Raw genomic sequence first — 57,671 nt, forward strand, 5'->3', positions numbered from 1 at the left:
ATTGGGCCGAGCCGCATGCGACCATTAGCCCGAGCGGAACGCGGATTATGTTCGCGAGTTCGTGGGGGGATAGTCGGCCGGATGGGCAGCATCCGGTGGTGAATGTGTATGTGGTGGAGTTGCCGGGGTATAAGCCGTAACGATCGTACCGCGCACTCCTTACTTTGATGTCAAAGGGGCCTGCCGCTTAACGCGGAGGCCCCTTTTGTTTGGCCGCGCCAAAATACTCGGTCATAGAGCACAACACCGACACCAGATATAATCGCGCCCGTCTCCATGACCTCCCCCAGGCACTACTCGAAAAAAAATGAGTCGCCGCCGCAATGACCTGACCCGCGCGGTCGTTTTGTCATGCAAAGGGGCAGCCGAAGGCGATCTCAACGTTGTCCGTTCGCTCGGCCGCGAAGGCGTGCCGATCACCGTCATCGCCGAGTACGACGGTGCACCGGCCGCGCGTTCGCGCTACTGCGACGAACACATCCTGTTGCCGCGCTTCACACGTAATCCGGAAATCCTACAAAATTTTCTGATCGATTACGCTCGGCAACAAACCGACCGGCCGGTGCTCATACCAACCGCCGATCCCGATTTACTTCTGGTGTCGGCACTACGCACCGAGATCGAACCGTTCTATCACTTGCCGCTGGCGAGCGCGGCGTTGGTCGATGTACTGACCGATAAACGCAAGTTCGCTAGCTTTGCAGTCGAGCACGGCATGCCAGTGCCGGCGACCCACACGCCGCTAGATAAAGACCAGCTGTACCGAGTCCTACCGACGCTGGAGTACCCCGTGGTCGTAAAACCATCGCATCCACAGGCATGGCCGGCAGACGTATTCGAGCATCTGGGCGACAACAAGAAAGCGCTGATCCTGCCGAACGATAGCGCGCTTCACCAAGCCTGCGCCGAATTATTTGAGCGCAACCTACCCTTCTTGATTCAGGAATACATTCCCGGCGGCGACGAGGAACACTACGAGCTACATGTTTATCTCGATGCCAGCTCGACACCACGCGCCTGGTTTTGCGGACAAAAAGTCCGTATCTGGCCACCGCATGCCGGTAGCGGCTGCTACGTCGAAAGTCGCTACATCGAATTGATGGTCGATGCCGGTCTGCAGCTGCTACGTGAGATCGGTTTTACCGGCCTCGCCAATCTCGACTTCAAGCGCCATCCGATTTCCGGAGAATTCAAGCTGCTCGAGATCAACCCGCGTGTCAGCCAGTGGAACATTCTCGGCAGCGCCTGTGGCGTCAACCTGCCCTATCTCGCTTATTGCCATGCTACCGGCCACAAACTGCCGTCGTTTGCTCGACAACGGGAAGGCACCCGCTATGTCAATTTAAAAAACGACTTGAAAGCATTCCGCTGTTATCGGCGTACCGGTGAATGGACACTCGCGCGCTATCTGCGGTCGCTGCTGCACATCAGCAACGTGCATCAATATTTCGCCGTCGATGACTTGCGGCCATTCGTGCATGAGCTGCGCGGTTCGATCACCGGCCTAGCTCGGCGCCTATGGTCACGGTTACGCTGACAGTCAGCATGCGCTACTTGCAAAAGGCAGCCGAGTTACACCGACGCTACGGTCTGACGGGTTTAGGGCGGCGCCTGCTCGAACGTGCGTTCGCCAGTGTGCGAACACGGCTTTATCAGCTGCGACCGGAAGTGATTTTAAAGACGCAAATCGCCAAGCTGCCGACGCTGAAGACGCCTGCTCGTTTGACGATCAGCGCGCTGCAGGCGCGCGACCTCGCCGCGTTACGGCTATTCATTCGCGATCATAATTCCGATGCGTCCAACGGATTGCGCCGGTTGCGATACAGCCTGGACCACCGCTACAGCGGACTGATCGGCCGGCTCGATGGCCGCATCGTCGGTTACGGCTGGTGGACCGACAACACCGCGCCGCATCCACAAGCGCAGCTACACGCGTTGGCGCTCGGTGAGCGCGATGTGTTCGCATTCGATCTGTTTATCGCACCGTCACTACGCGGCCGCCACACCGGGTTGGAATTTCTGGCGATGTCGCAAAAACATTTGCTGGATCTGGGCTACGCCTACGCTTACGTCAACATCGTCGCCGCCAATCGGCGTTCGATATGGGTGCACCATCAAGCCGGCTGGAAGGACTACGATCGCCGCAAAGTACGGATCTGGTGCTCGGCGATTATGCAATGCCAGGATCGCTTTCGACGTTACGATCCGCGCTGGTTCTGAAGCAATTATCTGTGGTGCTGAATGCGCTGCTTGACCGCGCGCACATGTTTGACCACCGAACCGATCCCGCGCCCGAGCGAAGTCGTCGCGAAAACTCCGGAAACCAAACAACGGCGTTCCACCCAAAGACCGTCGATAAACGAGCCCTCTTCGGCGCCGCTGTCTACGTAGTTCAATTCGCCGAACAACGTCGGCGCTTGTCGAATAAATTCGATCTCGTTCAGCAATCCGGGCGCGGCGCGCCCGTAGCTCGGATCCCAACCGAGCTTGAAAGCGAAGCCGGTGTCGCCGGAGATGAGATTGCTGCTCGATGCGATCACCTGGTCATTCGACATAAGCTCGGTGAAAAATGCGTGTCCAACGGCAGCGAAGCTCTGCATCATCTCGGTAAAAAACGCCTCGTGTCCGTGGCGCGCCTTCAACGACGACCCACGTTCACCCTTCCACCCTAAATGCTCCAGCTGCAACATCCGATCGATGGTGGCATCGTCGATGTCACGACCTATCCGGGCACGCCAGCCGACACTACCGCTTTCTTCCAGGCGGCGGCGCAGGCGGCGAAACTCGCTGCGGCGATGCGGCGGAAATTGCGTGTCGAGATAACCGTCGCCGGCTTTGGCCGGCGAGAGTATCGCCCGCTGTGTACGTTCGTACTCGCTCCAGACCGCGCTGCGTTCAGCGGCAACCCGCTGCATCAACCGATCGATCTCACCGTCGCCGGACCGATTCATGAACTCGACGCCGTGCCAACCGTGCTCGGATGCACAAAAAAAATTGAAGAAACTCCGTACCGCCTCGACTGCTAATTCCGCATCGACCAGCAAACCGGTAAGAAACGTATGCGGACAACGGTAAGCGACTAGACGACGCAGCGGGAATCGACGCAACGGCCCCTGCTCCTCGAACACACCGACGCCGATCAAACGATCGATGGCGGCGATTTGTGCAAACACTAGAACGATAAAAGGCGCGGACGAACTGCTGAGGTGACGCAACGCGGGTAAGACAAAACGATGCGACAGGTAGGCATTCTTCTCCAACGCATGTTGCTCGAGCTGATCCCACTGGGCGATGGTTTGCGCGTCGATATCGTCACAATGGACGCGACTGACACGGATCGATAGCGCCGGCGACGAGATCACAACTTGTTGCTTGCCCAGTACCATGCCCATCCTATGAATTCGTGCACCGCATCCGTACTTTTTGTTAACGCACTAATTTGCGGAATAAGCGCCTCGGGTGGCCGTGGTCGTATCCATTTGCGATCGACCGGGTACGGACAAACCTGCAGCCCTTGTGCCGCGAATACCGCGGTAGCCCGCTTCATGTGCAACGCCGACGTGACCAAATGGACTCGGTCGATCTGGCGCTCACGCAGCAGACGCGCCACTTCGACGGCGCTGTCGTACGTAGTCAGCGATTCCCGTTCGACCAACAGGCGTTGCGCCGGAAAGCCAAGAACCGTCGCCAATGCTCGCATCAGATCGGCCTCGCGAACATCGCCGGGCGATCCGCCGGAAACGATCAGGAGACTATTGGGAAGACGGCTGGCCAGCGCCACCGCTTCGCTGACCCGGCGAAAACTGGTTTCTTGCAGTCGCCAAAATTCTTGCGATGTCAGCGACGTTCCGCTTTTACCACCCGCCAAGACGACAATTACCGGCGGTTTAACGGTGCTCGCACAGCGCGCGTCGGCCGGTACGTCGTCTTCGAGCGCAGCCACCATGATGTTGGCGCCAAGCGGCGTCGCCAACCAAAAGTAGATGGCCACAACGACCATGGCAACCCCACGCAGCGCGACGTTCGCGCTCCGGCAGAACGTGAGCGTCAACCAGAGCAGCAATCCCAGCCCGATCCATACCAACGGTTCAGTCAGCAGACCCAGCCAGGACGTCACGGTCATCCCCCTGGCGCCGTCGTCGCCGCTTTCGGCCGCGGTTTCGGACCAAGCTCGATGAGAAAATCGGCAATCGGACCCTTCTCCCAGTTACTGGCAAAAATGATACACGTGCCGTCGCGGTTGGTGACCGCGTGTTGCTCGGCGAAGTAACCGCCGTTCTCGCGGCTGCTGTGGTGATGCGCCACCCGGCGCACTTCGTGCGCGCCTTCGAGCGAAACCCAGAAAATTTCAAAATCGTGATTCGGATATTTACGATCGGGCCCTTGCGTCGAAATCAACGCCCAGCCCGGCAGATCCAGATTGCGGCAGGAAACGTGCGGCGTCGTAACCCAACCGAGCCGGACCAGCGGAACCATGGCGCCGGTCGCGAGGTCGACCATGTTAACGTTGCGATAACCATCGAGCTCTAGATCGGCACCGTCGAACACCATCACCTCCGAGCCGTTAGCACGCATGCACAAGTCGGCATGGCCGAACGAACCTTCCGGCAAATCGCGCAGGTGATTCATCTGGTTGTCGTAAATGCGCGAGCGATGCCCGCCCATCATGACGACGTACTTACCGCTGGGCGACATACTGATCCAGTCACCGGCCATTTCTTCCGTCACCGGAATACGCTTGCTGACCTTGTCGTTGACGACATCGTAGACGAACGCGTCCTTGCGGCCGCCGCGCATGCCGAACATCGCATAGTAGCGCCCGTCGCGATCCATATTGCCTTCTAAGCGAGCACGCACCGACTCGTACTCGGTAAAGTCGCGCAGTATCTTAATATTGTCGTTGCGGATATCGTACAGCGCCATCGCCCGCACGTTCGGCGAGTTGCCGACAAAGCGTAGGTGATAAAACAAGTTCGGATCGCGCGGGTGCCACAGAATTTCCGGATCGGAGCTGTTGACCTGCAGCGCCTTAATCGGCTTCCACGTACTGGTGTCGTACAGCCACGATGAGCCGTCGCTGCCGAACAGGATCGCACGCGTGCCGTCGGCGTTGAACGGATCGGCCTTGGAATAGTAGTGCCGCACCCGATCGCCGCGCCCGACCTGCGACGGATCGGTGATGCGCGTGATTTTCGTGCCGAACACCGGATCGGTATACGACTGATACAACGCCGGTCGCGGAACTTGCACCGGCGGCCGCACGTCGTGACCGGTCAGTAAGCCGTCGAACGGCGACGCCGCGTCGACACTGACGCCCCATAACGATAGCGCGCCGACGGCCGCTACTTTTGTCCAACCGCGCAAACTCAAGACGCTCTCCTTACTTCTGCTGATAACTGCTGCAGACCGGCAAACCGCAAGTAAACCTGCTCGTCACCGTTGACCCACTGCCGACGCGAGAACAACCGCTCGACGCGTTCGCGCGCCGCCTTGCCCTGTTGTACGTGCGTCTGCTCCGCCAACATTCGCTTCATCCGGTCAGCCAACTGCTCGACGTTACGCGACTCGAACAAATAACCGGTAACGCCTTCATCGACCACTTCCGGACAGCCGCCGATACGCGGCGCGATCACCGGTCGCCCGGCCGCCATCGCTTCGCGCGCCGCCAACGGAAACGACTCGCGCGTCGATGCCAGCACAAATGCATCGAGCATCGCCAGATAGTCAGGGATATTGCGTTGCATACCGGTGAATATCACCTTGCCATCGAGCCCGGCGGCATGCGCTTGCGCTTTCACCGGCTCGAGCAACGGTCCATCGCCGATCACGAGTAGACGCGTCTCCGGTCGCTCTTGTTGCACGCGGGCGAACGCCTCGATCAAATAGTTGTGGCCCTTTTCCTCGGACAGGCGAGCGACGATGCCGAATACCTTGTGTTTATTCGGATCGAGTCCGTAGCGTTGCATCAACTCGAGATTGCGCTCGCGTGGCACGAACCGATCGGTATCGATACCGCTGTGAATGACGACCGACTTGTGCTCGCCGAGACCACTGGCCAAGCAACGGTCGCGCTCGTAGTGCGACTCGAAGATGACGAAATCGCTGCAGTGATTGAGCAAGCGCCCGGCATAACGGAAATGCATCGGGTTATGAATGTTGTGGATGGTGGTGACGATCGGCAGGCGCTTGCCAGTGCCGGCGACACGATAACCAAACGGCAACAACCGCAACGCCACGTAAGCGACCAATGTCGAGCGTACCGATTGCGGCGCCAATACTTCGATCCGCTCGCGCCGCACGACATCGCGCAACGCCCGCGCCGCCCGCCAAAAACCGGCGAGGCCGCGATAGTGGAAATCGATATTGACGTGATGCGCGCCTTTACCGATCACTTCTTGCAATAAAACGCCCTCGGTCGTCGCGACATACACTTTGTGTCCGCGGCGCGACAAGTCTTCGGTCAGCGTCAAAATATCGGACTGCACGCCGCCCACCCCGAACGGCTCGGTCATGAGATAAAGCAACTTCATCCTGCATCCCCTTGTTGGTGTGCTTGTTGGGCAAATGCGCGTTGCCGGCGCGCATGCAACATGGCGTGAATCAAATCGTAAGCGCCGTCGAGCTTGGCGCCCAACTCGGCAACGCCGTCGCGGTCGGTCATCTCGGTGCGGTTGAGCGCGAACAGCGGCGTACCGACACGGTTACCGCCCGGCGCCACCGATACGGCGGCGCGATAACCGGCTTCGTACACGAAGGCCAACTCGCGCCGGCCGAAGTCACCCGATGGATAACAGAAAAAATCGACCTGGGCGCCGATCGCCTGCTCAATGAGTTCTTTGCTCTCGGCGATTTCGCGCCGCGCCTGATCCGGCGGCAGCCGCGTCAGGAACGGATGTGAAATCGTATGCGAGCCGATGGTGATGCCGGCAGCTTGCAGTGCGCGCACGCCGTCCCAATCCAAATGCAGGCCGGGCGCCGTGCCGTAACGCGGATGCGAGCGGCGCTGCGCAGAAAAATCGGTAGTGACAAACACTGTCGCCGGAATATTGTGTCGCTTAAGAATCGGCAACGCTTGTGTCAGATTGTCTTGATAGCCGTCATCGAACGTCACGACGACACCGGGAAGGGTCGAACCATCAGTAAGCTCGTCGATCGCTCGCGCTAACGAAATCACACGATGGTTGGCGGCGATGTACGCCATCTGCTCGTCGAACCGTTCCGGCTGTACCGTCAACTGATCGAAACCGTCGACCCGATCGACCCGGTGATACATCAATACGCGGATCGACGGTCGCAGACGCGCATAACCCTTGGCGAACGGCCGCAGCACCGCCGGTACGATATTGCGCAAGGCGCTATGCAAACTCATCGCGCCTCCCGTGGCTTGGCCGCGCTCGTTGCCGATTGCCGCGGCGTTAGTCCCAATGCGTCGCGATAAAGCGATTCGTACGCCGCCGCCGTTACCGTGACGCTGTAACGCTGCCGAATCGTCTCACGGGCGGCGGCGCCAAGTCGGGCGCGCAGCGGCGCATCGTTGAGCGCGCGTTGTAGGGTCTCGGTTAAACCGGCAACATCCGCCGGCGCGATCAATAAGCCATCTTTGTTGTCGGTAATCACATCCGGGATGCCACCGACTTTAGTCGCGATCACGGTGCAACCCATGGCCATACCTTCGAGCAGAATCATCGGCAGTCCTTCCCAGCGCGACGGCAATAACAACACGTCGGTCGCTGCCAGCAACCGCGGAATATCGCGGCGTTGCCCGGTAAAGATAACTTGCTGATCCAGGCCCTGGCGTTTTACCTCGGCCGCCAGCTCCGCCTGCAACTCGCCTTCGCCGACAAACAGACAACGGTAAGCGATATTGCGCTGACGCAGCTGCGCCAGCGCGGCGATGAGATCGGGATGGCCCTTCGCCGGATGGAACCGCCCAACCAAGGCAATCAACGGGCATCCGCGGTCGACGCCGAATTCGGCACGCACGCCTTCGGCCGAGGCACCGGCGAAACGCTCGAGCGCGATGCCGTTACGCACGACTTGCACCCGCGCCGTCGGCAAACGATCCTGCCGTACTAACACCTCACCGACCTCTTCCGAGCAAGCGATAACGCGCGTCGTTATCCGCGCCAACACGCGGTCGACCCAGCGATACAGTTTCGATTTCCACTGATTAGTGCTGTGAACCGTGGTAAACACCGGCCGCACCCCGGCAACCCGCGCCGCCAACCGGCCCCAAGTGTCGGCGGTGAACAAATGCGTATGCACGACCGAAATCCGATTCGCCCGCAGCCAGCGCGCCAGCCGCCAGACCAAGGAGATATCGAATTTGCCGCGATAACCGAGGATCGTCAGCGGAATGCCCAGCGCCCGTATTTCCGGCTCGAGATCGCCGCCGCGCATTAGGCAGACGACGTGATAGTCGAACACCGGCGACCGATGGCGTAATACGTCCACCAACAAACGCTCGGCGCCGTGCGCCGGCAACTCGTCGATGATATGGGCGACGCGCGGTCGTTGTTCAGGAGGTCGAGACATTATTCGCTTCCATTGTTTGCTCGTGCTCGACCCATAGATGCGCCAGCACCGCCAGCATGATCCAAAAATAACCGTCGACTTCAATGCTGACCATGCGCGAACCGAACATATTAATCGCCAGCACCGCCACCACCATCGCCGCAGCGCCCATGCCGATAATACGCATGAACGGCTCGGTACCCTTTCGGTATAGCCGCCCGCCGAGGCGATACATCTTTATCAACAGCAACAAGAAAATCACCAGCGCCGGGATGCCCATCTGCGAGCAGATATATAAGTACATGTTGTGGTTGTCGGCTTCACGCACGTAATACTCGGTATATTGGTCCTTGAACGCCGGAAATGCCTTGAAGCCTTTCCCGAGGATCGGACTTTCGAGCGTCATTTCGATCGCCGCTTTCCACAACACCAAGCGATGCTCCGAGCTCGCGTCCATCTCGCCGTGGGCGCCGCTCGAGTCCTTGGTCTGCGCCATGCGATCGACAATCGACGCCGGGATGAGCTGCGGCATCGCCGCCAAAACCCCAACCGCGACCAACGCCCAGAACAGCAGGAACAGCTTACCGCGCAGATAGCCGGCGGCGAGCCCGGCAAGCGCCATACCAATATATGCGCCACGCGAGAACGTCATGATTAACAACTTCGCCATCGTCGCCAGATATAAAAACAACGGCCAAGCGCGGATACGCCGGAAGTAAACCACGAACAGCGCCAAAAACGGCCCGGCGTTATACACCAAAAAGGCGCCGAAATCGTTCGGTTGCATTTGTGGGCCCAACAAGCGCGACTTCTCGATACTGGCGAGCCCTTCCTTCTCAATCGCTTCTTGGATACCGAACAAGATGACGACCAGCGTACCCAACATCATGTACACAACGACACGACGCGCCATGCGGCCGTCGCGAATCAGATTGAGAAAAGCGTAAAAAACGATGAACTGGTCGATCCATGCCTTGAAATCGCCAAAGTGGTCACTCGCTCTACTGAAGCCCAGGGTCAGAAGGGAGGTGACGACCGAAATTGACGAGATTACCGCCCATAAACCAACCAACTTGGTATTCGGCATCGACGTGAACAACGAGCGATCTTCGCGGATTGCCCGTATCAACCAACAGAACAGCAGCAGTAACAACAGCAGATTCGTGCCGTTAATGCCGGGAACGATAGGCACGACGTAAATGCGATTGAGCGGAATATAGATGGCGAACACTGCCAATAGCCATTCGGGATCTTGCAGACAACGCTTGAACAACGCCAAGCCGAAGACGCCGGCAAACCCGTACAGCACGAACGACGGCAACTTGAGGTGAAACAACATGATCGCAACCGCGAAGCAAGCCGGCGCCGCCAAGAACCACAGCGTCGAGCGCAACGCCGGCCCGCCCCATTTAACGGGTTCCGTTACTTCGGACTTAGGAGTCTCCGGTTCACTTTCCTGAACACCGTAAGGCTCAAGACGAAAGTCGCTCATACAACCCCTGGTAGAACCGGTTGCCGATCAGACGGCGGACGATGCGCTTTACACCGGCAATAGCCGAGGCGCGCAACAGTGTACGAGTATCGGCGCCAGCAAAACGTTGGAACGCCGCCAAGTCGGTCGTTTGCCGAATCGCGATCCGCCGAATCGGCGCACCGGAGGCAAACATCGCCGCCGAGTTGGCGCCGACTTCCGACGTGAAGAACAGCCGGTAACCGGCAGCGCCGCCGAGCACAATATCGCGCGCCGTGAAACGGCCCCCGGGAAACGAGATCGCACTGACCGGTACGCGCGTACCGCGTTCGATCGCCGTCTTAGCGGCAACGAGCTCGCTGCTCGATTCAGTATTTGATAGATCGTCGAAAAATCGGTGCGTCTGGCCGTGCGCCTCGATCGCCATGCCCTGCTGTGCCATTTCGGCTAATTGCGCCCATGAACAAAAGTCGCGCCGTTGGCCCATGAAATCGCTGGTGACGAAAAAAATCGCGCTCATACCGCGCTCGCATAGCAGCGGCAACGCATGGCGGTAGTTGCTGACATGGCCGTCGTCGAACGTGAGTAACACCGCATGCTCCGGTAACACGCCCGTCAGCGCTTGCGCCAATGACACGACGGCGACACCGGTGCGACGCAAAAGATCCATCTGCGCGGCGAACTGCTCGACCGCAACCGCGTACGGACGATCAGCCGGATCGATACGCTGATATTCCTCGTCGCCGTCATAGAGCGCGTGGTACATGAGCACGATGATGCGCTTCATGTCTTCTCCCACACATTAGTGCGGCTCAGTAGAAAATTGCGTAGCGCTAACACAGCCGCCCAGTTCAGCTCGAGAAATACCAGAACGAAACTAATCAATCGATGACTGCGTAACCGCTGACTGACCAACCCCAATGCCGGCAACAAATAAAACGCGATCTGTCCGACCGCCAGCATGCGATAGAACAGTCCATCGGCGAGCAACGACGCGACTAACATCAATGCCAGTGCATACGGCACGAACAACCGAAACAATTTGTGCGACAGCAGTTGGATGAACACCGGATTGCGCCACGGCACGAACACCCACGGCAGGCGCGTAAACGCCTGGAAATTTCCGGTAAGCGTGCGGATTTTGCGACGGCGCTCACCAGCTGATTCTTTCTGTAATTCGTCGTAGATGACAGCGCGTTCTTCGAGCACGACCCGGCGTCCGCGGCGAACGACACCAAGTGGAATAACGACGTCATCGAGCAAAGTGTCGTCCGGCAGCACCGTGTAGTCCTCGCGCCAGATGGCATACAACGCACCGGTCGCACCGACGGTCGAGCCGATGCGGCTCTCGGACTTGCGAATCCATTTTTCGTAGCGCCAATAGAGACCGATATTGGCGGCGGTATGCGACTGCGGATCGATATGCACCAGTTCGCCGCTGACACCGCCGACGTCGCGCTCGTTGACCAGACGCGTCACCAAGATACGCACGGCGTCGACCGACAATTCCTGGCGGACATCGGTGAAGACGAGAATCTCGGCATCGCCGGCGGCTTCAACAGCGCGGTTGAGCGCATGCGGTTTACCACGGCGTGCGTTATAGGCGATTAAATCGACGCCGCCCTCGTGGGTGATGCGTACCGGCGTCTCATCGGTCGAGCCATCGGAAACAAAAATAATACGGCGCTGCTCGGGCGGATAGTCGAGCGCCTTCAGATTGCGAATCTTGCGGGCGACGCGGTCCTGCTCGTTGTAGCCGGCGACGATGACACAAACCTTGGGCCACGTGCGTACGGTCGATGGATCCGGTCGGCGCTCGGGCACGAATCGCGATATCAGCCAAACCAGCAGCGGATAACCGAGATAGGTGTATGCCACAAAGGCGAACGCCGACCAGAAGAGCAGTTGCATCATCAGCCCCTACCCGACACCAGCCAGGCGAAGTCGCCCAGATTGGCGGCACCGGTCGGCATGCGACGCAGCTCCATGGGATTGGCGCCGCGACCATTCACGCCTTCGACCGTCGTGAAGGCGAGATCGAAGCCGTACTTGCGTAACACGACTTTCGACTCGTCGTTGAAGTCGGCGGCGCGGCCATTGGGATAAGCAAAATAACGCGGCGCGACGCCGGTCTCGGCCAACATGCGATCGCGGCAAATACGAATTTCGCTGTCGAGCTCGGCGCTACCGAGTTGCGACATGATCGGGTGTGTATGGGTATGTCCGCCGTAATACGTCAATCCCATGGTCGCGCGTATTTCGTCCCAGCTCAGCATTTGTCGCTCGAGCTCGTGCTGGCGACCAGCGACACCGAGCTCGCTGAATATTTGATTGAGCCAACGTTGACGTTCAGCGTCGGCCACGTCTTTCAAATAACGCTTCGACTGACGTAGATAAGCATTGCGCTCACCGGTTTGGCGCAGATCGAAGCGCGCACTTCGATCCCACGGCAGCGCCGCCACCGACGCCATCTTGGTGGTGGCAACCGCCCACGGCAATTCATCGGTCCAGATCATGCCGCCGTTATCCATGAACGACGTCGCTATGAATACCAATGCCGGCATTTGTAATTCCTGCAACACCGGATAAGCACGATCGTGATAATCGCGATAACCGTCATCGAAAGTAATCAACACCGGCGGCCGCGTACGCGATCCGTTGCCGGCGTATTCGAGCACCTGATCTGGGTTGATGACCGTACAGTTGCGTTTGATCCACTGCATCTGCGCACGAAATCGCCCGAGCTCCGTACCGGGAAACAATTCGCCCGGCTGGGTGACGCGGTGGTACATCAACACGGAGACGCCACGCGCGCGCAAAGGCGCCGATAGTGCCCATCCGGCCGACGTCGACAACGTTCGCTTAACGAGCTGTTTGATCATGCGTTGTACTTTCTCCGGCGGTAGGCTTGTACTAGGCGTCGTGGTAGCAACAACTTGATAATCACTTTGAGCGTCGTTACGTCGACGACCGCATAGCCGAGGCTACGCAGCAAATTGCCAAACGCCGCCGCCTTTTTGGTATCTGTCTGCGCATCCGCCGCGCTTAGATAACAACTACCGATACGCCGACGAAACTCACCGCGCTTGCGTGCGTAAAGTTCCGGGTCGGCACTCCGGACATTGGCCAATACCTGGACCAAATCGAGCTTCACGACGACTTGATTGCGATCGCCCGACATCTGCGATTCCGACAGTCGATAACGGATCAATGGTCGATCGATGTAGCCGACCTGGCCGATGCGGCTGACACGTATCAGCCAATCATAATCGCACATGTTCTTTAAGTGCCCGTCGAACGCACCGACGGTATCGACCAACGAACGTCGAAACAGCACCGTCGGCGGATGAATGAAGTTGCCTTCGACGACCCGTTCGTAAACATTACCAGCGTAAGCCGGCACAGCCGTCGTCAGCGCTGACGCTTCCGGCTTGATATCGGCACGTCGCGCGAACAACGAGGCGACGCCACCATCGCGCCGGCCGACGCTGTTGTAGTACTCGCCGATGAACGACGTGGCGATATCGCCCGACTTGTCGAACGCCGAAAAGTCCGAGCTGCACAACACCAGCTCCGGATGCGCCTCGAGAAACGCCACTTGCAGCGCGATACGCCCGGGCAGGCAAATGTCATCGGCATCAAGCAGCGCAATATAGTCACCACAGGCGTGTTTCAGGCCAAGGTTACGCGCCGACGCTAAGCCGCCGTTCGGCTGGCGAATCGATCGCACTTTGTCGCCGTAGCGGCGCAACACTTCACTGGTGTTATCGAGCGAACCGTCATCGACCACTACCGTTTCGATATTCGGATAGGTTTGCGCCAAGACACTATCCAGCGACTCGGCCAACGTCGATGCGCCGTTGTACGCCGGGATAACAACGCTCACGAGCGGCAACGCACTGGACCGTTTTGTCGGCCCCGCGTTGTTTTTGCCTGCTTCGTTTTGCGCCATTACCAGCCCACCTGTTGTTTCCAACATACCCATAAAAATAGCTCCTCCCGTATTTTTTTTGCTAGATTTCCTTAAGCCGATCTATTACGAATCCTCGCCCATACGGCCTGCAACGCGTCCCGGGCGTTGCTGTCGGCGGCCAGCACCAATCCGACATACACGACGGCACCGACAGCGACGCGCGCGAACAAATTCTCCAACCCGCTGCCCAACTCGACGTGAATCACGGCGAAATACATGATCGCTGCCAATGGCGCGAACTTGAGTACCGCCGCCCACGGGAAAGGAAACCGCAACCACCGGCGACCGAACACCAATACCGAACTGATCAAAACGGCATAACTGACCAAGGTCGCTACCGCCGAGCCACGGATGCCCCAGACCGGCACCAATGCAAAATTGAGCACCAGGTTGAACACCGCACAGGCGGCGATGACCATGAGGATGGTTTTGGTGCGCTTGTGGATGTACAGGCCGGCACCGGCGATAACGATAGCGCCGTCGAACACCATACCGGCGACCACGTACGGAATGATAACGGCGCCATCGACATACTTTTCCGACGCCAGGAACGACAACAGATCCGCACCGATGGCGATTAGACCGGCAACGATCGGCAACGCCAACATCACGTAGTAATGAACAAATTTTTGTAGAAACTCGACCGTCGCCGTCTCGCCCTTCTCTTCCCACAGGCGCACATAAATTGGAACGATCGCTTGCGAGAACGACATGATGAAGCACAATTGAATGTACTCGCACATGTTGTACGCCGCCGAGTAAATACCGAGCTTCTCGGCGCCGAGCACGGCGATGATGACATAACGGTCACCCTGCTGCAGGATGATGCCGGCGAACTCGTAGCCGATCATCGGAATACCGAATACCAACATCGCTCGGAACAATTCGGGCGAAAAGTTTTTCGGCCGGAACTCTACACCCCGTACCAGCCATGCGCCCAAGCAAATGGCCGCGACCAGCTCGCCGACAATGGTCGCGCCGTAGAATCCCCAGAGATTTTTGGAGACAAAAAATAATGCGAGCAACACCAAGCCCAGACCGACATAACGCTTAACGACTTGGTAGAAGGCAAAGATCGCGCTGCGTTGTTGCGCACGAAGTTGATTGACCAGACCGCTGTCCACCACCCGTATAATGATCAAGCTGGACGTCAACAGCAGCAACGCCGGCAGTCGGCTGTCGTAAAACCAGTGCGGCAGCAACTGCGTGATGGTGGCCCACACGACCGTGACGGCCAGCCCCATCGCCGCCATACCGAAAATCACCGTCGAATAATATTCGCCCAAACCGACGTCACGCTTGCCGGCTCGAACCTCGGCATAAAACCGCACGGTCGCATGTTGCACGCCGAGCTTGCCGATGCAGACCAACGTCGCCAGCGTGGTGCCGATATACCCCATCAGACCGTACTCTTCGGTCGTGAGCGTGCGCGTCAAAATCGGGAACGAAACGAGCCCGGCGATGGTAGCGATCAAGCTACCGATCGTGTAGTTCGAGCTGTGCTTGAACAGTTTACGGAGCATTTACGCCTCCACCGACGACGCGGCACGGGGCGTCTCCGACGCTTTACCTTTGGGCCCAAAGATACGTTTGATCTCCGCCTTGAGTCCCGGCAGATAGGAATAGCGCAAACGATGTGCGATCGCGCGCGGATTGCGACGGAAAGCGACGATCTGATGGGTCTCGCGGGTCGCTTTCGCCCATTGCCGCTTGTAGTCGTACTCGCCGCGCAACATGTCGAAGGTGTGATTGCCTTCTTGAATAGCATGCTCGATGGCATAGCCCATCAAACACAGACCGGGACGCGCGCGCTCGTGGCTCGGGTCGAAGCCGCCCTGGAAGTAATACACGGTGTCGCGGAAGCGATAGCAGTAATACATGGCGATCACCGCACCGCCGGTCTCCATGCAATAAAGCCGCAGCTGATTTTTATCCTGTAACGCCTGCATTAGCTCACGATGAAAACTGACATAAGCCGGCGACGAGAACGCGTGCGCCTCGCCCTTTTGTTGCCAGCGCAGATGATGCAGCTCGATCAGTCGATCGACCGCTTTATCGACCGACTGCTCTTGCCAGACGAAAAAGCGCGCGTCCGGCAGACTTTCGAACTTACGGCGAGTATTGCGCACGGTGTAACGCCGATCGCGGCTCTGCGCAGCGAGGTAATCGTCCCAGGTGGCAGGTAAGTCGATATACGAAATACGCGCCGACATGCTGGCACGGCACTCGATTGCCGCCGCCGCCAATGCCGCCGCTAGCGCGCGGCGAAATGCCGAGTCGGCATGCAGGTCGGTGATGCTAGCGACGTCCCAGCCGTTCAGCTCGCGTACGAGATACTGCGCCAATATCGACGCCACTCGATCTTCATCGCCGCGCCGGATCAAGGCGTCGAGATAATCCGGCGAGGTATCGCCGCCGGTACCGACGAAGCGCAACACGCGCACGCTGACGCCGGGAAACGGTTTAACGGTCTCTATATATAACGGCAAAATACCGAGGAGCTGGCCCGCCTCCTCCACCTGCAAAATACGCAACGCCTGGTCGTTGCCGTAGTGGCGCCACCAGTGCCACTGCCACGACCAGGTGGTAAAAATGCTCGCGTGCTCGGCCGTATCGACGAGCGCATCCCAGCGATCGCGCAAGCCTTCGAATGCCGGCACGGAATCTACTACCGTTAAATTCATTAAATGTTTGTCCTGTTATACCGCTGCCGCAAATTCCGGATAGACGTCGGCGCTGCCCATGAACGTCATGCCTTGCTGCCGGCACCACTGTAGAACTTCTGATAAGTCGTCCAGATATCGCCGTACGTCGCTGTCGCTCTGCGGATAAGGCGAGGCCTTTGGAATGACCTCCATGGAATGGAACATCATATTGAGCACCACCACCCGGCGGTCCCGAAAGCGCGCAAGATGATAGCCGATCACGTCCTTCATCACCGCTACACTGGAGAACCAAGGACGCAACCAATACGGATCGTGGAACCAGCGATCTTTGACCGTTACCGGAATCTCGAGCACGCCGCTGCGCGCGCCGTTGTCGGCCTGCACCAACGATTCGCGCGCCGGAAAATACGGTTGCTCCGGCGCCTGGCGGTAGTCGACGTTGCCGTCAGGATGCCGCCAGCGAATATGCGGCGTGACGCTGGTGTCGACGCGATAACCCAGACGCCCGAGCGCGCTAATCGTCGCTGCGCCGGCGCCGAAGCGACCGGCACGGAACGACAGCGGTTGATATCCGAAATTGTGTTGGAACAGCTGCGTCAAGTTCTTGAGCTTGGCGTACTCAATGTCCGGGGCACAGTGGCACTGAAAATCGGGACTATCGACGCCGGCGTAGTCCTGAAATTTCTTTTGCGGCTCGATAAACGCCGAGTGCAGGTGCGTACCAAACTCATACGAACCTTTGAGGTCGCGCAATGTGCGTACGCACTCGGCATTTTCCATCACCTCGACCGTCAGCAGGTAGGTCGGCACCGCGCCGGCAGCGTCGAACACCGGCTGCAACCGCTCGGGCACCCCTTCGACAATAGACCGGAATCCGAGCGGGTTCGAACGCACCCAGGAGGGATCGTGATCACACTCCGTGTCGATCGTCGCCAGCACTAGTACTTTTTCGGTCCGGTCTTCAGTCATTTCACAATGCTCGTTGGTAGGCCTTAATCAATTGCTCGACTACCACGGACGTCTGGAATTTTTCTTCGATAATTTGGCGCGACATCCGCCCTTGCGACCGTGCCCGCGACAAATCGCCAACCAGCGCTGTCAGCGCCTCGGCCAAGGCCTCGGCGTTTCCGGCTGGCACTAGTTGCCCGTTGACGCCGTCCTCGACCACGTCTTCGTTGCCACTGACCCGCGTGGCGACGATCGGCAAACCGGCCGACATCCCTTCCAATACCGAGTTCGGCAATCCTTCCTGGTACGACGGCTGCACGTAAACATCGGCTTTCTGTAACAACGCCGGCACTGCCATGACCCGGCCCGGAAATTCGATGGAATCGGTCAAGCCCATGTCGCCGGCCAAACGTTTTAGATTGTTCAGCTCAGGACCGTCGCCAGCGATGATCAACCGCGCGACATGACGTGCACATACCTGCTTCCAGGCACGGATCAACACGTCGAGACCTTTGACAGCACGCATGCGGCCAACAAATACCACGGTTGGCACATGATCCTGTGTCGGCGACTGCGGATCGCTGAAGCGGTCGACCTCGACGGCGTTCGGAATCATGCGCAGCTTATGTTCGGCATAACCGGCATCGCGTAGCCGCTGGCGCGTGTAAACGCTGATGCATTGAAAGTAGTCGCACCGACCGATCCACTTATTACGTAAACGCGTCAGCCAGTGATTACGCCGTTCAGCATCGAGCACACCACCGTCGAACTCCCACGCCCCCGACACCTTGACGGTCACGGAAGCACGCAGCAACGGCCGCACCAAACCAGCGACCGTCGCCAAATTTTTCATCATATGGATATGAATGGCGTCGTAGCGGCTACGTCGATGCAATAGTATCCAGGCAAAGCGCACCATCAAAATGAATGCACCCAAACCGCGAATGCGCGGATAGGCGATTCGTTCCACCGGAATTCCCTCGACCGTACCACGCAACGGCATCGTCGCGTCGAGCAACGGCGACAACACGCTCACATCATGCCCGCGCGCCTTTAACGTACGCCCGAGCAACGCCACCTGAATCTCAGCGCCGCCCAGACTCGGATAACAACCGTCGACGACCATCAAGACCCGCAAAGGCGTCTGCACGGCGGCGCGCGCTGTTGCTGCCTTCAACCTGTCATTCGTTACTGTGTCCATTGCTTGCATTGTCCTACTCTCAATATATTTATGAAGCGACTCGAGCGCTGATCACATCGCTGACAAAAGTACGCTCGATCCATTGGCCGATATGCCGGAACGCCTCCTGCTGCCAAGCCCGCCAATGAAACTCGTGATTGGCGTCGGCGATTACACCGATCTCGTACTGTTCACTCTTACTATTGCCGTTGAGGTACCGCTGTAAAACAATTTCTTGAAATTCGAGCCAACGATTGTCGTTGCCACTGAATAGCAATAGATGCGGTATCCGATTCCGCTCCAGCGTCCGAAAACTTTCGAGATAGGCCGGGTTCTCGTTTGGAAATAAATCCAGCGTCCGCCGGCCACCGCCGATACGCGTTTTGACGGCGGTTACAACGATTCTGCCGATTCCAGCGATATCGCTTTCGCCGCTGAATAACCGACGCCACGCCGCCGGCGCCAGTAACTTACGTAAATAACTCTTCATATGATGCTGCGCCTGCACCGCCCCCATCGGCTTGGCCGCGTTTGCATCGATCGGCGACAATGTGACCGCGGTGTTCAACGACACCACGCCGTCAATCACGCCACGCGCGCGGGCTGCGGCCAATTGCCCAGTGATAGCACCGCCGCAAATACCGGCGACGATGATGCGTTCGAGCCCAAAGCACCGACGAAATTCGCGACAGGCCAACAGCGTGTCGTCGACGAAACGACCCTGCTCGACACTGCGCCACAACTCGCGCGTCGCGCCCGCCTCAATATGGCCATCGCTCTCGCCCATGCCGATCGGATCGATACGTAAAACCGTATGCCCTGCCGCCGCCAGCGAGCGCGCCAACAGCACGTTGAACCGGCCGGGACCGATGTGATACTTCAAGCCGGCAGGCAACAATACGATGCCCATACCGCTACCGGTTTGCGGGCCGGTAACAATGCCGCGGCGCATCAAGCCATCGGCGCCGGCAACTTCGAATAGCGTTTCGTTCACGCCGCGCTCCCGCCGATAAGCTCGTGGCTAGCAGCAGCAAAAGCTCCTTGCGGATCGTGTTGGCGCGACTCCTGCCAAAACGGCAAACCGGCGCAGTCGATTACGCGCTGTACACCAGTCAATACCGGCGACGTATCCGCTTTCGCCCGCGGCGGCAAGCGCACGACATCAATCTGACAATAACCGCTCAATGCCGACAGCTGCTGCAACAAATCGAATGCCTGCAATTGCGCCGCCATACGGCCGCCGAGTTGATAGCCGGCGATATTGATCTGCTCGTCGCGCGCCAGACGTTCGAGCAACTTCGGTCGGCCTTCGATGACACGCTTGTGGGTCGATAGCTGCGTCGTTAGATTCAACTTCAAGCAGTCCTCCAAGTAGGCGCCACCATTAACGACCGGCTCCCACAACAGCAATCGTGTGCTACCGATACGGGCCGCCGCCATACAGGCGACAGCGGCACCGAGCCGCAAACCGAACAGTGCCGGCGCCGTCACATTCCAGCGTTGTTGTGCAAAAGCAGCGACCGCTTCAACGTCGGCTACCCAATCGCCCAAGCCCAGACTGTCGTACTCGCCGTCGCTGTCACCGTCGCCTTCATAATCGAAGCGCACGGCAAACCCGCCATTCGCAGCAATCGTGCGCGCCAAGCTGACATAAGCCGGATGACTGAAAGTCTTCTCCTCCAAAAATGGATTACAAAACAACCAGGCCGACCCTGCTCCGGGCCGGCCATGCGCGGCATAGAAAAGCTTTTTGCCGCGTCGGTTGTCGAAGAAACCGCGTTGTTCCATTACTTACGCGCCACTGGGTCGATCTTCGGCAATTCCGTCACCGCCTCCACCAACAGCGGTTGTGCATGCATGTAACTGGTGGTGCGGCGCTTCGCCTCGATGTCGGCGTAAACATTCTTCGCACGCTCTTCACCGATCCCGAGGAAACTGCCGAGCTCGGCAGCGGTCACACCGTGGTTCAGCGCCCATACGGCGTAGTCCATCTGCTGATACGGCAGCGCGAAGTAAAACTCGTCTTGGCCCTGCGGCAAGCTATAGGTATCGGTCGTCGGCGTGGTGTTGCAAATCTCCGCCGGCAAGCCGAGATGCCGCGCCAGTGCATACACCTGCGTCTTATAAAGATGTGCGATCGGCTTTACGTCAGCGGCGCCGTCGCCGTTCTTCACGAAAAATCCTTGGTCGTATTCCAGGCGGTTCGGCGTACCGACCACGGCATAGTTGAGCCGATCGGCATGAAAATACTCGATGGTCTTACGAATGCGCTGCTTGTAGTTGGTCGCGGCGACGATCTGCAAATAATCTTCGAGGCCCAAACGCACGTCGTGCATCTCATCGTTCGGCGATTTCGCGATCAGCCGGAAATGATTGATGCGACCTTCCAGACCACCGCTGATGACGATCTTCATTCCCCAACCGGGACCGTACGCCGGCAGCGCGCGCTTAATCGCCTGGTCGCGCCAACGATAGCAACCGATGGCTTCGAGCGTCGGCGCGATGTCTTCGATCGCATAACGAATACCAAGATGTTGGGCTAACCGTTCCGCCTTTTTGGCGCTGTCCGGCGACGAATCGCGCTCCGGCAAGATCAGACCGAAAACTTTGCTGGCGCCCAGGGCGCGTACCGCTACGCCAACGCACGCCGAGCTGTCGATGCCGCTCGATATCGCCACTACCAGTCCGCGTTTACGCAACACTTGACCACACGCCTCGCGCAGTCGCGCACCGATCCGCTCGACTTCGGCAGCCTCATCCAGCTTGAGCACATCTTTCGACAATTGGCCCTTCACCCTGTCCTCCTACGAATTGTTAGCCGCCAAAACGAACTTCTGCACCTTACCGGAGGCGGTCTTCGGTAGTGATGAAACAAATTCAATGAGCTTCGGAATTTTGTACGCCGCCAATCGATCGCGGCAGTGTGCCTTAACGCGCATACCATCGACGGCAGCATCCGGCTTGATGACGAGGTACGCCTTAATCACCTGACCAAGAATGTCGTCGGGTACACCGATGACCGCCACTTCGCCGATCCCGTCGAGCTCGGCAATCACCTCTTCGATTTCTTTCGGGTGAATGCGATGCGCGCCGGTCTTGATCATGTCGCTGCGGCGGCCTTCTATATATAAGTAGCCGTCGACATCGCGGTACCCCATATCGCCGGTCTTGAGCCAACCGTCCTGCAACACCTGACGCGTGGTCTCGGCATCGTTCCAGTAACCGAGCATGATATTTTCGCCACGCGCCCAGATCTCGCCGACTTCGCTCGCCGCCGCTGGGCCGCGCTCGTTACGCACTTCGAGCGTGACGCCGGGGATAGCGACGCCAATTGAACCGATCTTGTCGCGCAACCGTTCCGGCGGCAGATAACTCAAGCGCGCGGTCGCTTCGGTTTGGCCGTACATGACAAACAAACGCACCTGCGGCAAGGCATCGATCAAGCGCTCGATATGCGCCACCGGCATCGCGCCACCGGCCTGCGTGATATAGCGCAGCGTGCGCAAGTCGTAGTCGGCAAACGTCAGCCGATTAAGTAACAACGAAAACGTCGACGGCACGCCGGCGAAACCGGTGGCGCGCTCGGCGACCATGCGCTCGACGACACGATGCGGATAAACGAGATTATCCTCGATGATCACGCAACCGCCGACCGCCAGATGGGTATGCAATACCGAGTTGCCATATGAGTAATAAAACGGCAAAACGTTGACGATGCGATCGCTCGCGTTGAGCGCCAGATAGCCCTGTATCGACTCGACGTTGGCCGCAAGATTGCCGTGGCTCAACATCACGCCTTTCGGACGACCGGTGGTGCCTGACGTATAAATAATCGCCGCCAGTCGATCGGTATTGACCGCGACCGGCGCTTCATTAGCATTGCCACCCTCGAAAATTCCTTGCCATGCATCGATCGCAATTACCTCGGCCCGATCACTGCACCAGCTTCGCACTGCCGCCGCCGACGGATGCGCCGGATCCAGCACGACGATGCTCGCGCCGCAATGCGCCAACCAAAGGGTCAAATCGGCCGCTTTCGCCGCGGTATTGAGCGCAACCACCGCACCGCCGGCCGCCATCACTCCATAATAGGCGACTACATAGGCGCTGGAGTTCTCGAGCAACAATGCCACGCGCGCCTGCGGCGGCAGGCCGCACCGCCGCAAATAGGCGCTGAACGCCTGCACCCGCCGCCAAAGCTCGCGATAGCACAGCCGCTCGGCGCCGTGCACGATCGCATCGCTATCGGGCGTGCGCGTGGCGCTTTGTTCGAGGCGTTGGACCAGAGACAACATCAGTTTGCGAGTTTCGTTGCCGCTACGCTTGTTTGCGCTTGATGAACGCAACCAGATTATTCACCGAGTCCAAATTTTCCGGGCTCATTTCCTCATCTGCCACTTTGACGCCGAATTCATCGTCCAAGAATTGGATAACTTCGAGAATACCGGTCGAATCGATAATGCCGCGCTTCAAGAACGAATCTTCGTTCTTCAATGCCGACGCGTCGTTCGTGAACAGGTAATTCGACAGAATGAATTCGCGGATCTTCGATTCGGGTGCAGCGCTCATTATTTGACAACTCCAGTAGAAACGGTCGCTGCCGACGCAGCGACCTCGTTAAACGAATTTCCGGTAGACACGTCGGCGGCAGTCATTGAACCGCGGATGAACATCGCATCGACCAGCATAGTCGACAGCACACCGACGAACGCCATGTTATCGGCAAAGCCGATAGCGCGACCGTTGCGGCACTTCTCGAACAGCTTAGTGACCGCGGACGGATTGAAGTAGCCGGCGTCGCGCACGCGCACCGGATCGAGCAGCTCGGCGACGTATTCGGCCGGTTGCCCGGCACTAAAAAAACTCTGACTGTCGGGCGAACGGTACGGCTGCTTGGTGCGCCGGCGAATACTATCGGGCAACAAGCCTTGCACCGATTTCTTCAAAATATATTTCTCGGTCAGGCCACGCAGTTTCAAATACGGCGGCAGGCGGTTGGCGAATTCGATCAGACGATGGTCGAGAAACGGGAACCGCCCTTCGATCGAGCTCGCCATTGCCATGCGATCGCCTTGCGACGACAGCAAGTAACCGGACATCAGCGTGTGCGCTTCGACATACTGATCGCGCCCCAACGGAATGAAACCGGCGACTTCGGGCGGCAACCATTGCTGAATCGTCCGGTACGGGTCGAAATCGGCAAGCGCCTGTTGGACCTCCGGGCTCAGGAACTGCCAAGTGCGCTGGGTCGTTGTCCAACGCGGAATATGCGCGAAGAACGGCTGGTCCTTGTGCTCCAATCCTTCGCTGAAGAATTTTTCGGTAAAAGCGCGCCCAGCCGCCGGCGAATTCTTCAGATACGGATAGAGCCGCGCCAAAATAGCCGGCCGCATCTTCGATTGCGGTGCACGCGCCCAGAAACGGCGGATCTTCGCCTCCTTAAAAATATCGTAACCGCCGAAGACTTCGTCCGCGCCTTCGCCGGTAAGCACGACCTTATAACCGGCAGCACGCACGCTATCGGCCAGCAACATCAGCGGCGTCGGCGCGGTGCGCAGAATCGGTGTCTCGGCATGCCAGATCGTGCGAGCAAATGCGGCGCCGATATCGGCGCGCTTGCAACGCAACGATGTGTGCGTCGTACCGAGATGATGCACGAGCTGTTGCTGGTGATTACTTTCGTCGAATTCGTCGTCTTCGAACGTGACCGAGAATGTTCGTAGCGGGGTATCGGTGTAATGCTTGATTAACGTCGTGATGATCGACGAATCGAGGCCACCACTTAGATACGCACCGACCGGCACATCGGCGCGCAACTGCAACCGCACAGCGTCGATCAACAGCGCCTTCAATTCCTCGGCAATATCTTGTTCGTGCCGATGATCGTCCGGCAACACGCTGGGAAATTGCCAATCCCAATATTTACTGAGCTGCATCCGCCCTGCTTCCAGCACCAGACGATGGCCCGGCGCCAGTGCTTGGACGCCTTCGAACACCGTGGTCGGCGGCAGCGCCGACCAGTAAGTGAAGATTTGCCCGAGTCCGGCGAGGTTCAACCGCCGCGGCACCGCCGGCTCGGCGAATAGCGATTTAATCTCCGACGCAAACAGCAAACGGTTGCCGACGACGGTGTAAAACAACGGCCTGATACCGGTACGATCGCGCGTGAGCAGCAAACGTTGGCGGCGTGTATCCCATAGGGCGATGGCGAACTGGCCGTTTAGGGCGTCGACGAATTTGTCGCCGTACTGTTCGTATGCATGAACGATAACTTCGGTGTCGGAGTGGGTGTAGAACCGATGGCCCAAGCGTTCGAGCTCGGCGCGCAGTTCGAGGTAGTTGAAGATCTCGCCGTTGAAAACGACCCAAACGGTTTTGTCTTCGTTGTGGATCGGCTGCGTGCCACCATCGATGTCGATGATGCTGAGACGCGCGTGCGCTAAACCGACGTCGTTATCGTGATAAAAGCCGAAACCGTCCGGTCCGCGATGTTGCACCGCCTCGATCATGCGCATTAGCGAACCGCGGGCAGGCGGCGCCCCCGGGCTCGTGTTCAATATCCCGGCGATACCGCACATGCGGGATCAATCCGATTTAGCGATTTTACGCTTGGCGCGATCGACCGATTCCGGTGGCGGTGTTTTCGCCGGCGCGGGTGCTGGACGCTCGCCAATGAGCTGTCGCAGTAAAGTTTCGATATTGCCCATACGACCGGCCAATGCACTTAGCGCCGGCACCAGCGCATCGAGCCGCGTCATCTGCTCGCCGACATTCACCAACGCCCGAGTATGGTCCTTCATCATTTCCTGATAACCGTTATCGGCGGTCGAGTTTGTCCGCGGCGCAACTACGCGTTTGGCGTAGGGCAGCCAATTCAACTCTTCGATAGCACCGTTCAACACGCCGACGGTCACGCGTTCGTGGCTGTCGGCATAGGCGCAGATCAGGGCGGTGTCGCACAACGTATTAATGAGTCGCGGCAATCCGCCGGTGTACTTATGAATAATCGGAAACGTGTCGGCGGCGAAAAAATGCTTATCGCCCATGCCCGCCACTTTCAGGCGGTGCGTGATGTACGCACGCATCTCGTCTTCCGACAGCGCCTTAATGTGGTAACGCAAGCGTACCCGCTGCAGCAACTGTTCCAATTCCGGCGCGTCGAGCAGATCGTTCAACGGCGGTTGCCCCACCAAAATCACGTGCAACAGACGCTCTTTCTGCGTCTCAAGACCGGACAACATGCGGATCTCTTCCAGCACCTTCGGGCTCAAGTTGTGCGCATCGTCGACCACCAGCACCATCTGCTTTTGCTGGTGGTACTGATCGATTAAGAATGTATTCAACATGTCGATCAGCTCGACTTTCTTGGCATGAAACGGGTTCATGCCGAACTCGACCAACACCGCCTGCAAGAATTCGACTTCGTCGAGCTGCGTTTGAAAAATTTTGGCGACCATCACGTCGTCCTGGGTTTCGGACAACAGTTTTTGGATCAGCGTGGTCTTGCCGGAACCGATTTCGCCGGTGATGACGACGAAACCGTCGCGGTTGCGGATGGTGTAATCCATATACGACTTGGCGCGCGAATGCGCCTCGCTCATGTACATGAACTCGGTATCCGGCGTGAGCCGGAACGGAAAATCGCGCAACTGGAAGTATTCGAGATACATCGCTCAGTCCCGTGTGAACGGTGAATGGAAACTACCGGAGTTGTAGGCAATGCTCAGCAAATAGCGATTACCGGCATAATCGGCGTCCACTGCGTCGCTGTCGCGGAAACTCCGGCGTGCCTCCAGCCCGACATCCCACTGGCGTCCGAGGCGATAGGCGTAGCGCACACCGTACGAGACATCTTCGTCGACCCGCGATGTGTTCAGCTGTTCGATACGGTTACGATCGACGTTAAAGCCGAGCGTGCTGATATCGGTCAATGCATAGTCGAGATCGACGCTGCCGCCGAATTCTTTACGATCTTGCGGCGTCGTTTCGAAATCGAGATTGCGACTGCGAATCCGAAACCGGAAACCGGCACGGCTGAGACGCTGGTTGTAGAACACGTCGGCGTCACGACTGTAATAAACATCGGTCGTCAGCACGTCGGTGCTAATACTCGCCGGCGTTCCTGTCGCCAGGGGCGCATTCGGTTGTGCAACCGTCGACAACAGATCGACGCTGGAGTCTTGGTAAGAGGAAGAATACGAAGCACCGAGATCGGAGTCGGCAGTGATGGTATGCGTCCAATTCAGACGCCAGAGCGAACCACTCAGCTCTTCCGACGATCCTTCGCGTTCTATGCGTGTGGTACCGCCGACGACAACGAGCCGCGATTGCGTCCACTTCGTCTCGATCTGCAGATAAGCGTCATTACGCGTCAAGTCGGCGCTCAATGCATCGTCGAAATCGACGGTCTGGTGCTCATAGTTGAGCGACGGCGTGATGCTCGAGTCGAGCGCATAAATCCAGCGAAGCGCGGTGGTATAAGAATCGCTGCCGAGCGTTGAATCGCCGACATAGAAATTCGCATAGCGTGCACCCAACGAAAACGTGTGCGGCAACGACGGGTGCAAATAAATATCGGGTCCAGTGCGGAAGACGTTAGTGGCGGCGCGGTTTGCCGGCGTATCGGCCGCCGTCGGATTCGTTCGGACCTCGCGGGCGACGTCTTCAAAGGTCCAGTTCAACCGTTCGGGCGAAATCGTCCAAATGCCGATACCGTTGACGTCATATAAAGTGTTGTCGTCGAACGTATGATCGGCGTAGGTGCGGTACTCGACTTGCGCGCTTAAACGGGATACCAGCGAGGCGGTGTTATCGGCATAGGCGACGCCGGCGATGGCGCTATTGATCCAATCGTCTTTCGGCTGCGCCGTGCTAGTAACGTTGGTCGCGTATTCGGTGACGTATTTACCCGTGTAAGAAAATTCCGCCGCGGTTGCCGACAGCGCATATGCCGCCAAGCAAATTCCGGCAAGCACTTTCCGCCGAGGATCGCCTAGCGTGCGTTCGGAAATTTTTGCCTTTTTTTGCATTCTTCCATTGCTACCCGATGAGGCGTTCAAATCACCGTCGCTCACGCTGTTTACGGAATTGCGGCAGCTGCGGCTCGTTGTTGAACACCACTCCCAACAACTTCTTCTTATCGAGCGCTTTGATGCCGTTATCGATCTGCGTATGCGTCACCGTACCGTAGGGAACGACCAACACGATGTAATCGCACAGCTCGGCCAAAATCTGCGTATCGGCCGATTCCGTCATCGGCGGCGAATCGAGAATAATGAAGCGTTCGGGATAACGTGCACGCACCGTGTCGAGCACGCCTTTCATACGTGCTGACGTGAAATATTCCCCCGGAATCTCGCGCCGGCCACCGGCCGGGACCACGCGCAGGCGCTCGATGCCAACCGGATGGATAATTTCGGCCAGATCCATCTCCGGGTTCTCGAGATAGTCGGTAAGGCCGGTCAGCGATTTTTGATTGAGCAACAAATGCAGTTTCGGATTACGCAAATTGCAATCGAACAACAGTGCCGTCTTGCCTTCGTCGAAGGCAAAGGCGGAGCTCAAATTGAGCGCAACGAACGTGCTACCGCTCTGTCCGTCGAGCGCCGTCACCATCAACACGCAGTTACGGCCGTTACTCGCCTGTAGCACCTTGGTACGAATTTCGCGGAACGCTTTGACGGTAGAATTCTCGCCCATCTCCGGAAAGATGATGCGCTTGGCAGCAAGCTCGGCGGCATCTTTCGGGCTCGGCTCGCGCATCAACGCAATCGCCGCGCTCGCCCGTGCCCGACTCTCGATTTCGGGGGACACTGTCGGCACGATGTTCTGGCCTTCGGCGATCGGCACACGCTTTGCGTCCGCCGGCACCAGCGCCAGACGCCGCTCGGTCGCGGCGCGGTTCAACGCCTTCTCGATCTTGCTCATGTTAGATGACCCCCGTTATGCGGAGCACACAGACCACGGCAACGGCGACGATGGTTCCACCGGCTAACATCGCCAACCATTGAATCTCGCGACGCGCCGTCGCCGTTTCCGCCGGCGACCACAGATGCGGCACCGTTCCCAGCACCGGCAACTTGTGGCGCTCGGCCACGAGCTGCGGCACGCGCACACGCCCGTCGATCTGCAACTTGCCATATAGCAATCCACATGGCAGCGCGATACCAAGGAACAACCCGATCAGAACGAAATGCATGAGACGCAGGCCGGTGGGTTGTAATGGCCGCGTTGCCGGCTCCTGGATCTTGAACGTCAATCCTTGATTCTCGCGATCGAGATTCATCGACAAACGCGCTTTCTCGCGGCGATGCGACAATTCCTCATAGATCTGGCGGTTCACCTGGTAATCGCGCGTCAATTCCTGCGTCTGCGCGGTGCCACCCTGGACACGCTTACCACGATCGACCTCGCCTTCCATTTGCTTGCGGTCCTGCCCTATGCGCGCATTAAGCGTATCGATCTTTACCATGGTCTGCGACAGTTCCTGCCGCAGCTGTTGATACATCGGATTGTTGACGATGTTTTCGTCGATGACGGTCTTACCCGCCGCCTTCGCTTGCTCGCGGCGCGAGCGTTCGTCGGCAATCGATTGGTTCAAATCCTCAATTTGATGACGGATGCGAACGACATCGGGATAGGTATCGTGATAAGTCAGCAGCAGCGTGTCGAGCTGTGACTGCAGCTCGGCAATGCGCGCCCGATATTGGTTCTCACGCGACGCTACGGATACCACTTCAACTTCGCCGGAAAGTTGTTTCTGCAGCGAAGCCTTTTTGATTTCGGCCTCCCGCAGCTCTCGTATCCCATCTTCGATACGTGTCTGCAATGTACCCAAGCGCACGGCGATATCCGCCTCCGCACCCGGTTGTGCATCCAAATTGTTTGAACGGAATTCCTTGAGCGCGTCCTCGGCAGCGGTCAGCTTGTCGTGATACTCATTCACCTGCTTGTCGATAAAGTTGAACGCCTTCTGACTTTCTTCGACCTTGCTCGAAAGTGCCTCAGCGATAAAGAGCTCCGCCAAGCGTTTGGTCGTCTGGTAGGCTCTTTCGGCGTCGTCATCGTTATATTCAATCTTGATCAGATTGCGACCGAGGTTAGCGACTGATATACGCTTAGATATCTTTTTTATCAGCTTTTCCTGTTCGGTCGGCGTCAGCGGTTTTTCCAACCAGCCGGCATCGTTCAAGATCTGATTCATGATCTTGCGACCATAAATAATCTCGCGGGAGATCCGTGCCCGATCCGACACGTCGGTCGTCGAGGCAGTGCCCTCCATCAGCGGCTGAATAATATTGCGCTCATCGACCAGAATCGTGGTCGTTACGGTGTAGCCCTTGGGCCACAACATGCCGAATACCGTCGCCACCGACAGAATGCCGGCAAACATAATGATGATCGCCCGGCGATAGGCGAACGCCTCGTTGATCAGAACCTTGATGAGATACTCGGGAATAATTGTCATACGCGCGCTCCGCGTGTCACCCTAAAACAGTCGTTCCGGCACGGTGATCACATCACCGGGAGCAAGCAGTACATTGGTCGAGAGCTTGCCCTTATTCAGAATGTCACCGAGCTCAACATCGAGCACATTGGTCTTGTCTTTCAGCTTGCGATACAGCTTGGCCCGATTCGGCGCTGCAAAATCATTCACCCCACCGGCTTCAAGCACGGCATCGAGCACTGTCATGCCCTGCCGATAAGGCATTGATTTCGGCGTACGCACGGCGCCGGTCACACGAATGCGCGAAAGAAATTCGTGCGAACGCAGATCGATCAGGATGACGGCAACGCTAGGGTCACGGACGAAAACAGACAGTTTCTGGCGGATGGTCTCGGCAACCTGTGCTGGCGTACGTCCACCGGCCAGCACGTCGCCGATAAGCGGCATAGAAATCATGCCGTCCGGTCGCACCGGCACCGTCAGCGACAAATCCGGGTTGCGCCATACGTTGATCTGAAGACGGTCATCGATACCGATCTTATATTCGCCTTCGACCGGAGAAATAAAACCCTCGCCGGTTTTCTGAAATTCTTCCACGCGCTGCGAGGCGCAACCCATCATTAGGGCGGTCACGAACAAAAGCGCGACGACACGATACATTTTTTCGACCTCGTTACTGGATTTTCAGTTAGGTTTTCGGTTTACTTCACTCTATTCTTAACTTCTTACATAGCGATCACTGCGGCGAATGTTCGCGCGCGATGCTGAAGGGTCTTCGATGTTTGTCGTACAGGGTTCGTTCGGGGAAGCGCACTATACAGTGCCTTCCCTCTCAGCGGAACGCCACTGCCCATTTGGCCAAAGCATAGTTTTGCTTGTCCTCTCAAAAACAATTAGTTATATCAAAAACAGTACACTTTACTTTCAGTAACCAACACCATTGAACCAACTACCGCATGTTTCGTTTCGCTGAACACTACGCTCTACTCGGCCTCAAGCCCGGCGCCAGCTGGGTTGAGGTCAGGACCGCCTACCGCAAAAAAGTTCGCGCTTGGCATCCGGACCGCTTTCAGCGCGAGCCTCGGGCGCATAAGCGCGCCGAAGAACAGACCAAAACAATCAACCAAGCCTACGAAGCTATCGCCACGTATTACCGTGAAAACGGTGTACTGCCACTCGATCCATCGGTTATGACGCTACCCATCGACAAAACTAATAACGAAATTGTTGCCGACCATCCTTTTATCGAACCGACTCCACGCCCAAAAAAGAGCAAGTCGGGGTTCGCCTACGACATCGCCCGTTGGTCGCTCTTCGCGAGTCTACCGATCGCCTACCTCATCTTTCAGGCGACGATTCCGGATGAGTCCGAAGCCGCGCCGCAGACCTATTCATCGGTGTCGGCACCAACGACTGTGGCGGATATTCCGCGCCCCTCTTTTACCGTCGGCTCAACCGTAGGCGAGGTCTATTCCGCACAAGGAGTACCTACGCATACTGACAACGACACTTGGCACTACGGCACATCCAAAGTTTACTTTTCCCAAGGCAAGGTCGTGCGCTGGGAATCCGCTACCGACCATCCGCTCAACACTCATCTCGCTGACGACTCGACGTCGTCGTCTGACTTCTCGCAATCTAAAAACGATCCGGTAACTGATTGGTACGAATCAACGATCGACCCGACCAACACCAAACACCAAACACCAACCGTTAACGCGCACCCTTACCAAGTAGAATCACCTGCACCGTCTGGAACAAAATAATGATGTCCAGAAACAGGCTATGGTTCTTCGCGTAATATAGGTCGTACTGAAGCTTTTTCACGGCGTCCTCGACCGATGCTCCGTACGGATAACGAATCTGGGCCCAACCGGTGATGCCCGGTTTTACGGCGTGGCGGTTCAAGTAATACGGAATTTGCTTCGTTAGATCTTGGACGAAAAACGGTCGCTCCGGCCGCGGACCAACAAAGCTCATGTCGCCGTTCAGCACATTAAAAATCTGCGGCAGCTCGTCGATTCGCAGTAGACGGATTATTCGACCGACCCGCGTCACACGGTCGTCGTTCTTCTTTGCCCACTGCGGGGTACCGCCGCGTTCGGCATCTTGCCGCATGCTGCGAAACTTTAAGATCTTGAATGTCCGCCCGAATTCGCCGACACGCTCTTGCCGATAAAAAATCGGCAATCCGGATTCCATGTAAATAAGCAGCGCGGTCAGCAACATGATCGGCAGCGTTATCACCAACAGCAGCAGGCTGACGACAACGTCAAAAATGCGCTTGATGATGTACTTGTACGATCCATGCTCAAACCCGTCGGAAAACACGATCCAACTCGGGTTAAGACAGTCGATTTGAACATGACCGGTTTCGCGTTCGAAGAACGTCGGCAAATCGGTAACCATCACGCCTTCCATCTTGCACTCGAGCAACTCGGACATGGGAATGCCGCCATTGCGACGATCGCGCACGCCGACGACGATCTCGTCGACCGAGTATTTGTAGGCCAACGACAATAACGTGCCTTGGTCTTGCAGAATTTTCGACTTATCGACGTGGTGCTCGTTAGTTTTCAACGGCAAGTAACCGACGAGATGAAACTTATGCCCGCTCGGATTTTCCTTTAGTAATTTACCGACCGCCGCCGCACGCGTGCCGGCACCGAGCACGAGTACCCGCCGCTGTAACGCCTGCTGGTCGACTACCCGAAAAAAGATGGCACGCGCCAACGCCGTCGACCCAAGGCCAAGAACGAAGGCGATTCCAAAAACGCCGCGGCCGAGGAAAAAGCCTGGATGCACATAGAAAATGACCGTCATCGCCACCCAGCCCAGCAGAAAGCTGGCGACAAATTTGGCGTAATACGACCAATTTCCCTTCGGTGTCTCGCGAATGTATAGGCCGACGGCGGTCATGCACGACAACATGACGCTGGTGAAAATCAGCGCTTTCGGCCAGATGGGATGAATTTGGTGAAGCTCGTGCGGCTCAAAACGAAGTGCCGCGCCCAGGTAAATTGCGGCAAATAGTAGGCCACCCTCGACCAAACCGAGCAGTAATAGCTGTAGCGGCACATAGTGCCGAAACAGGCGAATCATCGAGAGCTTGAGTGGCGTTGTTGAACGGCTCCGCCGCGCAAGCGCGCCAGCCGTTCCGTTCAGCCAATGAGAACCCGCACCGGTAGAGTCAGACATCCGTACCCCTTCTTCTAGGTTTTTCTTTAAGGAGCAAAAGCCATGCCAAAAATGTAGTTTTCAAGCGAAAGGGCGTGCCGCCACCGTGAAGGCCAGCATGGCAAGCACCACTCCTTGAATATTCCGAATTAAACCAGGGAAATGCGAAATCTGCGTTACGACTTAAGTTGTAAGGGCGAATACCAATATGATGTTAATCAGTTTTTGGGGACATCTACGTCGGGGGCATTTTACCCTGGGAATGGCATTGGTTGCGTGTATCAGTCGACGAACGGACGATTAGAGAACCAAATACCAGGGGGAAAGCTCATAATCCTTGTCGTGACTTCAGGTAATCCAGGCCCGCCGCTAGCCGTCGCATAACCTGATCGCGACCGACCAAGTACAACGACACATCAATTGGCGGCGAAACCGGCCGACCTGTTAACAGGATGCGGACGGGTTGTGCCAACTTACCCAGATCAAAACCATGCGCCTGGGCAATATCTGCCACCGCGGCATGGATGGCCGTCGGCGTCCACTCTGGCAAATTGGCAAGCCGTTCCCGCAATGCGGTCAACGCCGGCACTACCGCCGCCGTCATATGCTTGGCAACCGCCTTTTCGTCATAACCGGTAGGTTCGCGGTACAGAAACACGCTGTTCTGCGCCATCTCCACCAATGTTTTCGCGCGCTCGCGCTGCGCCTTAACAACCTCAACCAGCTCTGGACCTTGCGCCGGATCGATGCCGAGCTTGTCGAAGTGAAAACGCAAATGCTGCGCTACCTGCTGCGGGTCACTGTTTTTAATGTAATGCTGATTGAGCCACAGCAACTTCTCGGGATTTACCGCCGCCGCCGAGTTATGTACGTCGGCTACGTCGAACAATCGAACCATTTCCTCGCGCGAGAAAACCTCTTGATCGCCGTGCGACCAGCCAAGGCGGACAAGGTAATTTAGTAACGCTTCCGGCAAATAGCCTTCGTCGCGATACTGCATCACGCCGACGGCGCCGTGACGCTTCGACAAACGTGCACCGTCCGGTGCAAGAATCATCGGCACATGCGCGTACTTCGGCGGCTCGGCATTGAGCGCCTGCAGCATGTTCATTTGTCGCGGCGTGTTGTTCAGATGATCGTCGCCACGAATAACATGCGTGACGTGCATGTCCATGTCATCGACTACCACCGTAAAGTTGTACGTCGGCGTACCATCGCTGCGGGCGATGATCAGATCGTCGAGCTCGCTGCTATCGAACACCACACGGCCGCGAATTAGGTCGTCGACCACGACCGCGCCCTGCTCCGGATTCTTGAAGCGCACGACCGGCGAAACATCTTTCGGCGGATGGGCGACGCCGGCGCGACACTTGCCGTCATAACGCGGCTTTTCCTTGCGCGCCATTTGGTCGCTGCGCAATTGCTCGAGCCGCTCCTTCGAGCAATAGCAATGATAAGCCTTGCCCTCGCGCAACAGCTGCTCCATGACGTCGCGATAACGCGGGAACCGCTGGGTCTGGTAAAACGGGCCTTCGTCGTAATCGAGCCCGAGCCAAGTCATGGCATCGAGAATGGCATCGACCGATTGCTGGGTCGAACGCTCGCGATCGGTATCTTCGATACGCAGGATAAAGCGGCCGCCGTGCTTGCGCGCATACAGCCAACAAAATAGCGCCGTACGTGCGCCGCCGATGTGGAGATATCCGGTCGGGCTTGGAGCAAAGCGAGTGCGGATGGTCATAAGTCGGGCGGCCGAAATGGGGCGCTATGGTACGAGAAAAATTCTACAAAATCAGCCGACGGCACTCCTTAGGACGGCGCTAACTCGTACCAATATTTCATTTCCGTGATATTGACGCTCTTGGCGCCAAAATCGAACTGCTTTATGCGCGCCACCAGCTTTCGCTCGAGCTCCGGCGAACGCAGATCGCTCGACAATACCTGGCAATCTGTGACGGTACCGGAGGGTGAGATTTTGATGATAAAGACGAACTTTCCTTGTAAACCGGCATCTTCGCGCAATGCGCGACGATAAATTGTTTGAATAGCGCCCTTATTTCGATCCAGGACAAGACGAATCTCTTCCTCGGAACGACCTGATCCTCCGCCCTTGGCGCTACCTTGAGAAGCACCGCCCGATCCTCCCCGTCCGCCACCGCCTCCACCAGCACCACCGCCAATGGGACTGTTGACCTGCGTGCCAGCACGCCCCGCCAATCCCCCGCCGCCGGTGCCTTGGCTGACATTGGAAACGGCAATGCCGCCACTGCCTTTAGTCGCGTTCAACGCGATCATATTGCGCGCACCTTCACCCATCGCCGGCCCCTTACCCGCCGTGCCCACACCCGGGCCAGTACCGGCGCCCAGTCCCGGCCCCGGTTTCAGTTCTTTATTGAGCTTGGCGGATACGGCGTTATCGCGCAGATCGGCCAAATCGTCGGAAAGCGCCAACAAGCCGGTATGCGCCGCCTTCTTGCGTGCGACCTCGGTACGTTTCGTCGTCTCGATCGGCGGCTTGACGATTTCCTGCTTTTGCGGCTTCGACACTTCCGCTTTTGGCTTAGCAATTTCCGGCGTCGGCACTTCCGGCGCGGCTTTTACTTCCACTGGCGGTGGTGGCGGTATCCGCCGATTTTCCAGCACCAACTTGGCCAACCGCTGCGGCACCTCGAGCACAACGTTGCGCTCGATCTTCGGCACCGGCAACCAAGGCCAGATAAGGGTCATTAACAAGAAGAAGACCAAGATCCGCTTAAGGATTCGGCGAAAACGGTCCTCGTCGTCTTCTGAGACGGTCCACGGTAAGGCGCCGGAGGCATAGAAAGACATTGGCTTAACCTTTCTTCTTCAATACCGCAAACGAGATTTCGTTATAGTTCGCCTGCGCACAAGTCACCATGACCTTGCGCAGTAAGCGATAAGGAATTTCTTTGTCGCCCATGATAGTCACGCTCTTAATACCGCTCTTTTCATCTGTGCCAATGAGCTGACGACCCGACAGCTGTTCGAGCTCCTGCTTGAGTGGCGCGATGACATCGCCGTCAATTTTGCTGACGTCGGGAACAGCGGCAACCTTAATACCCTGGACCGTGATCTCCTGATCGTTCACCACGATGACGACCGCTTGCTTCGGGCTATCGGTCGATGTCGACTCCGGCAATTGCACGGCCTTAGTGCTTGGCAGCACCTCAACTTCGGTACTGTTGGCCAGCAAAAAGAAAATCAGGATCGTAAAGATGTCGATGAGCGACACCAGGTTTAGGTCAACCAACGCCTTGTTGCGTTCGCGCCGGCGCTGACGCTTGAGCAGCGGCGAATCGATCATGACGCTCTCCCCGCGCCAGCTCTTGCTTGCGGCGCACGCGGGGCGTCGCCAATCGAAATATCCGGAAATAACTCGTGCGCTGCCGTCGATTTGGCGGCATCCGCCGGCACCATGCGCACGGCGTCCAGTACCTGTACCAGCGTGTCATATGACGTCTCTTGTTCGGACAAAATGGTGGCTTCAATTTTGTCCGGGTAGCGCGCCTTCAGTTGCTGCAAGAATGCCGATAATGCCGGGTAGTCGTGGCCGTCCTTAGTCGCCGCAAAGCGCTGCAGTAAGCCGGTGTTGCGGTCGCCGACTTCCAATGCATCCGGGCGAATCGTGATCTCCAGCTGCAAATCACGCGGCATCTCGGTCGGTCCGGAGGCAGCCGTCGGTAAATTCAGCTCCAGCACTGCCAATCGCGAGAACACGACGCTGGTCAATAGAAACGGCACCAGCACCACGATCAAATTCATAAACGCGGTGATGTCGAGCGCGACCGGATCCCGTTTGAGCCTGCGTTTGTGGCTGCGCATGTTATTGGCCTGCAGGTGCTATCGGTTTGCGATGCTCGACGATATTCAAAAACTTGACCTTGGCCGCTTCCAGGCTGTCGACGATTTCCGACGTGCGTGCCTGCAAGAAGGCATGGATCAACAAAAATGGGATCGCCACCATCAGGCCGAAGGCGGTGTTATTCATGGCGATCGAAATACTGGCTGACAACAACTCTGATTTCTGCGACGGGCTTACGTTGGCGACCGCCGTAAAGGCCTCGATCAAGCCGATGATGGTACCGAGCAAGCCTAACAAGGTAACGACGTTAGCCAACGTCGCCAGATAGTGCGTCCGCTTTTCCAAGCGCGGGACGATTTCCATCATGCCCTCTTCCATCGCCGCATCGATATCTTCACGCTTGCGCGCCGTCTTCAGGCGCTCCAGGCCATAACTGATCACTTTGCCGATAGCAGTGTCGGACTTGGACGCCATGGAATGGACCTGCGGATATTTACCGCCCTGTAACGACGGCAGCAGCGCGTCCCATAACTTGCGATTTTCCGAACGTGCGCGACTGATATAGATGAATCGCTCAATCGAAATCGCCAATCCCAAGGCCAAAACGAAAATGCTCGGAACAATGAATATTCCGGCGTCCTGGAAGAATTTGACCACGGTTGCGTATGTGCTCATACCTGTCTCCTCTCACACTCAATATTTAGAAAACCACTAATGTCACTCGGCCGGCGTCGCTGTCGACCGCGCCTGCAATTGCGAGTGATACTCGACCTCGCGCCGGAACACATCGCGATCGACCGGCGCCAACACCTCGTCGAGCAAACTGCTGGTGGGACGCCCCACGAGATCGGTCGGCGACGGGCTCTGCCAAGGAATAATATAGATAGCCCTCGGCGACTCCTGACTGCCAGTAATGCGCGCGCCCGGAAGCTCTAGACGATCGGCGCCCCATGCCAAAGATGTCGCGCCGACAAAACAGACGGCGATTATTTTCTGCAGCAGATTCATCCGCTCACTCCGCTTTTATTCGATTCGCCAGCACGCCGGCGTTGATTGAGGTCGGCGATCCACTTACGCACAGTCGCCGCCTCGGCCGGCACCAACGCCATGTAACGTTCATAGTGCGGCAGCGCTTTTTCCGGATCCTGCAGATAGACGTCGAACAGGATGCCAAGATTCAAATGAGCGTAAGCATAGTTCGGATCCAACTGCAGCGCTTGCTGATAGGCTTTGCGCGCTTCCTCGAACCGCCCTTCGTTACGATGCACGATCCCGAGTTCGTTGTAATATGCCGGACGCTCGGGGTTGAGTCGAATCGCTTTGCCGAAGGCTTCGACCGCTTGCGCCGCTCTACCGGTGCGGGCATATACGATGCCGAGATTGGCGTATGGCGCCGACAACTCCGGTTCGCGTGCAATTAGCGCGGTCAACTCGCGCTCGGCGTCGGCCATGCGACCGGCCTGCAGCGCCGCGACCGCACGCTCGAACGCCTGATGCGACTCCGGATGCGTCACCGGCTCGACCTTTGTCGACGTCGGTGCCGGCGACGCCGCTGCCGCAGCAACATCGGCTGCGGTTGGGTTCGGATTGGGCGCTCGCGATGTCGCGCAAGCAACGAGCAGCACGCCCAGGGTCACGAATAAAAGTGCGCGAACGTTACTGAAGTTCATCGATCACCTTTTCGCTTTTTTCCGTCTTCGCGTAGCGTACCGGACGCAACTGTCCGAGCGCGCTCAAACTCTTCTTGACCCATTGGTCGTAAATGCCACCCGGCATGCGATGGGCGTTGAGCTCGTGTATTTCGATCGCTTTCTCTTCGAACGGAAACGCTTGCTCTTCCAGCAACACGTTGTACTGCTCGAGCTCGTCGCCTTTAAGCCCTTTCGGGCGCTGTGAGCTGAGCAACGCTTTGCTGAAATCGTGATAAAGATCGGCGGTGCGGAAAGTCGCGGTCGTCACGATATCGGCCGCGCCATAATCGGCGGCGATCGAGTATGCCTTCAACAACTCCTGCATCCGCTGCTTCTTGATCTTGAGGCTCTTCTTCAGCGGTTCGACCAAACGCACGTCGCGATATGCCGCTTCCAGCGGCTCGGTCATCGCCAGCGCAGTGAGCGCACCCAAATTACGCGTACGCTCGCTACGCTCGCTGCCGCCTTTTTGCTCAGCGTCGATCAGCTCGCGCGACCAGGCATAACGATTCGCGCGATCGCCTTGCTTCTCGCTGATCTTCATCAATCGGTAGCGCGCCTCGATCGCCGGTTCCAGCGGTCGCGGATGTTGGCGCACATAGCGCTCGTAGGCAGTAGCGGCGCTGTGCTCGTTGCCGGCTTTCTCGTACAGTTCGGCAGCGCGCCATAATGCGTCGCGGCTGAAGCCAACGTCTTTCTTGGACGATGCCAACACTTCGAACTCGGCCGCCGCCTTGAGCGGCTGGCCGCCTTCGAGATAACACACGGCCAGCTTGCCCGGCACTTCTGCTTGCAACGCATGCGTCGGGTAATTCTTGCGGAACGCTTCGAGAATCTTGGTGGCACCGGCCCAATCTTTGAGCGTGATCAGCGCTGACGCCGCGTCATACTCGGCATTCACACGGATCGGCGACGTCGGTACTTCGCGCCCCAATCGCAGAAAATGATCGGCCGCGGCCCGCAAATCGCCACCGGCCTGCGCTTGCTCGCCTTGCTTATAGATCGACGCCGCCAAACGCTCATTCAACCCAGCGCGTGTCGGCGACTGCTCGGGCGTCAGCGCGAGCACTTGTTGATAGGAGCCCTCGGCCCGATCGAACTCGCCCTTGTCGAATTCCGCATGCGCAATCACGGTCCAGGCGGTGCGCCGCAGCTCCGACGCTGCCGGCGGTTTGAGCGCCAACACCAACTGCGCCACTGGCACCGCACGCTCGGGCAACTTCAGGGCATACAGCTTCTCGGCCGCATCGGTCAGCACACCCGGCCGGCGCGAATCATTAGGATTGGCGGCGGAAAAACGCAGCGCACTGTCGATCGCCTGCAGCCGTATCGGTTGGCGCTGATCGAGGTCGATCGTCTTCTCCTGCTCGGCATAGGCGAGCAACGCCGCATAACCGGCGTCGGCGCTCTTGTCGTGCCGCTGATAATCATTAGCCACGCGCTCGTATTCGGCCGCGGCTTCGGAAAAACGCTTACTCTCGAACAACGACTCGGCCAGCAAGAAATTGATCGCCGGCGTCTGCGCGTCGTCCGGGAACGATTCGATATAGGCACGGTACCAGCGAGCTGCTTCGCGATAGTCCTCGGTCGTTTTGCTGCGCTGCGCTTCCGCATGGTAGTGGCGGCCGAGCTCGTCCAGATGCGTCTTTAGGAGCGGTAACACCTGCGCATATACATCGGCGCTGTTAGCGGCATGAAACTCGCTCGTCTTGCCGTAGCGCACGACATATTCCTTCTTCATCTCCAGCGCCAAAGTCGCGAACTTTGCTTGCTGGTACATCTGAATCACACGCGCCTGTAACAACGGCGCTTGCGGATGCGTCGGAAAACGGCGGGCGAAGGCGTTGAGCGTATCGGCCGCGTCCTTGACGCGTTCCTGCTTGTTGTACAAGTCGCCGAGCTGTTGGTAGACCAGGTATTCATAGCTACGCCGATCGCCGGTGCCGGTAAAACGCGGAATGGATTCGGCGCCCTGCAGATTGGCCAAGCTCAAGCTCATTACCCGGAACGTATCCTCGACCAGCTCGCGATCGGCGCGTGCTAGCTGCTCGAACTGTTGGCTGGCATCGTCGCCAGCGAGCTTGCGGTCCAGCACGGCGAAGAACGACGGCAGACCGTCTTCGAGCCGATCTTGCTTGAACAGCGACCATCCACGCATATAGAGCGCGCGCTCGTAGAATGGCGAGGACTCGCCCTGCTGCAGCACCGAGCGATAGGCGCGCTCAGCCGCTTCATAATCACGCAAGGTAAACAGTAACTCGCCGCGACGGAACTCGGCCTCGGCGCGATGCGCACTGGTGGGATACTGCGTCACTAACCGATCGAGCGTCGCCAACGCCCGCTTCAAGTTGCCACCCTGATCGTAGGCATGCGCCAATTGATAAAGCACATGGTCGTTACCGGCAAATTGCGGATGCGCCCGCAATAAATCTTCGTAGGTTTTTATCGCTGGATCAAACTTGCCGTTGTCTTCGGCCTCAGCATTTTCGATTTCGATGTCGCCCAGACGGCGCAGCGCTTCGGGTCGGTACCGGTCTTGCGGCGCCGCATCGAGAAAGTGGCGATAGGCTTCGGCGGCGGCGGCGCGGCTGGCGCTGACAGCGACGTCGCGCTCGATTGCCACTTGCTGGCGCTCGAGACTTTTGATCGTGCCGGCATCGTCCGGTGCCGTCGCACAAGCGGCGAGCAGACACACGGTCATACCAGCGCTTAGGCGCTTCATGGTGCTGTCCCCTCAGACCGCACCGCTTCGTCATAGATCTGGGCAACAGCGAAGCGCGCCTGCGTAACATAGGCGACGATACGTTCACGTTGTTTGCCGAGCTCGCCGGCAGCAAGATCGGCCAGATATTTTCCTTGGACGTCGCTTGCCTTGGCGACATCCGTACGTAGCACACTGACACGGCCGCGCAACACGCCGATCCGCTTGGCAAAATCGTCGAAGCTAGCAGGCGCATCGACCTGCGCTTGCGCCAACGCCGCACGCCGCGTGCCGGCCTCGGTGATCAGCTTATCGACCCCCTGCAAGTGCTTCTTCGCATCCCACAGGCGCGCTTGATAGTTGGCTGACAAATCCCACGCCAGCAATCCGTTAAGCAAACGGGATTTATCACGCGCTTCCTGCATTTCCGTCGCCGGCGTTTGTGCCAGCGTGCGGTCGACACGCTGCAGGCGCTGCAACAACGCCCGCTCTTTATCGTTCGCCAGCGCCGCCGCATCCTGCTCGCGCTCGATGCGCTCGATCTCGGTCGCATATTGCGCGCGGCTGGCGTCCAAGCGCTCGATGTCGAGCGTCCGCTGTTCCGACAACACCTTCGGCAAGCGCTCGGCAAACGCCTGCCGGCGATTGGCGACCATGTCGTCGTTCACTTCCAAGTGTCTGGACCACTTCTCCAGGTTTTCCTGGAGGAAACGAAGATCGCGATAATTCTTAAGCGCTTCTTGGAACTCGTGGCTGGCGAGCAATTGCGTGAGGTAACGCGTCTCCGGTGTCTCCGGCGCGGTATCCATCCGCCAGTACCAACCGGATTCGTCGACCGGGTTGGTTTCCAAAATATGGGCGATGTATTTGCCGGCACGGATCGATGCGATCGCCTCATCCAGCGATTCGATCTCGTGCGTGTAGGCGGTCAACGCCGTTTCATAACGCTCGAGCGCTTGACCGTAGGCACCGGCTTTGCCGTAGGCATACGGCACCGCCAGCAACGATTCCTGCACCGCCGCGTCGGCGACGGCACGCGTCGACAGTTCGGTCCACGGGACCAACGCCTGCTCGTGCTGATTCAGCGCCGCGTATGCCCAACCCATGCCCAGCAACGCCTTATTCGACTGCAAGCCGGTCAAACGCACGCGTTCGAGATACGTCTTGGCGCGCGTCGGGTTGCCGTCTTGTAGAAATGTGTAGGCCAGTGCGACATTCGCTTTGTCTTTGAGCGCAGCCCTTTCTTCGCCAAAGGATGGCGTCGCACCGAGCGTTTCGAGTAACTGCACGCCGGCGTCGACGCTATTGCCACCCGCCTTAATCATTGCCACACCCAAGTTGTAATGGCCGTACACCGACCACTCCGACTTCGGCGACACACGCTTGAGCATGTCGATCGCCTCCGGGTATTGGCTGCGCTTCATCAATAGATAGGAATGCAGCAGCAACCGCTCGTTTTCCAGATCGCCGGGCAGCGGCGCGGCCACACGCGCCAAGGCATCCTCGGCCTGCTCGATGTAGCCACGTTGATAGCGGATTTTCGCCAAATGAAACCAGGCGCGATCGCGCACCGCCGGCGGCGCACCGGATTCGATCAGATCTTCGAAAATACGTCCGGCTTCGACATGCGCGCCGTATTCGAGCAACATGCCGCCGCGCAATAGTTCGGCTTCGTCGAGATGCGGACCGAGGCGCGCGAAATAGCGATCGGCCATCGATTCGGTGAGCGCGGTGAAATAGTTGCCTTGGAAGAAATGAAACAACACATCGCCGTAAGGCAGCGCCTGTACCGTGTGCTTCTCGGGCTCGGCGGCATACGCTGCCGTCGACAGCGTCGCGGCGACGGCAAGGCTAATGAGTTTTTTGGCGACTGAGACCATGACGCGTCACTGCCATTCCTTAACTTGGAATTCCGGCTGCTGGTTACGCGTTTCGTCGCGGATCTTCAGCTCGATGTACTTCGGACCCGTGATCTTTTCGAAATTGAGCGTAGCACCGCGACGATAGTCGCGCTCATGCGGGCCCTTACCGGTAAACACCGCTACCAGCTCGTGCTTGCCGCTCTTGAGATTGCCGAGATAAAGCCGTTGGACACCGCCGCGATGCAATGCCTTCACCTCGCGCTCGGTGTAGAGGTAATTCGTTACGATCATGTTGTCGACTTTGACCTGCACCGAGTCGAGCTCGAACAGCGTACCGACGTCCATCGATAGGAACACGGCGACCTGAGTATTCGCCGGGAACAATAATTCTTCCTCGAGCACCAGTAAGTCGCGGTTCAATTCCATGACATCTTTTTTCAGCGTCTGAATATTGCCATCGAGACCCTGCGCCGTCGGCGCGGGCGGTGCGGTCGGCGTATCGTCGGCACATACGCCAACGCCGACGACGAGCATAATCGCCGCGGCAACGCGGGCCGCGCCTTTACGGGTAAAAATCGCAGCACGAGTGATCATCGTATTTTCTCTACTCAATACCAAATCGAAACAAACAGTTGCAGGATATTCGCATCGAACTCATAAGCGTCGCCGGTGCGCATATCGGTAAAGTCGTCGTAATAAAAACGCACGTAATCGTGCGCCGCGTTCAGCGTAACGCGGCGATAGCTGTGTTCAGACCACTTATAGCTGGCCTTTATTCCCAACGAATGGCTGCTGAAAGACGACAACTCCTTGTCGCGCGCCATGTACGTCATCTCGGACGGAAAATTGTCGCTATAGAAGGACGCTGCTGATTGATGGTAATAGCGGTAGCGCGGCTCGATGGTCCAACGTGAACCGAGCCGGCGCTGGTAACCTAGCTCCAGCGTATGCGCCTTGATCTGCCAGGTGTCCCAGAAATAGCGGTACTCGAGGCGTAACGACGAATCGAGCGAACCTTGATCGTTTAATAAACCCTTCATTGCCCGCAGCGCAACCGCATACGAATCGCGCGTGCCGGGATACCGTTCCGGTACCAACAAACCTTGTAAACGCGCCGCTCGATACGGGCTATTCAAATAGCCGTCCTCGAGTATGCCTTCGTAGTCCAGGCTCATGAGCAACGTCTTGCTCATGACTTGGGAAATGCCCAGACGGTACTGATAACGGTTGATGTCATCTTTGAAATCGGTCTGCACCTTGCCGACCTCATCGCTGCCGGCGGTGTAACCCAAGTTAACCGTGGTCAAGCCGTCGAAGATCTCGTGCGCGACATTGACACCGAAGGTGCTGGCTGTGTAATCGGGCTCGTCGCTGGTGCTATACGACAAATTCATCGTCGTATTTCGGTACAAGTAATCCAGCGCCACCCCCTGCTCTTGGCGCTTCTCTTTATAAGGGCTCGCGGTGGTAACGACGTCGATCGACGCACCACTGATGCTGTCGACATAATAAGAAGCGGACAGCGAGAACTGATCCATACCCTTACGCACCAACACCGCCGGTCCACCGACCGAGGTACCGCCGCCGTCATAATAGTGATACATGACGTCGGCACGATCCTCCGGCAACACCGCCGCCTGCAACAATGGGCCCGGCAACGCTAACAACGCCGCCAGTAACGCAAGATAACCGTAACAGCGCCGAGCTAGTTGCATCCGCAACCCCCGCCCTGCGCCGAACCAGCGCCGCGCGCACCCTCGCGCACTTCGTAAACGTGCTGCCGATACCGGTCCGCCAACGGGTCGTGCGAAAAGCTCATGAGCGGATCGGCCAACACCTCGCGCTCATAAGGCTTTACTTGCGCGCAGGCGCCAAGCGCTACCAGCGCAAACAGCATCAGCAATAGTGCCAATCGTTTCATTCTTTTAACAACGTCCGCACTTCTTGCTCGTATTGTTGCTCGTAAGAGCTTTGAAAACCGTGATGCACGTAACGCACACGCCCGTCACGATCGATGATCAGCGTCGCCGGCATGCTGTTCACGTCGTACAACTTGGCCACACGTTTTTCTTGATTCTTATTGCCGTCGGCGTCATACAACGTCGGCAGCTGTACACCGAGTTTGGTCAACATCGCGTCGGCGGCGGTACGATCGGCGTCGATATTTACCGCGAGCAAGCTGAAGCCGGCGGCTTGATAACGCGCGTACAGTTTTTGCAGTACCGGCAACTCTTGCCGGCACGGTGCGCACCACGTCGCCCAAAAATTAATCAACACGACTTGGCCGCGCAGCTCACTCAACCGCACATTGTGGCCACTGTTGCTCTTGAGCGCGAAGTCCGGTGCAGCCGCGCCGGCGGCCGGAAAAGCGAATGCGGACGGCGGCGTTAGGACCAGCGCCGCCGTCACCATGAGTGATCGTATGAGCTTATTCATGCCGCCCCCTAAAAGAACAACGACAAGCCTAATGTGAACTGAAAGTTATGCTTAAGCTCGTTCTCGCCCAAGAGATCGGACGAGAACATTAAATCGCGCATCTCGGTACGCACTGTTAGCCAGCGCGACGGCACCATCAGTACGCCGACGCCGAGATTGAACGCGTTCGACTTCTCGTCATTGAAGTCGACTGCACCAACACCGCCGATGAGATACACCGATGACGTCATCGCCCAATTTTTGCCGAGGAATACTTCGCCCGGAAACAGGTTGTAACCGATCGACACCTGATAGTAGTCAAGATCGACTTCGGTCTTATTGAGAATGGCGATAGCGGCGAGGTTTCGGATCGCTTCGTCCGATACGGTCGACTTGCCGTACGTGCCTTCGATAAAGAAGTCTTCGGTAACGTGATACGCCAAGCGGTAACCGGTAACCGGCTCCGAACCGAAGTCTTCGACACTGAGCTTGCCGTAATACATGCCGAGCTCGATGTCGTCGACATTGACGCGCGCGATCTCAACCGAGCGTCGATCGATCTGCGGTTGGATGACTGACTCCGGCGCATCGTCAGCGACGGCGATGCCGACAAACGACAGTCCAATCAGCGTGGCGAACAAGAAAATTTTCTGTGTCATTGTGGTTGCGCTAGAAGAAGAATGAGATGCCGAGCGACCACTCTTTATAAGTGTCGGTGCGATCGTGATCGACCAACACAACGTGGTTTTTTAAATCCGCACGGGCGACGAACCGACGTGTTAGATAATAACGTGCACCGATACCGACATTGGCGAGATCGGCCTTGGTATCGTGCGCGTCCACCAGCGTCGCTTTCGGCTGATTTTCAAAACGGCCCATGCCGAGGGTAAAAAACGGCGAAAATCGTGCATCCGGATACGGTTGCGACGTAAGCGATACGTAATACAGCGAGGTGGTAGAAAACTGACCGGTTGCCTCGGCGACGGCGAGCTCGACGAGCAAATTTTCGTGGAAACGAAAACCGGCGTGCGCCGTCAGGATAGGAACGGACTCAAGACGACCATACGAAAAACCAGCTTCAACGCGGCGGTTCAGAAAATCTTGCAGCAACACATCGCCGAAGGTCTTTTGCGTACCCTCTTCGGTGAGCGTAGTTTCCATTTGCTCGCGCGGTACCCAACCTTCCTTATCGCGCGCCGTGCGCACTTCGAACCAATCGGTGTGCTGGCGAATGATCTCCACCACCTCACCACGCTCGGCAATATAAAAAACGGGATAACCGCGGCCCGGGCCGGTGTGCAATTCAAGATACGGCTCGGCAACCCATACTTTGACGAGTTCGCCGGCCACGGCCGGCCAAGCAACGAGGCTCAGCAGCCACAAGCACAGTCCCGGAAACAGGTATCGGCATTCCTTGCGTAAGATTCGGCCGCACCGCGCCGTTATGCCCGCCTTCACGATCAATAGCCGCAGCTGGCCGTTGGATTGGCGACCGCCGTACAAAGCCCACAAGAGGAAGCCGCCTGATCCGCCACTTGATTGCTGATCCAATCGTGAATGGCGACATAACATGCGTCGCTGCGGCTTGGGAAAATATCGCCGCCGCCGTGCGGGCCGGCAGTAGCGGAAGGCGCGACGTCGTCCTGCGTCGGCTCGACTAAGAGCTTGCTCTCGTCCGGGCTGGTGAAATTGACCTGCTGCCGGACCGCATTGAAGCTGGCATCGGGATCGCTGGTATCGAGTGTGAACGGTCCGCCATTGCCGCCGGGCTTGTGGCACTCGACACAAGTAATCACGGCGCCACCACGGCGCCGGATCTGTGACGTTAGTACCGGCAAGACACAGGTTTGAAAGTCGTTGGCGCATAAGGTCGATGTCGACGTGACACGCTCGGACGGCACTTTCTCACCGCATGCAACCAGGCCCCAACCCCAAACCGCGGCGCAAACTACCCACTTCCAATTCCTCATTACGCGCCTCAAGGACAGCCGAGCGACGGTCCCCCGGTAATCCAATTCCGGAGTGCAGTGTAATTATCGGAACCCAGCGGCAACCTTGCCACGCTACCTGGATGACTCGGCGTTTGCGTCTCCGTACGCGACGGCCGATACAGCAACAGGCTCGAATCTGGATCTGTTAGGTTGGTAACCATCGACGCCGCCACACTGAAATCAGCTCCGACATTACCGGTCAAGATAAAGCGATTACCGGCAAACGATCCATTTACTGGATTCTCGCTGGAACCGTTACCACTGAACGGCTGATGGCAGCTGGCACATTGCGCCTGCAAGATCGGCTGTACGCGGCAACCGAACGCCGTCTCCGACAATTGCGCCATCGACGAACGTACGTTGCCGCTGTTGTCGAACGGATCGTTGTAGTACTGGCCACCCAAGTCGGTCCATTCGTTCAACACGCGCCGCTCCGAACTCGTGAGCGACCACGCTTGCCCGACATGGGATACGTAGGTTGCACCGTTCGTGCAGTTGCTGTTACCGGTGCGGCAGAAAGCGCGCTGCGTGCCAGTGCTAGGGTTTTCCGCCTTGAGCTTTTGCTCGTACATACGCTCGATCAACCGGCTCGACCGGGCACTGCCGGCGGTGACCGCTGCGCTTTCGCGCTCGATCTCAAGCTCGCCATCTTCGTTAACGTTGATGATCGGCCGGCCGTTGCTATCGAGGATCGGCGTACCGACCATCAAGGCCTCGTACGAAATGTAACGGCCGGTCGAACCTGATGTCGTAGCGCTGAGATCCAAACCGGCGGCACTGGTGGAGCTGTTGTGACAGCCGCTGGTGGCACACTTGGCCGTAAGAATCGGCTGCACATGATCCGGGAAATTGATCACGATGGAACAATCTTTGGCTGACCAAGTTGCCGGATCGGCACAATGTGCCGGCCCTTTGATCGTTCGTGACGACGCATTCGGATAGGAGATGGCGATTGGATCTTGCGCCGTCACCGTTTTGCTATCGCGCGTGTTGTACAGCGACGTCCAATAATCGGCGAACGTCGGATCGCGCGTGAGCTTGGCATAAGTGGAATCCGCGGCACGGGTCTGCGCCATGGTCGTCGCCTCGGTGCCGCCCGGATGGATACCGACCGTTGCCGGATCGTTTAAGAAGTTACCGCCGCTCGCATTGGTCGTACCGAGGCGCGACGAATGACAGCCCTTACAGAAACGCCGCTCGCCTTCACGTGCCTGAATCCAATGCGTATGCGGGGTGAACGCACGTCCTTCCTTATCGAGCGCAGTAATGGTGATCGGGGTATCCGACGGCACTTTCGCCCGCACCGAGCCATCGGGCTCGATCACGCCATAACCGATGATCTGCTGCATCTCGGACTCGGTCTCGCCGATCGCCTCGCGCGACAAGCCACCCGGCGTCGGAACCGCCTTGGTGATACGGAAGAAACGTGCGACACGGTTATCGAACGTCGTCGTGCCCGGCAACTTGAGGTTGGCAATATCGGGACGACCACTGGCACGCGGAATCGATTCGCCATCCGCTAGTACGGCATCGCCCATGCGCTGCCGACTATCCGTGTCGTACACCGTGTTGACGTCGAACAAACCGAGCCCGCTGCCGATGGTCGTGTCGGGTACGAAATTGCTCTTTACTTGCGGTACTGGCCGCGCTTGCAACGCGACTGGATCTGAGTAGTAGTAACTCGTTTGTTGCACCACCACCGGACGCAACGTCTTGTCGGTGAGACTTAGCATGTAGATGCCGTAGGCCGGATCCGCCTCTTCGTACTGATCCAACTGATCCTTGACGCGCGAGTCCTTACAAGACACCGCTTGGCCGTCCAGCAGTACGCGGCATGGCGAGTACACCACCAACGCGCGGCTAGTGTTGTCCCAGAGCGGATACGGGCTGGAATAACGACCCAGCGACGCCGGGCCCATACCACGCGCCGCTTCATGCTCGGCATCGGGTGAGCTGGGAAATAACAATTTTGTGACTTGGAACTGACCCCGAGTTTCGCCCAGCTGATTCGGCGGCGGATTGCTCGTGCCGGGATCAGTCGCATCGGAATAATTATTGGGGTCCATAATTTCGAGCGAACCGCCCTCGTTCGTCCCGGATAGCGGCATCGTCGTCGACATCAGGCGGCCATCCGGCATCTCGCGCGGATGTAAATACGAATTGCCGGGGCTGTGGGCGCCGTAAACAACGAAAAGATTGGTTCCGTCTGGATTGACTTTAAAGACGGTGAACTGATTACGCTCACCGACGTGATCCCAGCGCGAGAATAAAATTTCACCGGTACTGAGCACCGTCGGATTGCGATCGTGACTCTGGTTGAAGGAAATCTGCTGGCAGCTACTGCCATCGGCATTCATGACGTGCAGCGCAGTTGTTTCTTCGCGCTCGTATTCGTCGTGGTAGGTATACACCGGCCCGCCATCGGCCGTCATTTTGGTTTTGCTACCTATCTGACGGTTGGAGACGAAGACGATACGCCCATCCGGCAGGTAGGCCGGGTCGACATCGTCACCGGCGAAACTGCTCTGACACGAAATCTGCCGCAGGTTTTTGGTTTCGGTGTTGTATTCCCAAATCGACCAGTGGGCATCGCCGTTGCGGCGCATGGCAAATAAAACTTCTTTGCCGTCGTACGAAACCTCGGGGTCGGAAACATCGCCCTTACCGTCGGTGTAACTGCCGGTCACATTGGTTTCACTACCGCTCGGAGAGGACCGATCACGGACGTACAAGTCGCCGCCGGCGCCAGTGATGATCGAATCGGTCGGGTTGCCGAGAGTACTGACGGGACGCCTGACATAGGCAATGGGAACATTGCCCTGGATGGTAACGCTATCGTCACCAGAGTCGGAGTTGGAATCGGAGCCTGTGCCACCGTCGCTACAAGCCGCTAGCGCGGCAACCATCATTACTACGAAGGCGAATACAACCCTGTTCTTGATATTATCAAGGGCACGCATACCAACCTCCTGACTTTCGTATTGTTGTTTGGCTATGTGGCAGCCCGACTGGCATGGGCGCGATGCGCCTGTAGCCTCGGTGCTTTGCGTCACCATCTTTCGATGGCTATGCCCTTTCTGACAGGGAGCCTCCCTTTAGGCTGGCAAGTCTAAACGAAGGTGTTCCAATAATTCCGCCCTTCGTCGCGGTCAAATTCCCGCATATCGGGCAAAAAACTGTGATGGGGGTGCAATTTATGACATTGGCTAGACGATTCGTGGCAAAAATGTCGACGCATGACGCCGAATGCCGTTCGCTACTTAAAAAAATGCCAACATCCGAACGTTAATTAATAATTATTGAGAAGCGCCGGCATCGCCCCGCCGTAACCCTGAGGAGTAATACAACATGCCCTTGTCATCGACGACGACGGCATCGATCCCCGGCATCGAGTCGATCAGCTTCAGGCCACGCTCCGGCCCCATGATAAACACGCTCTTGGTTAGGCCCTCGTTAGTAATACTGTCCGGCCCAATCACCGTCACGCTGCGCACTCCGCTGGCGGATTTACCGGTCTTCGGATTGATGATGTGGTGATAACGAACGCCATCGACTTCGAAATAGCGCTCGTAGTCGCCGGACGTGGATATGGCAGCATCGACCAACGGAATCTTCGCCACTACCTGATCTTTACGCCGTGGATCGCGAATCCCGACGATCCATGGCCGGCCGTGTTTGCTGCCGAGCACCCGGCTATCGCCACCGGCGGTTACCAGCGCCTCGCGCACGCCGCGCGCTTTCAACAGGCCGATGCAATTGTCGACGGCATAACCCTTGGCGATACCGCCTAAGTCGATCCGCACGCCGGCGCGGGCAAATCGGATCGTCTGTTTGTCTCGATCGAGCAGCAGATGATGGTAGTTGACGCCGGGCAATGCTTCGGCAATCTGCTTATCCGTCGGCTTTATTCCTTTGCGGTAGTCATAGAGATAGCCGACGCTGGAAAAGGTAATGTCGAAGGCGCCGTCGCTCATCTCGGAAAACTGAATGGAGCGGGCAATGAGGTCGAACATTTCGCGGCTGATTGGCAGCGGCGCCTTTGCCGCCTCGCGATTGATCTGAGACAACTCACTTTCCGGCTTGAACGGGCTCATCAGCCGGTCAATGCGGTTCATCTCCGCTATCACCGCAGCGATCGCCGATTCTCCCGCCGCCCGATCATCGTGCCAGAGCTCGACATGCACGGCCGTACCCATGATCGCCTCGTCGCGACTCAGCCACTCGGCGTGCGCTGTAATGGCGAAAAACAGCAAGCAGGCGTTGATTCCTACCGTTAGGACGGCCTTTAACGCGCGAATTTTCATTGGCGAGATACTTTTATCTATGCGCATAGGCCGCGCATGTTAGCGCACCCGCGGCCCACAGACGTACCGCTGACACGGGAAATTGCGCCATCCCACCGCAAATTGACGGTCCCGCACTTCCCCGCGTAAACTTCCGCTCCCTCTCGGGGCGATTAGCTCAGCGGTAGAGCACTGCCTTCACACGGCAGGGGTCGCAGGTTCAAACCCTGCATCGCCCACCATGTTTTCAAGTACTTGTAGCTGCCGCGTGTCCCGTCGTTGTGTCTTGGGACAGTTTTGGGACAACGCGCGCGAATTTATTCGCGCCGTGTCTCAGTGTGGAGGCATGCACGCCAACCATCTTCAAACGTGGCGACGGCCAACCGATCTGTCCACAACGCACCAATAGCTCAGCCGAGCCGGTTGAGACAATCGATGAGCTTGCGTTCGGATACATTGGCAAAGTCGCGACGAAACAGACCTAAAACCTTGGGAAGCGGCAACCCCATACGCTGGCCCGCTTTTTCCTGCGACAGACCAAGACGACGCGCGGCCTTTATGATCTGAATGACCAAACCGGATTTGGTCTTCAGTTTTTCCGCGTTCGGCAGACCGAGATCGGCAAAGATGTTGCCGGAACTCTTCTCAACCTCAAGACCTTTAACGGTTCGCTTACGCATCGTTCATCCTGCCGATCCATAGCTCGGGACGTTAGGCAACCTTAACCAACACCTCACCGCGCGAACGCTGGCGGGTTTTGGGGCGTGTCACGACGATTTCGACATCGCATCCAAGATCGGTCAAGAACTTGAGCAGTCGCTCATAAGAAAAGCCTCGGAGTCTTCCGCGGATGAGCGCAGAAATCTTGGGCTGGTCGATTCCAAGAAGTTCAGCTGCGGCACTTTGAGTGAGTTTGCGGATTTCGAGGATTTCACCGATGCGAGCCGCAAGCTGCGCTTTGGCGAGCGCCTCGTCGGGTTTATCATAACCTAAATCGGCGTAGACGTTAGTGCTGCCGACAGTTACAGGAATTTTCTTGCGCATGATCCTACCTCTTCCAAGACGAATGGAACTCGATTGCTCGCTTCAGCCGGTCTTTAATCAAGTCCAGCTCTTGCTTCGGTGTGGCGATTCCGTGTTTCGATTTCTTCTGAAACACATGCAATACGTAAACCGCCTGGGCGAACTTCACGGTGTAAACCGCCCGATAGGTATCACTACGGTAATCTTCAACAACCTCCAATACCGACGCCCCGCCAAAACCCTTGAGCGGCTTGGCATCCGGATGGCGCTTACCGGTCTGGGCCAGGAACAGCGCGTAGCCGAACATGTCCTGCACAGCCTCCGGCAATTTGCGAAGATCTTCCTTGGACGAACCAATCCATACCACCGGTTTAGCCGTCATTCACACACCGAGTATGCCAAATATAGCATATTTTCGAGGCTCAGAACAAAGTCATTTTTTTGTTTGCCCGGATATCTGATTGATGTTTTTAGCGAAGTGGTCAATTACGACGGGCAGCATTCCTACCCAATATCGATTACTTTTAAATCAGCCTCGTCATCCCGATGCGGGTCGCAAAATGTAGGCACAGTACTGCGAGCGCAAATGAGATCGCCTTGGGACACTTACTCGGCCTGTTGTGACCCTTGCCGTTTCGGTATTATGCGAATGTGAAGCTCGATCCGATTTTTGGGACAAATTTGGGACACTCAGGTCGGGAATTCGCAGGTGACGACGGTAACGTGAAGTAGCCTAAAGTACTGTTTGTAAAACACATGCGTCGATAACGTGTTGAAGCGAAAGCACCCCAAATCGCTTTCACACGGCAGGGGTCGCAGGTTCAAACCCTGCATCGCCCACCAATGAATCAGTCACTTCGTCTACGCTGTTCTGAAACGCCTCATTTGCGCGCAGACGCTTGGCCACCCCGTACCCATCGATCTTCGGCAAACCGATATCCAGCAACAGAGCGTGGGGTCGATACTCCTGCGCTGCCTCGATAGCGCGCGGGCCATCATGCACAACATGTACGACATGCCCCAACGGTTCGAGCAGCATGGTCAAACTTAGTGCGGCGTCGATATTGTCATCCGCTATCAGCACGCGCAACGAGTCCACAGCCGCGTTTCCGCTCGGATAATATCCGCGGCAGGCGCTTTGGTAGTCGGCGCTTCCGCCAACGGCAGCGCTACGATGAATTCACTACCTTTTCTCCCCATGAATTCGGGAGAAGTCCGTTGTTAAGTTAAGTGCCATTCACTCCCCACTCCTTTGCTCCTTTGAACAGGCGAGTGAACACGGGCTTGGTGTCGCCCACGGCCGTAGCCAAACAGATAGCGGCTTAGATTATCGGTGACCGTGAGCAGATAGCAGTACTGTCCGCTGCCCATTGGTTGTTGAGCCATTTCCTCGGGGAGATCCTTTTCACCGGGATTCCACTAGCCCGGAGTCAAGCGGTGAGATCAGACACCGCATCTTGGTGATTTTATCTCATAAGTTAATGGAAAAAATTTCATTTTTTTTGAGATTAATTGTCATCCACACTGTTCTGATGATGAACCTGCGATCGGAATCAACGACGTCATCGACACAGCTGGCCAACCGAGCCATCGCTTTCGATGCTTTCGATCGCAACGACGAGCCGCTGCTGAGGCAAGTCGTTAGATAAGACGTTGAGTTTGATTCAAACCGTCGTCAAAACAAAATTCGCGACAGCGATCATAACGATACTCGTCTAGACAGCTGAGAGCCGCACTGTCCGTGCCGGAAATAAAACAGGAAGTGGCGAAAAGTTGCCAAAGTAGTCGGTCGCCTGGACTGCCTTCTGCTGTCGCGTTCAAACATCTCACCCCAGAGGAAATGCTGCGCGGTCTATCGGCTCCGTTCCATCGCGGCGCTCTCGAATACTACAAAGAGCGCGGCTGGAAAGTTCCGACAACCCTCGCCGCACGATGAGACCAACGTGGGACTCGCGACAATCCACCCACCTACCAACGATGGCGAGAACGTCGCCACAGGCTATGAAATGAACCTTAAGTTGAATGCCGCCCAATCACAACGCGACAACTCGATCAGTTTTTTTGGCGGTGTTTGGGAAGCACGGAACGATTACTGGATACATCTGGCGGATAACGCAACCTGCCTGACCGACGCCGGGAGTAACGGCGGCAACATCGAATCGGTGCGCGGTCGCACCGCTAAGATTCTACAACAACTCGAACCCATCGAAAGCTATTGGGCATTCCCTGGCCGGATCCAGTTCGAGCGCTTACTCACACTGTTTCACAACGGGGAGTTTCGCCGGTTCAACGAGTCGGTGCAGCCGATCGCGCGTGCGGTGTCGGGTCAGACGTACCGCTCCGCCCCAGGCGGACTGTGCTTCACCGGCAACGACGCTGCTGTCGGGAAAGCGGCGCGCGAAGAACGCCGGGACGACGCGCGCCGCCCCTACTTCGAAGTGTTGATCGTCGATAATTTGTCGGCACAACAGGAAGAATCGCTGCGCGCGCGTGTGCGTCGCCGGCGCCGGCCGGAGGACAAATTTATTTATGAGATCGTAACTGTCCCAAGTTATGAGGACGCTTTGATCGCTGCATTGCTCAACTTCAACCTCCAGGCCTGTGTGATCCGCCACGGCTTTTTGTTGAAGTCGAAATTCACGCTTGACGTATTGCACAAACTGGTCGACGGCAATGAAGCGGCACTACATACGCTCGAGCGTTTGCCAAAGAGCGAACGCGGTTGTTGGCTCGGCGCCAAGATCGCGCAGCTACGGCCCGAGATCGATCTATACATGGTGGCCGATGTGCCGAGGGAAGACATTGCTGGTCAGCTGGGCGAGAAATTCCAACGCGGGTTTTATAGCGAGGACGATGACCACGAGCTGCACTGCAGCATTTTGCAGGCAATCGAAGATCGCTACCAGACGCCTTTTTTTACCGCGCTCCGTGAATACAGCCAGCAACCGACGGGGGCATTCCATGCGCTGCCTATCTCTCGCGGCAAGTCGATTCTGCAATCGCACTGGATTCGAGATATGGCGCAGTTCTACGGGCTCGGCATATTCATGGCGGAAACCTCGGCCACATCCGGTGGCCTCGACTCACTACTGGAGCCAACCGGACCGATGAAGCTCGCGCAGGTGCTCGCGGCGCGCGCCTTCGGTTCCAAGTACACGTTCTTCGTCACCAACGGCACCTCGACCGCGAACAAAATCGTTGTGCAGGCGTTAATCCAGCCGGGTGATATCGTGCTGCTCGACCGCAACTGTCATAAGTCGCATCACTACGGCATGGTGCTCTCGGGTGCGCAAGTCGCGTACCTCGATGCCTATCCGCTGAATGAGTACGCCATGTATGGCGCCGTACCACTGCGGGAGATCAAACGCACGCTGCTCGCATTTCGCCGTGCTGACAAGCTCGATCGGGTTAAGCTCGTGCTGCTCACTAACTGCACCTTCGATGGCGTGGTATATGACGTCGAGCGCGTCATGGAGGAATGCCTCGCTATCAAACCGGATCTGATCTTCCTCTGGGACGAGGCGTGGTTCGCGTTCGCCGGATTTCATCCGGCATATCGCCGACGCACTGGCATGGGCGCCGCCGCACGGCTGCGCGAACGCTTCGACAGTCCCGACTATCAGCAGCGCTATCTCGATTTCAAAGAATCGTTCAGCGATACCGCCGACGACGCGCTTTGGTTGTCCACGCGCCTCGTGCCCGATCCGGCTATGGCACGCATACGCGTGTACGTAACACACTCGACCCACAAGACCCTGACGGCGCTACGACAAGGATCGATGATTCACGTCTACGACCAGGACTTCAAAAAAAATGTCGAGGTGGCGTTTCGCGAGGCGTATATGACGCACACATCGACCTCGCCGAACTATCAAATCCTGGCGTCGCTCGACGTCGGCCGCCGGCAAGTCGAGCTCGAAGGCTACGAATTGGTTCAATTGCAGTTGAATCACGCAATGACACTGCGAAAACAGATCGCAACGCATCCGTTGATAAAAAAGTATTTCCGCTTTCTTACTCCGACCGATTTAATCCCAGCGGAATTTCGATCCTCTGGTATCGATAGCTATTTCAATACAGACCAGCCTTGGACGTGCATGGAACAGTGCTGGCGGAGCGATGAGTTTGTGATTGATCCCACACGCCTGACGCTCCATATCGGCGCGACCGGTATTGACGGCGACACTTTCAAGCACGAGTACTTGATGGATATGTTCGGCATCCAGATTAATAAGACCTCGCGCAATACGGTGCTGTTCATGACCAACATCGGCACCACGCGCAGCGCGGTCGCGTACTTGATCGAGGTGTTAGCGAAGCTTGCCCACGCGTTCGATCAGCGCACCGATGACATCAGTCCGGTGGAGCTGCACCGGCATCGAGCACGGATCGATACGCTGACTCAGCAGCAACCACCGCTGCCGAACTTCAGCGAATTTCATCAACGGTTTCGCTGCGATCCGTTAACACCGGAGGGTGACATTCGTAAGGCTTACTTCATGGCGCA

The 57,671-nt window shown here is 57.4% G+C and carries 53 protein-coding genes, 1 tRNA gene and 1 riboswitch (1 of these 55 running past the window's edge); of the genes, 5 read left to right on the forward strand and 49 right to left on the reverse strand.

Going from position 1 to position 57,671, the window contains the following annotated elements; all coding sequences use genetic code 11:
- Positions 1-307: 307 nt before the first annotated feature.
- Positions 308-1,537, forward strand: a complete 1,230-nt coding sequence (locus HY308_14695; GenBank protein MBI3899523.1) for an ATP-grasp domain-containing protein — start codon at positions 308-310, stop codon at positions 1,535-1,537.
- Positions 1,519-2,220, forward strand: a complete 702-nt coding sequence (locus HY308_14700; protein ID MBI3899524.1) for a hypothetical protein — start codon at positions 1,519-1,521, stop codon at positions 2,218-2,220. Before HY308_14695 ends, HY308_14700 begins: the two co-directional genes overlap by 19 nt.
- Before the next feature lie 5 nt (positions 2,221-2,225).
- Here the strand turns inward: HY308_14700 and HY308_14705 are convergent, their stop codons facing one another.
- Genes HY308_14705 through HY308_14830 form a run of 26 tightly spaced genes read right to left on the reverse strand, consistent with a single transcriptional unit; the run spans position 2,226 to position 30,816 of the window.
- Complete coding sequence (locus HY308_14705; GenBank protein MBI3899525.1) at positions 2,226-3,392, reverse strand: GNAT family N-acetyltransferase; 1,167 nt, start codon at positions 3,390-3,392, stop codon at positions 2,226-2,228.
- Positions 3,359-4,123: a YdcF family protein gene (locus HY308_14710; GenBank protein ID MBI3899526.1), complete on the reverse strand. Its 765-nt coding sequence runs from the start codon at positions 4,121-4,123 to the stop codon at positions 3,359-3,361. The genes HY308_14705 and HY308_14710 overlap by 34 nt, the downstream gene beginning before the upstream one ends.
- Complete coding sequence (locus HY308_14715) at positions 4,120-5,370, reverse strand: hypothetical protein (protein MBI3899527.1); 1,251 nt, start codon at positions 5,368-5,370, stop codon at positions 4,120-4,122. The genes HY308_14710 and HY308_14715 overlap by 4 nt, the downstream gene beginning before the upstream one ends.
- A complete protein-coding gene (locus HY308_14720) occupies positions 5,367-6,530 on the reverse strand; it encodes a glycosyltransferase (GenBank protein ID MBI3899528.1) in 1,164 nt (387 codons plus the stop codon). The genes HY308_14715 and HY308_14720 overlap by 4 nt, the downstream gene beginning before the upstream one ends.
- The gene (locus HY308_14725) at positions 6,527-7,351 is read right to left on the reverse strand and encodes a polysaccharide deacetylase family protein (protein ID MBI3899529.1); all 825 of its coding nucleotides are present in this window, start codon (positions 7,349-7,351) and stop codon (positions 6,527-6,529) included. Before HY308_14725 ends, HY308_14720 begins: the two co-directional genes overlap by 4 nt.
- A gap of 14 nt (positions 7,352-7,365) precedes the next feature.
- The gene (locus HY308_14730; GenBank protein MBI3899530.1) at positions 7,366-8,496 is read right to left on the reverse strand and encodes a glycosyltransferase; all 1,131 of its coding nucleotides are present in this window, start codon (positions 8,494-8,496) and stop codon (positions 7,366-7,368) included.
- Between the two features lie 22 nt (positions 8,497-8,518).
- Positions 8,519-10,006, reverse strand: coding sequence for an O-antigen ligase family protein (locus HY308_14735; GenBank protein ID MBI3899531.1), 1,488 nt, complete (start codon positions 10,004-10,006; stop codon positions 8,519-8,521).
- Positions 9,987-10,772: a polysaccharide deacetylase family protein gene (locus HY308_14740; protein ID MBI3899532.1), complete on the reverse strand. Its 786-nt coding sequence runs from the start codon at positions 10,770-10,772 to the stop codon at positions 9,987-9,989. Before HY308_14740 ends, HY308_14735 begins: the two co-directional genes overlap by 20 nt.
- Positions 10,769-11,896: a glycosyltransferase family 2 protein gene (locus HY308_14745; GenBank protein ID MBI3899533.1), complete on the reverse strand. Its 1,128-nt coding sequence runs from the start codon at positions 11,894-11,896 to the stop codon at positions 10,769-10,771. Before HY308_14745 ends, HY308_14740 begins: the two co-directional genes overlap by 4 nt.
- A 2-nt stretch (positions 11,897-11,898) precedes the next feature.
- Positions 11,899-12,867, reverse strand: coding sequence for a polysaccharide deacetylase family protein (locus HY308_14750; protein ID MBI3899534.1), 969 nt, complete (start codon positions 12,865-12,867; stop codon positions 11,899-11,901).
- Positions 12,864-13,964 (reverse strand): glycosyltransferase, encoded by a 1,101-nt coding sequence (locus HY308_14755; GenBank protein ID MBI3899535.1) that lies wholly within the window; start codon positions 13,962-13,964, stop codon positions 12,864-12,866. The genes HY308_14750 and HY308_14755 overlap by 4 nt, the downstream gene beginning before the upstream one ends.
- A 44-nt stretch (positions 13,965-14,008) precedes the next feature.
- On the reverse strand, positions 14,009-15,481 hold the full coding sequence (locus tag HY308_14760; GenBank protein ID MBI3899536.1) for an oligosaccharide flippase family protein: 1,473 nt from the start codon (positions 15,479-15,481) through the stop codon (positions 14,009-14,011).
- On the reverse strand, positions 15,482-16,642 hold the full coding sequence (locus HY308_14765) for a GNAT family N-acetyltransferase (protein MBI3899537.1): 1,161 nt from the start codon (positions 16,640-16,642) through the stop codon (positions 15,482-15,484).
- Between the two features lie 15 nt (positions 16,643-16,657).
- Entirely contained in the window at positions 16,658-17,593 is a 936-nt protein-coding gene (locus tag HY308_14770) for a hypothetical protein (protein ID MBI3899538.1), read from the reverse strand.
- Between the two features lies 1 nt (position 17,594).
- Entirely contained in the window at positions 17,595-18,773 is a 1,179-nt protein-coding gene (locus HY308_14775; protein ID MBI3899539.1) for a glycosyltransferase family 4 protein, read from the reverse strand.
- Positions 18,774-18,801: 28 nt separating this feature from the next.
- Positions 18,802-19,746, reverse strand: coding sequence for an alpha/beta fold hydrolase (locus HY308_14780; protein MBI3899540.1), 945 nt, complete (start codon positions 19,744-19,746; stop codon positions 18,802-18,804).
- Positions 19,743-20,540 (reverse strand): alpha/beta hydrolase, encoded by a 798-nt coding sequence (locus HY308_14785; GenBank protein ID MBI3899541.1) that lies wholly within the window; start codon positions 20,538-20,540, stop codon positions 19,743-19,745. Before HY308_14785 ends, HY308_14780 begins: the two co-directional genes overlap by 4 nt.
- A complete protein-coding gene (gene nadE, locus HY308_14790; protein ID MBI3899542.1) occupies positions 20,540-21,547 on the reverse strand; it encodes an NAD(+) synthase in 1,008 nt (335 codons plus the stop codon). Before nadE ends, HY308_14785 begins: the two co-directional genes overlap by 1 nt.
- Positions 21,548-21,556: 9 nt before the next feature.
- Positions 21,557-23,047, reverse strand: coding sequence for an AMP-binding protein (locus tag HY308_14795; protein ID MBI3899543.1), 1,491 nt, complete (start codon positions 23,045-23,047; stop codon positions 21,557-21,559).
- Between the two features lie 22 nt (positions 23,048-23,069).
- A complete protein-coding gene (locus HY308_14800) occupies positions 23,070-23,321 on the reverse strand; it encodes an acyl carrier protein (GenBank protein ID MBI3899544.1) in 252 nt (83 codons plus the stop codon).
- Positions 23,321-25,330 carry an asparagine synthase (glutamine-hydrolyzing) gene (gene asnB / locus HY308_14805; GenBank protein ID MBI3899545.1) on the reverse strand — a complete coding sequence of 670 codons (2,010 nt, stop codon included), beginning with the start codon at positions 25,328-25,330 and terminating at the stop codon, positions 23,321-23,323. Before asnB ends, HY308_14800 begins: the two co-directional genes overlap by 1 nt.
- Positions 25,331-25,336: 6 nt before the next feature.
- Positions 25,337-26,422, reverse strand: coding sequence for an AAA family ATPase (locus tag HY308_14810; protein ID MBI3899546.1), 1,086 nt, complete (start codon positions 26,420-26,422; stop codon positions 25,337-25,339).
- Between the two features lie 3 nt (positions 26,423-26,425).
- The gene (locus HY308_14815; GenBank protein ID MBI3899547.1) at positions 26,426-27,781 is read right to left on the reverse strand and encodes a hypothetical protein; all 1,356 of its coding nucleotides are present in this window, start codon (positions 27,779-27,781) and stop codon (positions 26,426-26,428) included.
- 31 nt (positions 27,782-27,812) lie between these two features.
- Positions 27,813-28,679 (reverse strand): polysaccharide biosynthesis protein, encoded by an 867-nt coding sequence (locus HY308_14820; protein MBI3899548.1) that lies wholly within the window; start codon positions 28,677-28,679, stop codon positions 27,813-27,815.
- Position 28,680: 1 nt separating this feature from the next.
- Entirely contained in the window at positions 28,681-30,219 is a 1,539-nt protein-coding gene (locus tag HY308_14825; GenBank protein ID MBI3899549.1) for a hypothetical protein, read from the reverse strand.
- Positions 30,220-30,240: 21 nt separating this feature from the next.
- Complete coding sequence (locus tag HY308_14830) at positions 30,241-30,816, reverse strand: polysaccharide biosynthesis/export family protein (protein MBI3899550.1); 576 nt, start codon at positions 30,814-30,816, stop codon at positions 30,241-30,243.
- A gap of 338 nt (positions 30,817-31,154) precedes the next feature.
- Between HY308_14830 and HY308_14835 the strand changes: the two genes are divergently transcribed.
- On the forward strand, positions 31,155-31,964 hold the full coding sequence (locus tag HY308_14835) for a J domain-containing protein (protein MBI3899551.1): 810 nt from the start codon (positions 31,155-31,157) through the stop codon (positions 31,962-31,964).
- Here HY308_14835 and HY308_14840 read toward each other — a convergent pair.
- The 19 genes from HY308_14840 to HY308_14930 form a co-directional block, all read right to left on the reverse strand.
- Positions 31,912-33,300: a TIGR03013 family PEP-CTERM/XrtA system glycosyltransferase gene (locus HY308_14840; protein MBI3899552.1), complete on the reverse strand. Its 1,389-nt coding sequence runs from the start codon at positions 33,298-33,300 to the stop codon at positions 31,912-31,914. The genes HY308_14835 and HY308_14840 overlap by 53 nt on opposite strands.
- Positions 33,301-33,703: 403 nt before the next feature.
- Positions 33,704-35,116: a glutamate--tRNA ligase gene (gene gltX / locus HY308_14845; protein MBI3899553.1), complete on the reverse strand. Its 1,413-nt coding sequence runs from the start codon at positions 35,114-35,116 to the stop codon at positions 33,704-33,706.
- 68 nt (positions 35,117-35,184) lie between these two features.
- The gene (locus HY308_14850; protein ID MBI3899554.1) at positions 35,185-36,204 is read right to left on the reverse strand and encodes an AgmX/PglI C-terminal domain-containing protein; all 1,020 of its coding nucleotides are present in this window, start codon (positions 36,202-36,204) and stop codon (positions 35,185-35,187) included.
- Between the two features lie 4 nt (positions 36,205-36,208).
- A complete protein-coding gene (locus HY308_14855) occupies positions 36,209-36,700 on the reverse strand; it encodes a biopolymer transporter ExbD (GenBank protein ID MBI3899555.1) in 492 nt (163 codons plus the stop codon).
- Positions 36,697-37,218: a biopolymer transporter ExbD gene (locus HY308_14860; protein ID MBI3899556.1), complete on the reverse strand. Its 522-nt coding sequence runs from the start codon at positions 37,216-37,218 to the stop codon at positions 36,697-36,699. The genes HY308_14855 and HY308_14860 overlap by 4 nt, the downstream gene beginning before the upstream one ends.
- A 1-nt stretch (position 37,219) precedes the next feature.
- The gene (locus HY308_14865) at positions 37,220-37,873 is read right to left on the reverse strand and encodes a MotA/TolQ/ExbB proton channel family protein (GenBank protein ID MBI3899557.1); all 654 of its coding nucleotides are present in this window, start codon (positions 37,871-37,873) and stop codon (positions 37,220-37,222) included.
- 42 nt (positions 37,874-37,915) lie between these two features.
- Complete coding sequence (locus HY308_14870; GenBank protein ID MBI3899558.1) at positions 37,916-38,206, reverse strand: hypothetical protein; 291 nt, start codon at positions 38,204-38,206, stop codon at positions 37,916-37,918.
- Positions 38,203-38,868, reverse strand: coding sequence for a tetratricopeptide repeat protein (locus tag HY308_14875; GenBank protein ID MBI3899559.1), 666 nt, complete (start codon positions 38,866-38,868; stop codon positions 38,203-38,205). The genes HY308_14870 and HY308_14875 overlap by 4 nt, the downstream gene beginning before the upstream one ends.
- Positions 38,855-41,611 (reverse strand): tetratricopeptide repeat protein, encoded by a 2,757-nt coding sequence (locus HY308_14880; protein ID MBI3899560.1) that lies wholly within the window; start codon positions 41,609-41,611, stop codon positions 38,855-38,857. Before HY308_14880 ends, HY308_14875 begins: the two co-directional genes overlap by 14 nt.
- Complete coding sequence (locus HY308_14885) at positions 41,608-43,470, reverse strand: hypothetical protein (protein MBI3899561.1); 1,863 nt, start codon at positions 43,468-43,470, stop codon at positions 41,608-41,610. The genes HY308_14880 and HY308_14885 overlap by 4 nt, the downstream gene beginning before the upstream one ends.
- Before the next feature lie 6 nt (positions 43,471-43,476).
- Positions 43,477-44,046, reverse strand: coding sequence for an AraC family transcriptional regulator (locus HY308_14890; GenBank protein ID MBI3899562.1), 570 nt, complete (start codon positions 44,044-44,046; stop codon positions 43,477-43,479).
- A gap of 14 nt (positions 44,047-44,060) precedes the next feature.
- Complete coding sequence (locus HY308_14895; GenBank protein ID MBI3899563.1) at positions 44,061-45,167, reverse strand: DUF3570 domain-containing protein; 1,107 nt, start codon at positions 45,165-45,167, stop codon at positions 44,061-44,063.
- Complete coding sequence (locus HY308_14900) at positions 45,158-45,373, reverse strand: DUF4266 domain-containing protein (GenBank protein ID MBI3899564.1); 216 nt, start codon at positions 45,371-45,373, stop codon at positions 45,158-45,160. Before HY308_14900 ends, HY308_14895 begins: the two co-directional genes overlap by 10 nt.
- Entirely contained in the window at positions 45,370-45,888 is a 519-nt protein-coding gene (locus HY308_14905; GenBank protein ID MBI3899565.1) for a TlpA family protein disulfide reductase, read from the reverse strand. Before HY308_14905 ends, HY308_14900 begins: the two co-directional genes overlap by 4 nt.
- An 8-nt stretch (positions 45,889-45,896) precedes the next feature.
- Positions 45,897-46,526, reverse strand: coding sequence for an outer membrane beta-barrel domain-containing protein (locus tag HY308_14910; protein MBI3899566.1), 630 nt, complete (start codon positions 46,524-46,526; stop codon positions 45,897-45,899).
- Positions 46,527-46,536: 10 nt separating this feature from the next.
- Complete coding sequence (locus HY308_14915) at positions 46,537-47,379, reverse strand: SH3 domain-containing protein (protein ID MBI3899567.1); 843 nt, start codon at positions 47,377-47,379, stop codon at positions 46,537-46,539.
- Positions 47,328-47,837: a cytochrome c gene (locus tag HY308_14920; protein MBI3899568.1), complete on the reverse strand. Its 510-nt coding sequence runs from the start codon at positions 47,835-47,837 to the stop codon at positions 47,328-47,330. The genes HY308_14915 and HY308_14920 overlap by 52 nt, the downstream gene beginning before the upstream one ends.
- An 8-nt stretch (positions 47,838-47,845) precedes the next feature.
- On the reverse strand, positions 47,846-50,818 hold the full coding sequence (locus HY308_14925; GenBank protein MBI3899569.1) for a hypothetical protein: 2,973 nt from the start codon (positions 50,816-50,818) through the stop codon (positions 47,846-47,848).
- Positions 50,819-50,853: 35 nt separating this feature from the next.
- Positions 50,854-50,941, reverse strand: a riboswitch (cyclic di-GMP riboswitch).
- Positions 50,942-51,154: 213 nt separating this feature from the next.
- Positions 51,155-52,162, reverse strand: coding sequence for an FAD:protein FMN transferase (locus HY308_14930; protein MBI3899570.1), 1,008 nt, complete (start codon positions 52,160-52,162; stop codon positions 51,155-51,157).
- Positions 52,163-52,308: 146 nt separating this feature from the next.
- Here HY308_14930 and HY308_14935 point away from each other — a divergent pair.
- Positions 52,309-52,383, forward strand: a tRNA-Val gene (locus HY308_14935).
- A 168-nt stretch (positions 52,384-52,551) separates the two neighbouring features.
- On the opposite strand, the gene HY308_14940 is transcribed toward HY308_14935, so the two are convergent.
- From HY308_14940 to HY308_14955, 4 genes are all read right to left on the reverse strand, one after another.
- On the reverse strand, positions 52,552-52,821 hold the full coding sequence (locus HY308_14940; protein MBI3899571.1) for an XRE family transcriptional regulator: 270 nt from the start codon (positions 52,819-52,821) through the stop codon (positions 52,552-52,554).
- Positions 52,822-52,852: 31 nt separating this feature from the next.
- Positions 52,853-53,185: an XRE family transcriptional regulator gene (locus HY308_14945; protein MBI3899572.1), complete on the reverse strand. Its 333-nt coding sequence runs from the start codon at positions 53,183-53,185 to the stop codon at positions 52,853-52,855.
- A 4-nt stretch (positions 53,186-53,189) separates the two neighbouring features.
- Entirely contained in the window at positions 53,190-53,546 is a 357-nt protein-coding gene (locus HY308_14950) for a type II toxin-antitoxin system RelE/ParE family toxin (protein MBI3899573.1), read from the reverse strand.
- Between the two features lie 417 nt (positions 53,547-53,963).
- A complete protein-coding gene (locus tag HY308_14955; protein MBI3899574.1) occupies positions 53,964-54,203 on the reverse strand; it encodes a response regulator in 240 nt (79 codons plus the stop codon).
- 967 nt (positions 54,204-55,170) lie between these two features.
- Here HY308_14955 and HY308_14960 point away from each other — a divergent pair.
- Positions 55,171-57,671, forward strand: partial view of an aminotransferase class I/II-fold pyridoxal phosphate-dependent enzyme gene (locus tag HY308_14960; protein MBI3899575.1) — the 5' portion only. Its footprint extends 241 nt past the window's final position; only the first 2,501 of its 2,742 coding nucleotides appear in the window; the start codon lies at positions 55,171-55,173; the stop codon falls past the right edge of the window.

The sequence above is a fragment of the Gammaproteobacteria bacterium genome (assembly GCA_016199745.1).
Taxonomy (GTDB): domain Bacteria; phylum Pseudomonadota; class Gammaproteobacteria; order Acidiferrobacterales; family Sulfurifustaceae; genus JACQFZ01.

What these genes read in the sequence shown, in the direction of transcription:
- HY308_14775 (MBI3899539.1), bottom strand. Translation starts at nt 18,773, where the DNA reads ATGGACACAGTAACGAATGACAGGTTGAAGGCAGCAACAGCGCGCGCC.
- HY308_14910 (MBI3899566.1), bottom strand. Translation starts at nt 46,526, where the DNA reads ATGACACAGAAAATTTTCTTGTTCGCCACGCTGATTGGACTGTCGTTT.
- HY308_14740 (MBI3899532.1), bottom strand. Translation starts at nt 10,772, where the DNA reads ATGAAGCGCATCATCGTGCTCATGTACCACGCGCTCTATGACGGCGAC.
- HY308_14920 (MBI3899568.1), bottom strand. Translation starts at nt 47,837, where the DNA reads ATGAGGAATTGGAAGTGGGTAGTTTGCGCCGCGGTTTGGGGTTGGGGC.
- gltX (MBI3899553.1), bottom strand. Translation starts at nt 35,116, where the DNA reads ATGACCATCCGCACTCGCTTTGCTCCAAGCCCGACCGGATATCTCCAC.
- HY308_14735 (MBI3899531.1), bottom strand. Translation starts at nt 10,006, where the DNA reads ATGAGCGACTTTCGTCTTGAGCCTTACGGTGTTCAGGAAAGTGAACCG.
- HY308_14810 (MBI3899546.1), bottom strand. Translation starts at nt 26,422, where the DNA reads ATGTATCTCGAATACTTCCAGTTGCGCGATTTTCCGTTCCGGCTCACG.
- HY308_14855 (MBI3899555.1), bottom strand. Translation starts at nt 36,700, where the DNA reads ATGATCGATTCGCCGCTGCTCAAGCGTCAGCGCCGGCGCGAACGCAAC.
- HY308_14880 (MBI3899560.1), bottom strand. Translation starts at nt 41,611, where the DNA reads ATGAAGCGCCTAAGCGCTGGTATGACCGTGTGTCTGCTCGCCGCTTGT.
- HY308_14860 (MBI3899556.1), bottom strand. Translation starts at nt 37,218, where the DNA reads ATGCGCAGCCACAAACGCAGGCTCAAACGGGATCCGGTCGCGCTCGAC.
- HY308_14905 (MBI3899565.1), bottom strand. Translation starts at nt 45,888, where the DNA reads ATGAATAAGCTCATACGATCACTCATGGTGACGGCGGCGCTGGTCCTA.
- HY308_14850 (MBI3899554.1), bottom strand. Translation starts at nt 36,204, where the DNA reads ATGTCTTTCTATGCCTCCGGCGCCTTACCGTGGACCGTCTCAGAAGAC.
- HY308_14950 (MBI3899573.1), bottom strand. Translation starts at nt 53,546, where the DNA reads ATGACGGCTAAACCGGTGGTATGGATTGGTTCGTCCAAGGAAGATCTT.
- HY308_14885 (MBI3899561.1), bottom strand. Translation starts at nt 43,470, where the DNA reads ATGGTCTCAGTCGCCAAAAAACTCATTAGCCTTGCCGTCGCCGCGACG.
- HY308_14835 (MBI3899551.1), top strand. Translation starts at nt 31,155, where the DNA reads ATGTTTCGTTTCGCTGAACACTACGCTCTACTCGGCCTCAAGCCCGGC.
- HY308_14900 (MBI3899564.1), bottom strand. Translation starts at nt 45,373, where the DNA reads ATGAAACGATTGGCACTATTGCTGATGCTGTTTGCGCTGGTAGCGCTT.
- HY308_14825 (MBI3899549.1), bottom strand. Translation starts at nt 30,219, where the DNA reads ATGACAATTATTCCCGAGTATCTCATCAAGGTTCTGATCAACGAGGCG.
- HY308_14710 (MBI3899526.1), bottom strand. Translation starts at nt 4,123, where the DNA reads ATGACCGTGACGTCCTGGCTGGGTCTGCTGACTGAACCGTTGGTATGG.
- HY308_14895 (MBI3899563.1), bottom strand. Translation starts at nt 45,167, where the DNA reads ATGCAACTAGCTCGGCGCTGTTACGGTTATCTTGCGTTACTGGCGGCG.
- HY308_14745 (MBI3899533.1), bottom strand. Translation starts at nt 11,896, where the DNA reads ATGCAACTGCTCTTCTGGTCGGCGTTCGCCTTTGTGGCATACACCTAT.
- HY308_14870 (MBI3899558.1), bottom strand. Translation starts at nt 38,206, where the DNA reads ATGAATCTGCTGCAGAAAATAATCGCCGTCTGTTTTGTCGGCGCGACA.
- HY308_14840 (MBI3899552.1), bottom strand. Translation starts at nt 33,300, where the DNA reads ATGATTCGCCTGTTTCGGCACTATGTGCCGCTACAGCTATTACTGCTC.
- HY308_14875 (MBI3899559.1), bottom strand. Translation starts at nt 38,868, where the DNA reads ATGAACTTCAGTAACGTTCGCGCACTTTTATTCGTGACCCTGGGCGTG.
- HY308_14760 (MBI3899536.1), bottom strand. Translation starts at nt 15,481, where the DNA reads ATGCTCCGTAAACTGTTCAAGCACAGCTCGAACTACACGATCGGTAGC.
- HY308_14940 (MBI3899571.1), bottom strand. Translation starts at nt 52,821, where the DNA reads ATGCGTAAGCGAACCGTTAAAGGTCTTGAGGTTGAGAAGAGTTCCGGC.
- HY308_14890 (MBI3899562.1), bottom strand. Translation starts at nt 44,046, where the DNA reads ATGATCACTCGTGCTGCGATTTTTACCCGTAAAGGCGCGGCCCGCGTT.
- HY308_14700 (MBI3899524.1), top strand. Translation starts at nt 1,519, where the DNA reads ATGGTCACGGTTACGCTGACAGTCAGCATGCGCTACTTGCAAAAGGCA.
- HY308_14865 (MBI3899557.1), bottom strand. Translation starts at nt 37,873, where the DNA reads ATGAGCACATACGCAACCGTGGTCAAATTCTTCCAGGACGCCGGAATA.
- HY308_14720 (MBI3899528.1), bottom strand. Translation starts at nt 6,530, where the DNA reads ATGAAGTTGCTTTATCTCATGACCGAGCCGTTCGGGGTGGGCGGCGTG.
- HY308_14750 (MBI3899534.1), bottom strand. Translation starts at nt 12,867, where the DNA reads ATGATCAAACAGCTCGTTAAGCGAACGTTGTCGACGTCGGCCGGATGG.
- HY308_14955 (MBI3899574.1), bottom strand. Translation starts at nt 54,203, where the DNA reads ATGCTGCTCGAACCGTTGGGGCATGTCGTACATGTTGTGCATGATGGC.
- HY308_14755 (MBI3899535.1), bottom strand. Translation starts at nt 13,964, where the DNA reads ATGTTGGAAACAACAGGTGGGCTGGTAATGGCGCAAAACGAAGCAGGC.
- HY308_14795 (MBI3899543.1), bottom strand. Translation starts at nt 23,047, where the DNA reads ATGTTGTCTCTGGTCCAACGCCTCGAACAAAGCGCCACGCGCACGCCC.
- asnB (MBI3899545.1), bottom strand. Translation starts at nt 25,330, where the DNA reads ATGTGCGGTATCGCCGGGATATTGAACACGAGCCCGGGGGCGCCGCCT.
- HY308_14800 (MBI3899544.1), bottom strand. Translation starts at nt 23,321, where the DNA reads ATGAGCGCTGCACCCGAATCGAAGATCCGCGAATTCATTCTGTCGAAT.
- HY308_14705 (MBI3899525.1), bottom strand. Translation starts at nt 3,392, where the DNA reads ATGGGCATGGTACTGGGCAAGCAACAAGTTGTGATCTCGTCGCCGGCG.
- HY308_14770 (MBI3899538.1), bottom strand. Translation starts at nt 17,593, where the DNA reads ATGACTGAAGACCGGACCGAAAAAGTACTAGTGCTGGCGACGATCGAC.
- HY308_14830 (MBI3899550.1), bottom strand. Translation starts at nt 30,816, where the DNA reads ATGGGTTGCGCCTCGCAGCGCGTGGAAGAATTTCAGAAAACCGGCGAG.
- HY308_14820 (MBI3899548.1), bottom strand. Translation starts at nt 28,679, where the DNA reads ATGAGCAAGATCGAGAAGGCGTTGAACCGCGCCGCGACCGAGCGGCGT.
- HY308_14765 (MBI3899537.1), bottom strand. Translation starts at nt 16,642, where the DNA reads ATGAATTTAACGGTAGTAGATTCCGTGCCGGCATTCGAAGGCTTGCGC.
- HY308_14930 (MBI3899570.1), bottom strand. Translation starts at nt 52,162, where the DNA reads ATGAAAATTCGCGCGTTAAAGGCCGTCCTAACGGTAGGAATCAACGCC.
- HY308_14785 (MBI3899541.1), bottom strand. Translation starts at nt 20,540, where the DNA reads ATGGAACAACGCGGTTTCTTCGACAACCGACGCGGCAAAAAGCTTTTC.
- HY308_14945 (MBI3899572.1), bottom strand. Translation starts at nt 53,185, where the DNA reads ATGCGCAAGAAAATTCCTGTAACTGTCGGCAGCACTAACGTCTACGCC.
- HY308_14695 (MBI3899523.1), top strand. Translation starts at nt 308, where the DNA reads ATGAGTCGCCGCCGCAATGACCTGACCCGCGCGGTCGTTTTGTCATGC.
- HY308_14925 (MBI3899569.1), bottom strand. Translation starts at nt 50,818, where the DNA reads ATGCGTGCCCTTGATAATATCAAGAACAGGGTTGTATTCGCCTTCGTA.
- HY308_14815 (MBI3899547.1), bottom strand. Translation starts at nt 27,781, where the DNA reads ATGCAAAAAAAGGCAAAAATTTCCGAACGCACGCTAGGCGATCCTCGG.